The organism is Candidatus Manganitrophus morganii (genome assembly GCA_021651055.1).
Lineage (GTDB): Bacteria > Nitrospirota > Nitrospiria > SBBL01 > Manganitrophaceae > Manganitrophus > Manganitrophus morganii.
This window is the reverse complement of sequence record JAJHOH010000001.1, coordinates 4025344-4083014: the sequence shown is the minus strand read 5'-3', so window position 1 is coordinate 4083014 and position 57671 is coordinate 4025344. Positions and strand designations below refer to the sequence as shown.

The 57671-nt window shown below is 56.2% G+C and carries 46 protein-coding genes (2 of these 46 only partly in view); 14 read left to right on the top strand and 32 right to left on the bottom strand.

The annotated features are described in order from the left end of the window. The 14 genes from pgsA to MCM46_18715 form a co-directional block, all read left to right on the top strand. Positions 1 to 429 carry the 3' portion of a CDP-diacylglycerol--glycerol-3-phosphate 3-phosphatidyltransferase gene (pgsA, locus tag MCM46_18780; protein MCG3113855.1) on the top strand. It extends 114 nt beyond the left edge of the window, so 429 of the gene's 543 nt are visible here — the last part of the coding sequence; the start codon falls outside the window, past its left edge; its stop codon occupies positions 427 to 429. 3 nt (positions 430 to 432) lie between these two features. Beyond that, entirely contained in the window at positions 433 to 1029 is a 597-nt protein-coding gene (gene plsY, locus MCM46_18775; protein ID MCG3113854.1) for a glycerol-3-phosphate 1-O-acyltransferase PlsY, read from the top strand. After that, positions 1019 to 2851, top strand: a complete 1833-nt coding sequence (locus MCM46_18770; GenBank protein ID MCG3113853.1) for a hypothetical protein — start codon at positions 1019 to 1021, stop codon at positions 2849 to 2851. The genes plsY and MCM46_18770 overlap by 11 nt, the downstream gene beginning before the upstream one ends. Beyond that, positions 2842 to 3987 (top strand): DUF4388 domain-containing protein, encoded by a 1146-nt coding sequence (locus MCM46_18765; protein ID MCG3113852.1) that lies wholly within the window; start codon positions 2842 to 2844, stop codon positions 3985 to 3987. The genes MCM46_18770 and MCM46_18765 overlap by 10 nt, the downstream gene beginning before the upstream one ends. Positions 3988 to 4467: 480 nt before the next feature. Further along, the gene (locus MCM46_18760) at positions 4468 to 6564 is read left to right on the top strand and encodes a protein kinase (protein ID MCG3113851.1); all 2097 of its coding nucleotides are present in this window, start codon (positions 4468 to 4470) and stop codon (positions 6562 to 6564) included. A gap of 3 nt (positions 6565 to 6567) precedes the next feature. Beyond that, a complete protein-coding gene (locus MCM46_18755; GenBank protein MCG3113850.1) occupies positions 6568 to 7920 on the top strand; it encodes a sigma 54-interacting transcriptional regulator in 1353 nt (450 codons plus the stop codon). 311 nt (positions 7921 to 8231) lie between these two features. Beyond that, a complete protein-coding gene (locus MCM46_18750) occupies positions 8232 to 8750 on the top strand; it encodes a hypothetical protein (GenBank protein MCG3113849.1) in 519 nt (172 codons plus the stop codon). Continuing rightward, complete coding sequence (locus tag MCM46_18745) at positions 8731 to 9534, top strand: protein phosphatase 2C domain-containing protein (GenBank protein MCG3113848.1); 804 nt, start codon at positions 8731 to 8733, stop codon at positions 9532 to 9534. The genes MCM46_18750 and MCM46_18745 overlap by 20 nt, the downstream gene beginning before the upstream one ends. A 123-nt stretch (positions 9535 to 9657) precedes the next feature. Further along, the gene (locus MCM46_18740) at positions 9658 to 9858 is read left to right on the top strand and encodes a hypothetical protein (GenBank protein ID MCG3113847.1); all 201 of its coding nucleotides are present in this window, start codon (positions 9658 to 9660) and stop codon (positions 9856 to 9858) included. Beyond that, positions 9855 to 10112 (top strand): type II toxin-antitoxin system RelE/ParE family toxin, encoded by a 258-nt coding sequence (locus tag MCM46_18735; protein MCG3113846.1) that lies wholly within the window; start codon positions 9855 to 9857, stop codon positions 10110 to 10112. The genes MCM46_18740 and MCM46_18735 overlap by 4 nt, the downstream gene beginning before the upstream one ends. Positions 10113 to 10271: 159 nt before the next feature. Beyond that, positions 10272 to 10946 (top strand): hypothetical protein, encoded by a 675-nt coding sequence (locus tag MCM46_18730; GenBank protein ID MCG3113845.1) that lies wholly within the window; start codon positions 10272 to 10274, stop codon positions 10944 to 10946. Positions 10947 to 10969: 23 nt separating this feature from the next. Continuing rightward, positions 10970 to 13600, top strand: a complete 2631-nt coding sequence (locus MCM46_18725) for a CHRD domain-containing protein (protein ID MCG3113844.1) — start codon at positions 10970 to 10972, stop codon at positions 13598 to 13600. 262 nt (positions 13601 to 13862) lie between these two features. Then, a complete protein-coding gene (locus tag MCM46_18720) occupies positions 13863 to 14270 on the top strand; it encodes a hypothetical protein (GenBank protein ID MCG3113843.1) in 408 nt (135 codons plus the stop codon). Positions 14271 to 14485: 215 nt separating this feature from the next. After that, positions 14486 to 14866, top strand: a complete 381-nt coding sequence (locus tag MCM46_18715; protein MCG3113842.1) for a response regulator — start codon at positions 14486 to 14488, stop codon at positions 14864 to 14866. Between the two features lie 14 nt (positions 14867 to 14880). Here MCM46_18715 and MCM46_18710 read toward each other — a convergent pair whose 3' ends face one another. The 32 genes from MCM46_18710 to tagH form a co-directional block, all read right to left on the bottom strand. Then, on the bottom strand, positions 14881 to 15141 hold the full coding sequence (locus MCM46_18710) for a hypothetical protein (GenBank protein MCG3113841.1): 261 nt from the start codon (positions 15139 to 15141) through the stop codon (positions 14881 to 14883). A gap of 113 nt (positions 15142 to 15254) precedes the next feature. Then, positions 15255 to 15899: a hypothetical protein gene (locus tag MCM46_18705; GenBank protein ID MCG3113840.1), complete on the bottom strand. Its 645-nt coding sequence runs from the start codon at positions 15897 to 15899 to the stop codon at positions 15255 to 15257. A gap of 76 nt (positions 15900 to 15975) precedes the next feature. Then, on the bottom strand, positions 15976 to 21384 hold the full coding sequence (locus tag MCM46_18700; GenBank protein ID MCG3113839.1) for an FG-GAP-like repeat-containing protein: 5409 nt from the start codon (positions 21382 to 21384) through the stop codon (positions 15976 to 15978). 37 nt (positions 21385 to 21421) lie between these two features. Further along, positions 21422 to 21991 carry a hypothetical protein gene (locus MCM46_18695; protein MCG3113838.1) on the bottom strand — a complete coding sequence of 190 codons (570 nt, stop codon included), beginning with the start codon at positions 21989 to 21991 and terminating at the stop codon, positions 21422 to 21424. Between the two features lie 37 nt (positions 21992 to 22028). Beyond that, positions 22029 to 25478 (bottom strand): hypothetical protein, encoded by a 3450-nt coding sequence (locus tag MCM46_18690; protein ID MCG3113837.1) that lies wholly within the window; start codon positions 25476 to 25478, stop codon positions 22029 to 22031. 1184 nt (positions 25479 to 26662) lie between these two features. Next, entirely contained in the window at positions 26663 to 28567 is a 1905-nt protein-coding gene (gene tssC, locus MCM46_18685) for a type VI secretion system contractile sheath large subunit (protein MCG3113836.1), read from the bottom strand. Between the two features lie 44 nt (positions 28568 to 28611). Further along, positions 28612 to 28851, bottom strand: coding sequence for a hypothetical protein (locus tag MCM46_18680; protein MCG3113835.1), 240 nt, complete (start codon positions 28849 to 28851; stop codon positions 28612 to 28614). Positions 28852 to 28897: 46 nt separating this feature from the next. Further along, positions 28898 to 30133 (bottom strand): TIGR02270 family protein, encoded by a 1236-nt coding sequence (locus tag MCM46_18675; GenBank protein ID MCG3113834.1) that lies wholly within the window; start codon positions 30131 to 30133, stop codon positions 28898 to 28900. 4 nt (positions 30134 to 30137) lie between these two features. Beyond that, positions 30138 to 30650: a hypothetical protein gene (locus tag MCM46_18670; protein ID MCG3113833.1), complete on the bottom strand. Its 513-nt coding sequence runs from the start codon at positions 30648 to 30650 to the stop codon at positions 30138 to 30140. 99 nt (positions 30651 to 30749) lie between these two features. Beyond that, positions 30750 to 32006, bottom strand: a complete 1257-nt coding sequence (locus tag MCM46_18665) for a hypothetical protein (GenBank protein ID MCG3113832.1) — start codon at positions 32004 to 32006, stop codon at positions 30750 to 30752. Positions 32007 to 32008: 2 nt separating this feature from the next. After that, the gene (locus tag MCM46_18660; GenBank protein MCG3113831.1) at positions 32009 to 32422 is read right to left on the bottom strand and encodes a hypothetical protein; all 414 of its coding nucleotides are present in this window, start codon (positions 32420 to 32422) and stop codon (positions 32009 to 32011) included. Beyond that, entirely contained in the window at positions 32412 to 32909 is a 498-nt protein-coding gene (locus MCM46_18655; protein MCG3113830.1) for a DUF4150 domain-containing protein, read from the bottom strand. Before MCM46_18655 ends, MCM46_18660 begins: the two co-directional genes overlap by 11 nt. Positions 32910 to 32925: 16 nt before the next feature. Further along, a complete protein-coding gene (locus MCM46_18650) occupies positions 32926 to 33996 on the bottom strand; it encodes a hypothetical protein (GenBank protein ID MCG3113829.1) in 1071 nt (356 codons plus the stop codon). Continuing rightward, entirely contained in the window at positions 33993 to 35009 is a 1017-nt protein-coding gene (locus MCM46_18645) for a DUF2169 domain-containing protein (GenBank protein MCG3113828.1), read from the bottom strand. Before MCM46_18645 ends, MCM46_18650 begins: the two co-directional genes overlap by 4 nt. Positions 35010 to 35051: 42 nt before the next feature. Next, complete coding sequence (locus MCM46_18640; protein ID MCG3113827.1) at positions 35052 to 35549, bottom strand: DUF6484 domain-containing protein; 498 nt, start codon at positions 35547 to 35549, stop codon at positions 35052 to 35054. Between the two features lie 17 nt (positions 35550 to 35566). After that, complete coding sequence (vgrG, locus tag MCM46_18635; protein ID MCG3113826.1) at positions 35567 to 37696, bottom strand: type VI secretion system tip protein VgrG; 2130 nt, start codon at positions 37694 to 37696, stop codon at positions 35567 to 35569. A gap of 115 nt (positions 37697 to 37811) precedes the next feature. Beyond that, positions 37812 to 38168 carry a four helix bundle protein gene (locus MCM46_18630; GenBank protein MCG3113825.1) on the bottom strand — a complete coding sequence of 119 codons (357 nt, stop codon included), beginning with the start codon at positions 38166 to 38168 and terminating at the stop codon, positions 37812 to 37814. A 110-nt stretch (positions 38169 to 38278) separates the two neighbouring features. Continuing rightward, the gene (gene tssH, locus MCM46_18625) at positions 38279 to 40909 is read right to left on the bottom strand and encodes a type VI secretion system ATPase TssH (protein MCG3113824.1); all 2631 of its coding nucleotides are present in this window, start codon (positions 40907 to 40909) and stop codon (positions 38279 to 38281) included. Between the two features lie 105 nt (positions 40910 to 41014). After that, the gene (gene tssG / locus MCM46_18620) at positions 41015 to 42046 is read right to left on the bottom strand and encodes a type VI secretion system baseplate subunit TssG (GenBank protein MCG3113823.1); all 1032 of its coding nucleotides are present in this window, start codon (positions 42044 to 42046) and stop codon (positions 41015 to 41017) included. Beyond that, complete coding sequence (gene tssF / locus MCM46_18615; GenBank protein ID MCG3113822.1) at positions 42010 to 43770, bottom strand: type VI secretion system baseplate subunit TssF; 1761 nt, start codon at positions 43768 to 43770, stop codon at positions 42010 to 42012. Before tssF ends, tssG begins: the two co-directional genes overlap by 37 nt. A 69-nt stretch (positions 43771 to 43839) precedes the next feature. Beyond that, the gene (locus tag MCM46_18610; GenBank protein MCG3113821.1) at positions 43840 to 44637 is read right to left on the bottom strand and encodes a hypothetical protein; all 798 of its coding nucleotides are present in this window, start codon (positions 44635 to 44637) and stop codon (positions 43840 to 43842) included. Between the two features lie 30 nt (positions 44638 to 44667). Further along, a complete protein-coding gene (gene tssE / locus MCM46_18605) occupies positions 44668 to 45084 on the bottom strand; it encodes a type VI secretion system baseplate subunit TssE (GenBank protein MCG3113820.1) in 417 nt (138 codons plus the stop codon). Positions 45085 to 45095: 11 nt separating this feature from the next. Continuing rightward, on the bottom strand, positions 45096 to 45584 hold the full coding sequence (locus MCM46_18600; protein ID MCG3113819.1) for an Hcp family type VI secretion system effector: 489 nt from the start codon (positions 45582 to 45584) through the stop codon (positions 45096 to 45098). Between the two features lie 250 nt (positions 45585 to 45834). Further along, a complete protein-coding gene (gene tssC / locus MCM46_18595; protein ID MCG3113818.1) occupies positions 45835 to 47322 on the bottom strand; it encodes a type VI secretion system contractile sheath large subunit in 1488 nt (495 codons plus the stop codon). Positions 47323 to 47416: 94 nt separating this feature from the next. Further along, positions 47417 to 47902, bottom strand: coding sequence for a type VI secretion system contractile sheath small subunit (gene tssB, locus MCM46_18590; protein MCG3113817.1), 486 nt, complete (start codon positions 47900 to 47902; stop codon positions 47417 to 47419). A 34-nt stretch (positions 47903 to 47936) separates the two neighbouring features. Continuing rightward, on the bottom strand, positions 47937 to 49520 hold the full coding sequence (gene tssA, locus MCM46_18585; protein MCG3113816.1) for a type VI secretion system protein TssA: 1584 nt from the start codon (positions 49518 to 49520) through the stop codon (positions 47937 to 47939). 94 nt (positions 49521 to 49614) lie between these two features. After that, positions 49615 to 50595 carry a type VI secretion system-associated protein TagF gene (tagF, locus tag MCM46_18580; GenBank protein ID MCG3113815.1) on the bottom strand — a complete coding sequence of 327 codons (981 nt, stop codon included), beginning with the start codon at positions 50593 to 50595 and terminating at the stop codon, positions 49615 to 49617. A gap of 103 nt (positions 50596 to 50698) precedes the next feature. Then, positions 50699 to 54304, bottom strand: a complete 3606-nt coding sequence (gene tssM, locus MCM46_18575; protein ID MCG3113814.1) for a type VI secretion system membrane subunit TssM — start codon at positions 54302 to 54304, stop codon at positions 50699 to 50701. Next, positions 54301 to 54996 carry a type IVB secretion system protein IcmH/DotU gene (icmH, locus tag MCM46_18570; protein ID MCG3113813.1) on the bottom strand — a complete coding sequence of 232 codons (696 nt, stop codon included), beginning with the start codon at positions 54994 to 54996 and terminating at the stop codon, positions 54301 to 54303. The genes tssM and icmH overlap by 4 nt, the downstream gene beginning before the upstream one ends. 6 nt (positions 54997 to 55002) lie before the next feature. Then, the gene (gene tssK / locus MCM46_18565; GenBank protein ID MCG3113812.1) at positions 55003 to 56334 is read right to left on the bottom strand and encodes a type VI secretion system baseplate subunit TssK; all 1332 of its coding nucleotides are present in this window, start codon (positions 56332 to 56334) and stop codon (positions 55003 to 55005) included. 20 nt (positions 56335 to 56354) lie between these two features. Further along, complete coding sequence (gene tssJ, locus MCM46_18560) at positions 56355 to 56789, bottom strand: type VI secretion system lipoprotein TssJ (GenBank protein ID MCG3113811.1); 435 nt, start codon at positions 56787 to 56789, stop codon at positions 56355 to 56357. 7 nt (positions 56790 to 56796) lie between these two features. Beyond that, a protein-coding gene (gene tagH, locus MCM46_18555; GenBank protein ID MCG3113810.1) for a type VI secretion system-associated FHA domain protein TagH crosses the window boundary here: on the bottom strand, positions 56797 to 57671 show its 3' portion. The gene runs 364 nt beyond the window's last position; the window shows 875 of its 1239 coding nt (coding positions 365-1239); its start codon lies beyond the right edge, outside the window; it ends in the stop codon at positions 56797 to 56799.

Genomic DNA, 57671 nt, shown 5'->3' with positions numbered 1-57671 from the left:
GTCGCCTCCTTGACCGACCTCCTCGACGGCTACTTTGCCCGCCGGCGGAAGGAGGTGACCCAATTCGGAAAATTCTTGGATCCGGTCGCAGATAAACTTTTGATCGTGTCCGCCCTGATCCTGCTGGTCGCGAACGGCCGCGTGCCGGCCTGGATCGCCATCGTCATCATCGGGCGGGAATTCGCCGTGACCGCTTTCCGGGCGATCGCTTCCTCCGAAGGGGTGATCATCGCCGCGGAGGGGACGGGGAAATACAAGATGTTCCTTCAGACGGTCGCGATTATTTTCTTGATCACCGACCTCCCCGCGTTCTATTTTCATGAGATCGGACTGTTCCTTCTCCTGATCGCGACGGCGCTCGCCATCTACTCCGCCGGACAATACTTCATCAAATTCGGCCGGCAGGTGAATTTGATGAAGGTCAAATAGACGATGCTGATTGAATTCGGATCGGTGATCATCGCCTACCTCGTCGGATCGATTCCGGTCGGCCTTCTGATCTCGAAATTCAGCGGGGGGGTCGACCCCCGGCAGGCGGGAAGCAAAAACATCGGGGCAACCAATGTCATGCGGGTGGCGGGGAAGAAAGCGGCCGCCTTGACCCTGATCGGCGATCTCCTCAAGGGGCTTCTCCCGGTCGCCGCCGCCCGGCTTTTTAATCTTCCGGAAGAAGGACTTCTTCTGGTCGGTCTCTCGGCCATCCTGGGTCACATCTTCCCGGTATACCTCAAATTCAAAGGGGGAAAGGGGGTCGCCACCAGCTTCGGCGTTTTTTTGATGATCGCCCCCCTTATCGCCCTCATCGCCCTGCTGATTTGGATCGCAGGGATCTCCTTTAGCAAATATTCCTCGGTGGGCGCCCTCTCGGCGTTTGCGGCCCTTCCCTTCCTGGCGGTTCTCCTAAAACCAGAAATGAAATTTGTCCTCTTCTCCACCATAATTTCAATTTTGGTGTATATTCGACATAAGGAGAACATTCAGCGGCTGATTGCCGGTCGGGAAGAGCAGGCCCATCGCAATGAAGGATAAAATCATTTTTCTATGGGTGGTCTTTATTTTATCGACCCCCTCGGTTACGACAGCGGAAGCGCCCGCTGTGATCGCAGAAACCGCTGTCGCGGAAGAGATCCCGGTCGCGTCCGTGCCGGCTCCGGAACCGGCTCCGCCCCTTTCTTTTGAAGAGATCCTAAAATCGGGCCAGATCAACACCTTTAAAACCGACCGCGGGATCGAGCGATCCGATTTGGCCGCCGGTTACCTCCTCTTGAAAGCGGAGGAAGCGATAAAGAGGGGCGATCTCGCCGAGGCGGAGCAGATCGGGGAGGCGGCCGCTGCCTTCTCCCCCGCTTCGCCGGCACCCCACTTTTTTCTCTCCCACCTCATCTGGACAAGTCGCAAGACCGATCTTCCCGCGATGGTCAATCACTACTTCACGGCCCTTCAACTGACAATCAATGATTTTTGGTTTTCTCATTCGATCGCCGGGACCTTTCTGATATTATCCTTTTTCGCAATCCTTCTTGCGTTGTTGACCTTTCTGCTCTTTTCGTTCTTCTCATACAGTCCGCTCTGGATTCATAAGATCTATGAAGGATCACGAGGATATTTCCATCCCGTCGCGGCGGGCCTCTTTTTCGCCGGCGTACTTTTTATTCCTTTCGTCTTCGGCCTTTCGATTTTATGGTTCCTCTCGGTCTCGTTTCTCCTCTTCTGGGGATTTTACAGCCGCTCCGAGAAGGGAATCGCCGTTGTTTTTCTGAGCGCCGTCGGGTTATCCGTCTGGAGCCTTCCCCTTCTTCTCACCTTTTTTACGGCGAAAAGTCCGATGTTGAATCAGATGGTCCGAAACCATCAGGAAGATTTTTACTGGTCGCCGCCGGAAATCGATCCGGCCGAACCGGATTGGCGGGGGGCGGTGATCCATGCTTCTTTTCAGACGCAAAAAGGAGATTACCGCCGGGCCGAGGAAATTTATCAAGAAGCCCTTGATGAACGCCCTGGGATGGTTTTAAACAATCTCGGCAATCTTGCTTTCTATTTGAAAGAATATCCCCGGTCGATCGATCTCTATCGGCAAGCGCTGAACGCCGAATCGGGACTCGTTTCGGCCCACTACAACATGAGTCTCGCCTATCGGGAGATGCTCTCCTTTGAGGAAGGTACCCGAGAGTATGAAATCGCCAAAACACTGGATAACGGCAGGGTGGAAGGCTACACGCGAAAAAGCGTCCAGTTCCCCAATTTTCCCTTGATCGACGAGCGATTCGAAAAGATGGACCTCTGGCGCCAGGCGGTGACGCCCCATCCGGACCAGATCGCTCATGCCGAGAAAATCTGGCAGGGGATGGCCGGAAAGATCCCCCTTCACCGATCCGCGGTCGTTGCCCTCCTGCTGTTTTTCGGACTGGGAATATCCTCATTCCTTTTCGAGCGATTCTACGACGCCTCTTTTTGCGCCCTCTGCCACAAGGCGATCTGCAATCGGTGCCGGAGGACCCTCTTAAGTTATCATCTCTGCGGACAGTGCGGAACCCAGTTCAAATCGATCAAGAAAAGTGATATGGCCCTTCTGGAGTCCGAGGAAAAAAAGGTTCCTCGCCAGCTCTTTCCTTTCTTCCTCTTTCCCGGCGGCGGGCATTTCGCCATGAAGCGGGCCGTGGTCGGATTTATCCTTTTATCTCTTTTCTACTTCTTCGCCGGTTATCTCTTTTTCGGCGAGGTTCTCTTTTCATCAACGCATTGGCACCTACACAGCGGCCGATGGATCTGGGGTCCCGTCGCAATGGTGCTTCTCTACATCGCGTCGACACTCGACCTGATGCGTATTTGGAGCAATGAATCATGGCTCTAGAAGGCTCCATCGAAGAGTTCGGACTTCCCGAGATCTTCCAGATGATCCTCCTTCAAAAGAAAGAGGGGGTTCTGAGGCTGACCCGCGAAAAGACCACCCTCTTCATCGAGTTCAACCAAGGGCAAATCATCTCCGCGGGAGATGGAGAAGGAGATGCGCGGCTCGCCGACAATCTGATCAAAGCGGAGAAGATCAGCAGCGATCAATTGAAGGCGCTTCTCAGGGCGCAGAAAAGGGACAACCAACCGCTTGCGCGGGCCCTGGTCCAAGCGGGACACCTTCCGGCCGACGCGGTCAAAAAACTAAATCGAATCCTCACCGAAGAGACGGTCTTCTCGCTCTTCGAATGGAAATCGGGGAGTTATAAGTTTGAGGCCAAAGACACATCGTACGATTCCCAGCTCATCGAGCCGCTGAGCACCGACTCCATCTTGATGGAAGGGGCGACGCGGACCGATGAATGGCCCCTCCTCAAAAAGAGAGTTCCCTCCACCGAGATGGTCTTCGAGGTGCTCCCCAAAGAGCCCCCCCCGGCGCCTGCCGATGAGGCGTCTGAAAAGAAGGAGGAAGACTCCTTCGAATCGATGGCAAACCTCTCCGAGCCGGAGGAAGAAGAAGGGGCCTGGCTGCTCCCCTGGATCGACGGGAAACGGACGGTCCAGGAGATCGTCGATCATGCGCAGAGTGGGACCTTTCCCGTTTTCAAGGCGCTCAGCGAGTTGATCTCTCAAGGAAGGATCAAGGCAAAGGAAGAGTCGTTAAAAAGCCAGCGCAAGAAGTCGGGCTTCACATTTAAAGAGCTCTCCAGGCAGCAGCAGATTATCCGAATCATTTTTAACAGCATCACCATCGCCGCAATGGTGATTTTTTCAATTGTTGCCTTCAAGTCGGTTTACGTAACCCTTTCCAATGCCGTTCAGCCGATTCTGGAGATGAGGACCCTCCGGGCGGGAATCGAGCGGGACAACCTTCTCTTTGCGCTCGATCTTTATTATTTGAGATACGGCCGGTATCCTGATGCGCTTCAACAGCTCGCGACGGAAGGGTTATTGAATTCAAAAAGGGAGCGGCGAATTGATTTATCAAAGTGGAAGTATGAACTAACCGGAAATACCTTTCGCTTGTCCTCTCTTTAAAAACCTCTAAAACTTTACATAATATATATTATCAGACATTACTTGTCACAATCATCAGTTCTTGTCCTTATCTTTCCTTATCTTCTTTTTTCGTTTCCGTTTTTCTGGGTGCCGGCTCTTGAACATTTCGATTGTGGTCTTCTTTTCCTCGATTAGATGTGGGAAATGGACCGACAATGTAGTCGTCACCGGCGATCTTCACTCGGCATCCCGTTATTGTTGAGACGATCAGAAGAAAAACAAGAAGAAGCGCCGTGTTTTTTGTCAATCGCTCTTTCCGGATAACATCTTTTTCCTCGCTCTTATGAAATTCAGGATGTGAAAATAACAAGACCAATATGAAACGTCAAAGCACTGCTTCCCCTCCTCCCCCCACAAATTCAGTTGAAATCCCGTCAATTTTGGGGTATGAATACAGGCAGTCTACAAGAAGTCTGAACCGAAACGTCAACCGATTCATCACCTTTCAGCGGCTCTCCGATGGAAAACCAGCTTTTTTCAGGTAAATACGAAATCCAGGGGGAGATCGCGCGCGGCGGCATGGGGATCGTCTACAAGGCGGTCCACAAATCGCTCAATCGAATCGTCGCTCTCAAAGTCCTTCACGCCCAATACACCGGCGACACCTCCTTTGTAAAACGCTTTCAGCGCGAGGCCCGCGCCATGGCCCGGCTGGACCATGAGAACGTCATCCGCGTCTACGACGTTTCGGAAGATCAGAACGCGCAATACATCGTCATGGAGTTCTTTCCGGGAAAGGACCTCAAGCAGGTCATCCTGGAGAAAGGACCCCTCTCTCTGGAGCAGGCGCTCTCGGTCGCCCTGCAGATGGCGGAGGCGCTCGCCTATGCCCATGCGCAAGGAATTGTCCACCGGGATATCAAGCCGAGCAACGTCATGGTCGACAGCCGGGGAAGGGTGAAGCTCGCCGACTTCGGCATTGCCGCCGCCACCGACGAAATCTCCGTGACCGCCACCGGCCAGATCATCGGCACCCCGGAGTACATGTCGCCGGAGCAAGCGCGCGGAGAAGCGATGGACGGGCGGAGCGATCTCTACTCGCTCGGCATCGTCCTCTATGAAATGCTCACCGGAACGACCCCGTTCGAGCGGCTCTCCCGGATGTCGATCATCGCCAAGCTGATTTACGAGCCGCAGGAATTCAACCTCACCTTCCCCGATCATATCCCCTCCCCCATTCAAACGCTCGTCCAATCGCTGCTGAGAAAACAGGCGCAGGAGCGTGTTTCGGACGCGGCAACTTTGATCGAGAAGATCCGGAATCTCGGAAATGAGAATTCCGACGAAGATACCCTCGACCGGACGATGACGCGGGCGATCTCCCTCCCTTCGGACGCCACGCCGGCGCCGGGACAACCGGTCGACGAAGAAGAATCGACGGCGATGCTTCCCGGACGAACGGATCCGAAGAGAAGCGGAGAGTTCGCTTCTCCCAAAACGCCCCCTCCCCTTCAACGTCCGCCGACCGGAAAGTTCACCCCGGTTCCCTTACCGGGATCCGACTTGCCCGAGAAAACGCATACCCTCTCCCCTCCTCCCCCGTCGGGCCAGACTCACGCGGGTCAAGGGCAACGATTGCTCCCGATCTTCGCCGGCGTCGTTGGATTGGTCGTCCTGATCGTTGGAGGGGTCTACTTCTTTTCTTCTGATTCGGAATCGGCTCCCGAGCCGGTGGCGGCAGTTTCCCCGCCCCCACCGCGTCCGGTGGAGCAGCCGGTCGCGCCGCCTGAACCGGCGCCGGCTCCCCTCCCGGTCAGCACCCCCGCCCCTCCGGAGCCGAAACAGGAAGATCCGATCGAGGCCGCGCAGGCGAAAGCGAATGAGATCGAGACCGAGGCACGGAAAGCACAGAGCAACGTCTCCGAATCCAATTTCGAGGCCGATCGGCTCGATGCCCGCCATCGCGCCTCCCAGCTTTATTTGCATGCAGCCGACTTGGAAAGGAAAGGGGCCAAAGCATTCCAAAAGGGAAGCGAATTGATGAACCGGAAACAATATGAAGAGGCCGGCGCGACGCTGGAAGAGGCAAAAGACTTCTTCGTCCGCGCCGACCAAGGGTTCAAAAAGGCGAAAGAGGAGGCGCAGACGCAACTCGCCAAGGCGACCTCCGCGCCAAGCCCCAAACCGATGAAGACGCCGAAGGCCGCCACGGAAAATCCCGCCAAAGCCTCCGGCCCGCCCCCCTCAGCCGAGACGAAGATCGCAAAACAGACCCCGCCGCCGGTTGTTCCGGCGCGGCCCGATATCGAGGTGGTCGGCGAAATTTTATCGAAGTTGAAGAAAGCCTACGAAGGGAGGGACATGGCCGCCCTGATGCAAATCAGCAATCTCTCCGACGGCCGGACCCGCATCCTGCAAGAGATCTTCCGCGACCATCCGGTCGTCAAAGTCTCCATCGCCAACTTTTCGCTCGCCGGAGAGCTGGCTTCCGCCAATGTGGTGATCACCCGGCTGGTCGACCAAAACGGCAAGGTCGTCCCCCCCCCGGACGAATGGAAGCAGAGCAAGGTGCTCATTCGAAAAGAGGGAGCGGGCTGGGGGAAGGTGCTCTGGTAAGGCATGCTTGAATTCAAAGTCTATCTCGATAAAAAGCTCATTCAGCGCTCGCTCCTGTCCAAAGGTGAAATTACCGTCGGCCGCTCTTCCGAGAACGATCTGGTCCTCCCCAATCAACACGTGTCACGGCTTCATCTGGTGATTGCGCAGGAGGGGGACGCTTTCCGCCTGGAAGACCGGAGCTCGAACGGCGTTCTCCTCGACGGGAAACCGGTCGCCGGATCAACCCTTCTTCCCTCGCAGTGCAAGTTGGGGGTCTACCCGTTCGAGATCGACTGCTCCCGTCGGCAGGAGGATCACACCGTCCCCATTCCGAAGAAAACACCCCACGCCGTCCTGCAAGAAAAAGATCGACGACAAGAGGCCTACTCTTCCAACGCTCCTCTCCGCAGCCATTTCGGAATCTTGATCGGAGAGAGCCCGTCGATGCAGCAGATCTACCGCCTCATCGAGGATGTCTCGGGTCATCCGGTCACCGTCCTGATCCGGGGAGAGCATGGGACCGGAAAGGAGCTGGTCGCCCGGGCGATCCACGAGGCAAGCGCGCGAAGAAACGAGCCGTTCATCGCCGTCAACTGCGCCGCCATCCCGCTCGATCTGATCGAAAGCGAGCTGTTCGGACATGAAAAAGGGGCCTTCACCGGGGCTCAAACCACACAGAAGGGAAAAATCGAGGAGGCCGATAAAGGAACCCTTTTTCTCGACGAGATCGGCGAATTGAGCCCGGCCGCCCAGGCGAAGCTTCTCCGCTTCCTCCAGGGAAAGGTCGTGATGCGGCTGGGAAGCGCGCGCGAGACCCCGGTCGATACCCGCGTCGTCGCCGCGACCAACAAAGATCTGGAGCGGGCGGTCGAAGAGGGGACCTTTCGCGCCGATCTTTACTACCGGATCAAGGTCGTTCAGATTCTCCTCCCTCCCCTGCGGGATCGAAAAGAAGATATCCCCCTTCTCGCCGCCCATTTTATCGAGCGGCTCGGTGAGGAATTGAACCTGCCGGCCAGGCCGGTCTTGACCGATGAAGCGCTCCATCGCCTTCAGGCCGCCGATTGGCCCGGCAATGTCCGACAGATGGAGAACGCTTTCTACAGCGCGCTCGTTCGCTCCCGATCCCCCCAGCTTCTGGACGAGACCCTTCTTTTCGATTCAGAGGCCTGGAACAGCCCCGCAGAGATGGAAGACGAAGCCCCGCTCGATGCCATTTCGAAAGAGCTGCTCCTCAAGATCCTCAAAGAGAGCAGCTGGGATACCGCCAAGGCGGCGGAGACATTGAAGGTCAGCCGGGGAACCGTCTACTACAAGCTGAAAAAGTATGGGATCAACCTCCGCGAAGCGGCAAAACGAAGCGCCAACATGTGACCTTCTTCCGCCCAAATATCATCTACGACTTTAACTTTTTAGGGGCACCTGCATTCTTCCTCATTTCAACTCTTTAAACCCTCATTTCAAAAATTTGAAATCCAATGCGCCGGACGTTGAACCTGCCTTCGTTGACTTTCTTCCTGACAAATACGAAACTTCTCTTTAATTCATAAGGTTAGGCTGCATTTCTCTCCGACTCCCCGTCTCTTTCCCCCTCGGCATATCCTTTGCTTTTCCTTCTCAACAGAAGTGGATCGCTGGACAAGCGTGCAACCTGCTCCTCTCGTTCGAATTGGAAAACGCCATTGATGTTCAGATCAAATAAGATCGGCCGACTTACCCAGGTTATCTCTTTTTTCCTTTTTTCACTCATCATCGTACTCGACGTCGATTCCTCCCGGGCGGCCTCGCTCGACTTTGGTTGGGGAACGCCGATCGAGGTCAAAGAAAAGATCGCAAAGAAGGGCCATTACCACGATCTCGCCTGGCCGATTCAGATCAGCAACGGGACCGGCAAGCGGTGGCTTCCCCGTCTCGATATTGTCGCGGTGACCGATACGGGAAAGCAGTACACCCCGACTCCGACGAGGAAGGTTATTCTTTCCGAAGAGATGGCGAGCCTGGCCAATCTGGAGAGCCATCTCTTTCCGTCGGTCACACGCAAGGCGGTCGTTGTTTTTGAGAAGATCGATTCGGCGGCAAAGGTCATTCACTTTTATGTCGGCGGATTGGTCGATGTTCCCGAGCGGGAGATGAAATACCTTCGGATCACCTACAAACGCGCCCCGTCGGGATGGATATGGGAGGATGCCGGTGCTTTGGAATAGTCTTAAAAATCACTTCAAAAGAAATGAGGAGAAAACCGGCGGAAAAACCGAAAGCGCCGGTTTGACCGATATCGGCTCAAGACGGGCCCACAACGAAGACGCGCTCTTTCTCTCGGACGAAGCCGGCCTTTATCTGGTGGCCGACGGGATGGGAGGCCACTCCTTCGGGGAGGTCGCAAGCAGAATGGCGGTGGAAACCGTCTCGAAAAAATTCCTCTCTTCCAGCAGAGAAAAACCGGCCTCTCTGCTGACGGAGGCGATTCAGGAAGCGAACAACCGGATTTATCAGTTTTCCCAGGAGAAGGTGAAAGTTTTCGACGGAACGGAGACCCTGACCGGCCCCGGGACCGTCGGAACGACGATTGTCGCCCTGGCCCTCTCCGGGGAGACAGCCATCATTGCGAATGTGGGAGACAGCCGGGCCTACCGCCTGCGGAACGGCCGCCTCGCGCTGCTGACGCAAGATCACACCCTTGCCGCGATGCAGCCCCCTTCGGGAAAGGCCGCTCCAGCGACCCTCCCCTCCAAATTGAAGCACATTCTGACCCGCGCGGTCGGCGTGGAGACCAAAGTCAAAATCGACCTTCTGGAAGAGCCTCTCCAACCGGGCGATCTCTTTCTCCTCTGCTCAGACGGCCTCACCAATATGGTTTCCGACGCGCGCATCGCGGAGGTCCTCTCCTCCCCTTCCTCGATCCAATCGGCCTGCGACATCCTGATCAAAGAGGCCAACCGAAACGGCGGAAAAGACAATATTACCTGCGTTTTGGTGCGCTCCAGATAATCGGCCTCATTCGACATGCTCTCTATATCAATATCAGCCGACCCTCGGTCCGAAGAATGATTGACCGCGAATAGGACCTCCAGTACAATAACGGGTGAACGCTCATTTGAGGAGGAAGAACCGATGCCAGCCACAGTCACGCTTCAGGTGAAGCCCGAAGAGATCATTACGGCGGTCAAGGGGATGAAGAAGAGAGCGAGAGAGGCCTTTTTAGAGGATCTCTTGGCCGCGACTTCTCCAGAGTATCTTGAAAGCATCAAGCAGGCGAGGGCCGATTACAAGGCAAAGCGGGTAAAAACACACGAAGAGATCTTTGGCCGGTGACCTATCGACTCATCTATACCCGGAAAGCCGAAAGAGACATTAAGGCGCTCACCTCCCCGATTCGAGAGAGGATCGGCAAAGCACTCCTCCGGTATTGCAAAGATCCGTTCAAACATGCTGAAAAATTGACTGATTCTATTCTGGGAAGCTACCGCTTCAGAATAGGCGATTATCGTGTGGTATTCGATATCGAAGAAGACGAGATTGTTGTTCTCAGGGTGGGGCATCGGAGAGAAATTTACCGAAGAAAGTAACCCGCACTCTGTCGCTCCATTCCCTACCCGGTCCCCTCCATTTTTGGCGCATCCAAACTTAATTTCATAAATCATCCCTTCCAAGCATTTTTTGATTGACTTGCCCTTCAAACCCTGGTAGTTTTCACTTCCTACACAACCCATCCATACGGGTCTTATATGAAAAACAGAGCATTGCTCCTCAGCTTCATCGCTTTTTATACCTTTCTCGTCATCCCGACCGCGCCCCTGTGGGCCCAATCCCTCAGACTGATCGCCGATACAGACCTGGCCGCTCCCACAATCCAGCACGAGCCCCCGGCGCAAACCTTCCGATCGGGCGAATCGGTGAATGTTCAGGCGACCATCGTCGATAATACGGAAATCAAAGAGGCGACCCTCTTCTACCGTACGATCGGAACCGACGAGTACTCCTCCATCAACATGGAACGGCTGCCGAAAGGGACCTTCTCGGTTTCCATCCCGAAGGACGATATCGCCGAGCCCGGCCTCGAATATTACATCCAGGCCGCCGATCAAGCCGGAAACATCGCCCTACGAGGCTTCTCCTTCTCCCCGCTCACATTGACCGTGACCCCCGCGACCCCCGAAAAGAAGGGAACCGAAGAGGCCTTCACTGAGAAAGTCTTCCCTGCGGAAGAAAAACAGACAGCGCTGAAAACAGATGCCTCCCCCGAGAAACCCTGGTACAAGAAATGGTGGGTCTGGGCCGTTGCGGGGGTTGTTATGGTCGGCGCGGCCGCAGCCGGAGGGGGCGGCGGTGGAGGGGGCGGTGGCGGCGGTGGCGCAGGGGGACAAACCGGCACCGCAACCGTTTCAGGACCAACCCCTTAACAATAGAGGTAACCGTTTCTTTTATGCTCTCTTTTAAATTCAAATTTCCCTTCACCTCGATTCTTACCGGACTGTTCGTCGCCCTTTTCCTGATCGGTTGCGGCCAAACCGGCGATCGGCAGACCACGATCGGGCCCGGCGCGGCGGACAACTTCTCCTCCCCGATTCCCGCACCGTTGGAGAAACTTCGGACTGGGCTGAATGCGAAGGTGATCGTCGATGGGGGAACCCCCAACGTCCAAATCATCGATCTGCAAGTCGATACGCAAAACGACCGGGTCGTGGGAACCATCCCCAACCTTCCCGTCGGACCGCACACGTTTGAGATTCAGTATTTTATCGATAATGCTTTAATCGCCACCGCTCCCGCCGTGACGATCACGATCCAGGCCAATGCCGACACCCCGGTTCCCTTCGACGCCGGGGCGCTTGTTTACCCCGACACCGACAACGACGGCTTCACCAACCTCAACGAGGTGGAGATCTTCGGATCCGCCAGCGATGCCTGGACGAATCCCAATCTTAAACCTGAGGTTTCCGTGGTCGTGAATCCTCAAACGGCGATTCTCCCCCCCAACGGGGTTCAGACCTTTACGGCAGCCATCGCACAAAATGCAAATCAGGGCGTCACCTGGAACGTCGAAGGGGGAGATGCAAACGGTACGATCACGCCGGGCGGCACCTATACTGCTCCCGTGACGCCAGGGACTCATAATGTGGTGGCAACCAGCCAGGCCGACCCTACGAAAAGTACAACGATAGCCGTGGCTGTGGTTAAACCGGCGACAATCGACCCAACTTTCGATTCAGATGGCATCGTCAGCACCCCTCTCGGAAGTAGCAGCTCTATCACCGGTTTGGCCGTTCAAACAGATGGGAAAATCATTGCAGTAGGCCAGTCCAACTTGAGTGGGTCTCATTTCACTCTGGTCCGGTACAACCCTGACGGTAGTCCTGACACCACATTCGGCACCAATAATGATGGAATTGTCACTACTACGATTGGGGCCTCCAGCATTGCAAGGAATGTTGCCCTTCAGACTGATGGAAAGATCGTCGTGGGAGGAGACTCTGCAAACCAATTCGCTCTGGCTCGTTATAACTCCGACGGAACCCGAGATTCCACTTTCGGCAACGACGGCATTGTTACCACGACCATTGGAAGTTCCAGCTTCGGTCTTGACCTGGTGATTCAAGCCGACGGCAAGATTATCCTAGCAGGACAAACTAACCCCGTCGGGGGGGGAGCAGTTACCTTTGCCCTGGCCCGGTTTAATACCAACGGCAGCCCGGATACAACCTTTGACACCGACGGTATCGTCACTGCCCCCGCTGGAGAAGTGCGTGCAGTCGCTCTTCAAGCTGATGGAAAAATAATCGTAGCAGGACGATCTGCGAACCATTTCACCCTGGTCCGATATAATGCCAATGGTACTCTCGATACAACTTTCGACACGGATGGTATCGTCACGACCATTATTGGAACAACAAATAGCATCATTCTTGACTTAATTATTCAGCCCAACGGTAAAATCGTTGCATTAGGACAATCAAATAGCGGCGGAGTAACGACAGTCGCCTTAACAAGGTACAATGAGAACGGCAGCCTCGACAATACATTTAGTACCGACGGAATCGTGACGACCGCCATTGCAGTCAGCACCCTCAGTTACCAAGCGGTCGCCCTTCAGGCAGACGGCAAGATCCTTGCTGGAGGAAATCTTTCTCTAGCACGGTTCAACATCGATGGTACTCTCGATAATACTTTCGATACTGACGGCATCCTTGCAATAACGATCGGGACCGGCATTCTTGCCTTTGACATGGATCTTCAGGCCGACGGCAAGGTCATCGTAGGAGGACAGCTTAGCAGTCATTTCACTCTTGGCCGCTTCCAAACCGCCGCCCCTTCGGTTTTATTACGGGCAAACCTCACCGGCGATCAGGAAATCCAGACAACACCTGTAACGACATCTGCTACTGGATCGGCCACATTTATAATCAGCCCTGGACAGACTGAAATAACCTATACGCTCTCTGTCTCGGATCTCGGCTTCAGAGAAATCACAGCGGTCCAAATTCACCTGGCATCAAGAGGGCAAGGCGGCGGCGCCGTCCTTTCCACCCTCACCGCCAGCAGCTTTATCAGCCCATTGACTGGAAGATTGACCCCCTCCGACCTGGAACCCAGCGCCAGGCTGGTGGCAGGTATCGGGACCTTTTCCGATCTGATTAAGGCCATGCGGGAGGGAAGAACCTATGTCCACGTTCATACCGCGTTCCATCAACTCGGTGAAATCCGTGGTCAAATCGAGACACCTCCTCCGACCCTGGCCGCCCTTCAAGCTCAGATTTTTACGCCAAAGTGCGCCAGCTGCCATAACCCAGCCGAAGTGGGCGGCGTGACAGCCAATCTCTTCCTCGATTCTCAGCAAACCTCTTTTGAGAACCTCGTGAATGCGGCGAGCACTCAGAGCCCTACCTTCAAAAGGGTTGAGCCGTTCAAACCCGATGAGAGCTACCTCATCCACAAACTCGAAGGAACCGCTGCGGCACCATTCAATACTCAAATGCCTCTCGGCGGGCCTTTCCTCTCCGCTGAAGAAATTAAATTAACCCGGGATTGGATATCCGGCGGCGCCAAAAACGACTGATTCCGCGCCTTCGGAACCTTCTCCCTCGACCGAGTTATTTCCTTCGAGCTATGTAGCCCATTTCACAACAATGCCCAAAAAATGCCCCGTTTTTACCCTTATTTATCCCTCTTCACCTGAAGAAAATCTCTAATTTATTAATTTAATTCCAGAAATTTCTTCGGGAGACCACTGGCATGTCTTTTGCGATATGGAATGGATTGTTATGTTCCGTTGAACACCGTGATGTCATCGGGCTTTCATTCCGTAAAGGTATTGAAGCATGTCGCTCGGAGTCGTTCGAAAGTTCACTTCTATCTTGGTGGGAATCGCCGCCCTGCTCGTCCTGAGCGGATGCGGGAAGGAAGGTCATTCCGCGGAATCGACCCCGCCGGGCCTCTTTATCGATTCGACGACGGAAAAGTTTTTACAGAAAGCGTTCGACGAAACAAAAGCCTGCGCCGGGATGACCGAGGGGAAATATGAGGACGTTTCCGTCATCCTGATGCCGCCGGTTTTCCCCTGCCCGCACTATGCCGACGGATGCAGCGGCGAGTACGTTCGCCCCAATTCATTTAAGGTGGGAACCCTCTCCGTCTGGCGCCATGAAGTTTTGCACTACCTTCTGGACCTCAAAAACGGCGACCCGGACGTCTCCCACTCCAACCCTCTCTTTAGAGAGTGCACCTAGATTAGAACTCGGCATTTTCCTACCCCGTCATCTCTCAATGATTGTCCCTTAATGCTGGTGCAGATCGCAAACCTCGTGTAAAATTAGAAGGTCATGCGCCGCCGGGTTCTCGATGGAATCTGGGATTTGATGCCGGAAAATTCGAATCACTCCGGAGGGCGGCGGTAAGGCGCTCATCCCGTCAATGAGATCATTCCTTCAGGAAAGGTTTTGCGATGAAGCGGATTTTGGTAATCGAGAATGAATCTATTATTCGGAATTTTCTATCCAGTCTATTGAGCCGTTTCGGTTACGCCGTCACACAAGCCAAGTCGGGAAGCGAGGGTCTGGAAAAGATCAATGAGGGGGGGTTCGACGGGATCTTTCTGGATATCCATCTAAACGACATGAGCGGAAAAGATATTCATCAACAACTGAAAGAGCGCTCGGCGGACCTTGCGCGGCGGATCGTGTTCGTCACGGGAGACCTGAGAAATCCCAAAACAGAATCGTTCGTCAAAGAAACGGGAAACCTCTGCCTGGAGAAGCCTTTTACCATTACCGAAGTGAAGACCCTTCTGAATCAGTTCTTTCAGCAGAAAATCCCATGCGGATAACGGCCGATCGACTTCTATCTCCTGAGAGAGAGGCTTAGCCCCACCGGCGCGGAAAGCGCCAGCCCCGCCCGGTCGGGCCGGAAGGTGATCAACACGTCATATCGGTCTGGTTTCTCTTCGCTCTCCCGCGCCTGGACCTCGATCGTTTCGGAATCGACGGAAAGAGCCTCGGTCAACATCTTCGTAAAGATCTTTCCGATCGCTGAAGGCGAATTCCCCTCCCCGATCTCCCCCGCCGCGCGGCCGATCGCCTGAGAGAGCCCTTCACATACCATATATATTATTACTATTTGAGGTGTTCATGAAAAGGGGGTAAGCTCAACCTGCCCCCTTTGTTCCCATACCCCCTACGTCTCCCTACTCTCACCTGCAAGCGGTAAGATTAAAATCAATCATAATAAGCTGAGACCCCAACGATGGCGGCCTGTGCTGTTGCACCTGCTGGCACATTAATTGTCAGTTTTCCATAAATCGTCGTCTGACCATTCAAATAAACGGTTGCAGAAGTAACATCATGAAACACGGCTCTGCCCGCAAACGTCTCTGTACTATTGAGCCCCAGCGAAAAGGGATAAAGCGGGAATGTATTCGTGATTGGAGGGAATCCCGGAGGAGCTCCTGGTGGGGGTGGATGACTGGTAGTTAAATTTGGTGCGAGCAATGTCGTGCAACCTGAATCGGAATAAAAACTATAATTTATGGAATATACTCCCGCCGCCGTGCCTGCGCTCAAATATCGGTCAATTGTAAGTGTTGCCGATCTCATCACAGAGGTCAATCCATACGACGAGAGATCTATCGCAGTGCAGTCCGTCCCCATTGGAAATCCAGTTGTTTCAACCGTCCCTCCATTCCGAAGACAAATTCCTACTCCGGCCCGTACATAGTTAGGTGCGCACGGAGCATTGCCAGTGCAGTCATACGTTCCTATCAAACAGCTGGTCGTTTGAGGCAAAGCAGTCTCTTCAATACCTAATAGGGCGACCACAGTTACAATCATGAAAAAGCTCCGAGAACAAATTCTATTTGCCATTGTTTCTCTCCTATTCATACATTTATAAGAAAGGGCTTTGTGCTTATCCCAAAAACCGTTTCAGTCAAACTTATATTCATTTCACACCTTGACGTAGCTCTTGAACATGGGTACTTTTTCGCACCGTAACCAATGAGGTCAAATTGGGGTCCGTGTAGCTCGGCAATGGCAGCCCCAATGAGCTTAATGCGGCATTTAAATTGGTGCGCAGTTCTTGTATATGCACCGTTTTCATTGGGACACTGCTTAACGTGGTATCGGTCCAAGTTGCGGCTGCCAGCCCGGCCAAAGCCCGAACAGAGTTTACCGCCTGGCGTAATTCAGTGATGTGAACCGATTTGATGGGAGTGACTCCAGCGACAAGCGGATCATCGGTAAAAGGGAATGTCGTTGCCAAATCTCTTCCACTGTAACCAGATTTATTTCCTGTCCCATCGACGGCCCGGACTCGATAGAAATAGATGACACCGGAAGCAACGGAGGTATCTGTAAAGTTAGTCGTAGCTGGGGCAGAAACTATCGTGTAAGAGCCATTATTGGCGCTTCGTTCCACTTCATAGTAGGAAAGTAACAGATTGTCAGTTGAGCCGGTCCAAGTCAAATTAACTTGACCGGGACTCACTGTCGTGGCGAGAAGAGCTGTAGGGATAGTAGGCAACGTTGTATCTGCCGGAGCAGCGGGGGTGGCCCTATTGACGGCGGCGGAATAGTTGCTCCAATTTCCTGCTGCATCCCTCGCTCTGACCCGATAGGTATATGTCGTACTCGGTGTTCTCTGCGTATCATTATAAATGGTACCTGCGATGGTCGCAATTAGAGCAGGAGTACAACCGTTCCCCTGACAGCGCTGTACCTGATATTCGATCACGCCTACATTGTCAGCGGAAACGGTCCAGGAAAAATCAATCCGATTGCTGGCAAAAGCGGTGGCCGTCAGACCTGCCGGAGTAGATGGCGGAGTAATGTCCGGCAGGGTTGCCGTTGCGATATTGGAGTAACCACTCAAGTTTCCGGAGGTGTCCATTGCTCTGATACGATAGGTATAATTCCTGCCGTCGGCGAGACCGGTATTTGAAAAGGACGTTGTGGTCGCAGAGGCAATTTGGACAAAATTGCTGCAAACTGGAGTCCCCAAGCTATTACTGCATCTCTCTACTCGATACTCCTTCACTCCGATACGATCGGTAGCAGCACTCCAGGAAAGGTTAATCTGATTGGAACTCACTGCAGTTGCCGCCAGACCTGTCGGAGTCGAGGGAGGAGCAAGGTCAGAAAAGGTTTTGGCTGTGACTCGATTTAAAGCATCGTATGTAAAGTCTAATACCGTCCCTTCGGCATCTGCTTGTTTAATCAAATTCCCATTCGGATCATAAAGGTAGTTCCAACACGGCGTCGGATACCAAGGGAACGATGTCGGGGAGGGGGGCGCGAACGTTGTTAAGTCACCACAACTTCCCATGTCCGGATCGGACATGGCGATCTTGCGGCCCAGGGTATCATACCGCATCGTCGTCTTGACCCCTTCGGCCTCCACCGATGTGAGATTTCCCAATACATCATACTTGTAATTCGTTGTTGAATAGAGTGACACCGATGGAGCCACCCCGGTAAACTCTTCCACCTTTTTCAATCTTCCATAGGCGTCCCGGGTCTCCCGCTTCTGATGACCACTCGCGTCGATTCCGGTCACCACCCAAGGCGCGTAGCTGGCGGAGGCGGTTGACCCATCCGGATTCATCGTCAGAGTCGCCCGTCCCATGGCATCATAGCTAAAACTTTTCCACTTCGGAGTCCCCCCCTCAAAGTAAGGAAGAGAAGATCGTTTGACCGTCCCCGTGATATTGTATTCCTGCTTCGTTACAATCGTGCTTCCATTCGGGCCGGTTTTCTTCTCCAGAATCGTCCGTCCCAAACCGTCGAAATAAGTCCACGAAGAGAGGCTCGATGATGCCGATGTGGTCGTCGTGGTTTTGACATGTTGGGTGGCCGATCCGAAATCGTTGTAGAAGATCTCCGTCGAGCCGGTATCGGGAGCGGTGGTCTGTTTTACTCGTCCGAATGGATCGTAAATTGTCGTGGCTATCTCCCCATTCGGAGCGGTTACACTCTTGACCTGACCATAAAGTCCGTTGTCCGCAGGGTCGGTCCCGACACCGTAGTACTTTGTGGTTGTCTGAAGTTGTATCCCATTCACAACAGGACTCGTTATAGTGATAGGAAAAGTGGATCCGCCATCATAAGATATTGTCGATACATTTCCGTTCGCATCCCGGGTACAAATAATGTTTCCATGAGAATCATACGCCATCCGGATCTCTGGATTCGTACCCCCGTCGAGCCAACGTTCGCTACGAGTCAAATTGCCTTTGGTTGGATTCTGATTCATCGACCGGGCACTGCAGTCGGCAGCGTTGTCGTAAAAAAATGTCGTCTCGGCTGCCCTGTCCTGGCTTGCTGTGGAGCGTCCACGGTAAATGGTTTCTCGCAAAGGCAAACCGACGATCCAGAGACCCGCGTTACCTGAAAAGACCCGTTGGACGGTTCGATTGTCTGTTGCATCACTCACATCGCCTTCGTTGTCCTCTAGGACGAGATTACCGTTCGTATCGTAATTAAAAGTAACTCTGGTCGTTTTACCGCTGCTGCATGAGAGCCCTTCGCAGGTTGACGTTGTCACCGTTCCCGGCGGGTGAAAGAAGTAAGGGCTGGTCGATTTTGTAAGATAGCTCGTTTCAATTTTAGAAAAAATGTTCCCTTCTTCGTCTGTCACTTCTACTCGATACGGTTTCCCTTTCGTATAGCCGTTATCAACCCTTGGGTTGTTTACACCCACTGCCGTATCATTGCCTTGATGGAACCAGGTCTTACTGATGCTTCTTTTGCCATCAACGACAGGGCCGGTCACCTCAACGTTGTTGAACCCTCTGAAGTCACGCTCCGGAATATGATAGTATCCATCTCTGTAGGTATAGCTAGTCGAAGAGACGACACCGAATCCGTCATTCGTAACGATGGAAAAAATGTGCCACACTGGAAAAGCCAAGAGAGGATTTAGCTCGGCTCTCGCGGAAGATCGATAGTTAATGGTCGTTACTGCGCCAAGTCCGTTTGATACGGTTTGTAAAAAGTTCGAGGGATCTCCACTGGAATAATAAAAACTCATTGGAACCGTGGTATTAAGCCCTTCCACCCTGGCAAAATCGATTCGACCATCCCCATTAAAATCTCCCAATCTGAATCGAGAAAGATCGATCAGCCCCCAATCGAAAGTGTTGCCACCGATCGTAACGGTTGGACCTACGAATGGACCGGTGAAATGGGAAATTTGAGCGCCTCCATTCCCAATCGACAAGTGGATATTCGTCGCCGCCGTGCTTTCTTTTTCCGGAGCCTGAGCAATATCGGTCTTTCCATCGCCGTTGAAATCTCCCAAGATGATCCGACTAACGCCAATCAGGGCATCGTCGCCTTCATCGTCGATAAAAAACGAAGGCCCATCGAATCGCTCGCTAAAACCATCGCCGGCAGAAAGATAAATACTCATCGGGGCGACTGTCCCCGATCCTTCTACCACGGAAATATCCGTTTTGCCGTCTCCATTGAAGTCTCCCATTTTGATACGGGCGAGATCAACGGATGGTAGCGAACCGACAGAAACCGTGGGGCCGTCGATCGAAGTGAATTGAAGCGGCGTATTCGCATCGGGGCCTTTCTTTGCAAGGAAGATCTTGACTGTCTCCGGCGTCCCATTGCTTGTGATCTTAGCGATATCGGTTCGCCTATCCCCGTTAAAATCCCCCAACACGACACGGGAAAGTTCACGCGGTATCGTGTCGCCGGAATCATCAAACGCGGGGCCGCTGACCAAGGTGAATTGAAATGGCGGACCTTTCTTGGCAAGAAAAATGCTCATAGGCACCGAAGGGTCTAACGCTTCAATTCTGGCAATATCGGTCATGCCGTCTCCGTTGAAATCGCCCAACTTGATGCGGGCAAAATCAATCAAGGCATTCTGATTCGAACCCGTGGAGAAGGTGGGCCCAAAGAAGGGGGGCTCAAATCCATTGCCATTAGAATTAGAAAAGAAAATCTCAACCGGTCCGGTATGGCTGTCGTCGGGAAACCGGGCGATATCGGTTTTGCCATCTCCGTTAAAATCCCCGGTCATGATCCGCCCGATTCTGATGCTGACTGCTTCACGATTATTGCCATTGACCAGATGAACCGGTCCATTGATGGGTGGACTGAAATCGTCGTTGCTCCCTGCGCGATAAATTTTGATCGGCTCCTCTGTGCCTACCTCCCCAAGGATCGCAAGATCATGCCGGCCATCTCCGTTAAAGTCTCCCACTCTAACGCGAGAGAGATCAATTTTCGTATCCTCGCCCGGAAAACTCGGATTAGGGGTACCCCCCCTGACGTGTACAGTCGGCCCATCTTTTCTGGAGACAAGGCCTCCAATGGTGTCAGGGAAATACTGAAAAATAACCCGCGGCAGGGAAGGGCCAGACGTAATTTCTCCCGTTCCCTGATTTACCTCTGCATCCTTTCCATATTGAAGCACGCTGCTCAACAGAGATTGAACGGTGCCTGGGCTGGGGGCATAGGTAAACGTATAGGCCCGTACCAGATTTCCACCCCCGATCACCTCGATTGTCCTAAGCCGCTTCGCGGTCCTCATGGGAAGATTGCCGGGATAGGTGTCCAGAACCTCAAGCCGGTCTTCGAAGTAAAACTTCACAAAGTTATTTCCGTTGTATTGAATTTGATGCGGATAAAGCTGCCCGTCATCCTCGAAGTAAGAGAATGTCATAAAATTTCCATTCAGATCTTCGACTCGATCCAGATACCAACCGAAGATCGGCGGCGGGCCAAAGCGCGGCTTGCAGAGCATGCCTGGAGGACACGATGCAGTATCGATTTTGACCTTCCTGGACGCGTCATTCTGCCCGAAGAAGTAGCGCGTTCCTTTTTTGTCCGTTACCACCCAATAAGATTCAAGCCCCACAGGGACCTTCTTGATCTGATTAAAAGCTCCTTCAAATTTAGGCCGATACTCGCCAGAAGAATTATAAACCACCAAATCGCTGGTGCTCCCCGCCATCTGAAAAACATATTCATTGGCGGCGTAATCGACACCAAACTTGGTGCTCTGCTCAATCGCGCCCCCTCCAAACTCCAGCATCCATCCAACCCCCATCCATCCATTGCCGCTGCCGCTTCGATAAACCAGGCCAAGATTGGGGTTCATTCCGTTGCGGCCGGGGGCCACTTCAATCGGAATGGAGTAGCTCATGGTGCCGGTGAATAAATCGGGTGTTGCTCTTCCCGACCCGACACTATTGCCCGAGCTGTTGCCGGATCCACTCGCTGTTCCGATTTGTGTCTGAGCATGCGAGGGAGAAACAAACAATAAAAGAACAAAATACGGAATTAAGAAGAATAATCTGTTACCCCCGCTTAAAACCGCTCTTAGAAAATCCATAGGACCCTTTTATACGGAAAAGTTTTTCTGCTTCCTACTACTCAGCAACATTCTTTCTAAAGTAAATCAACGGAATACCCACTGGTTCGCCATTTAATGTTAATGCTTTATTGAAATTCATAATTAACTCTTTATCATTTGGCGGTGCAGGATGATCAAAAAAAAGTGAAAAACAATCATCTTCCTTAATAGGAATTGGAAATGGTCCTGGTAAAGCGGATGCTAACCGAAGATCGTTTACATCCAAAGGAATGTTACAGCTCATTCTCTTTGGTTTGAGGGGCTTCCCATTGCTTACTTCTATTAGGATTTTTGACGGATCAAATTGATATGTACCACTTAAACCCATAAAATCCATACCAATGACAAAAAATTGGTGTTCTTGAAATTTGAAAACTTCTAACCTAATATCAATATCTTTTCCTTTTAGATGGTCAACTTTGGGACCGCAACTCTCATAACCACAGACTTCGACCATTTTCCAATTAGGATTCGCCTCAATGTACGCCCTAACTTCTTTTTGAGGTGCAGAACAGCTTAAGGCAAAAGAGGTAAAACTCATAAGAAATGTAAAGACATAAAACCTTACAAACACAATTTTCCTCAAAACAGTGTTTCTTCTATCTAGACCATACTTCAAATCATTACTTACCATAAATATAAATTGGAGGTTGAAAATTTAAAGCTGAAAATGCAAAGCTGGTATATACGGCCGCTGGAATCATCCCCGCTGCGCTCCAGACATCAAATACTGTATTGTAAAACCGGTTGCCAGCAACATAATGCCCCTGGGAAGAGTACCCCCATGCATTCATAGGATCATGAACTTTCGATACCATTTCAAGAAAATGGCCAATTGGAGTATCTGCTTTATACCCCAATCCAAATATTTTATTCCACTCACTGCCTTCCTTATTCATTGCGGCGGAACTCAGCAGACTTTTATTCTCATCAGTACATCCATCACAATCCCGAACCCCTGCTGTCATCTTCACCCCAATACTATTATTCCCTGGAGGATGTTTTTGTCCCCCTGACGATCTATCTGTGTAGGCTTTCAATTCAGTAAATCCCCACATTGCTGCTGCTGCACCAGCCGAAAAGGCAAAACCTGTAATAAAGCTACCTTCTGCCCCGATCTCAGAAAGTCCTCCACCAATTGCGCCATGCATCAAAACACGTCCTACTGTCCAATTGTCTCCGTAATAATTTCCAACTCCAGCCGTCAGCATGCCACCAGCGGCGCCAAAGGCCGCGCCCATCCCCATACCCTCAATAATATTCCCGCCATAGTACGCTGAATATAAACCACCACCCACCATTCCCCCAGTCATACCGCCGTAGAATCCTCCGATAATGCCCCCTCCTACTGAAGTACTAACAGCTGATCCAACGCCTCCAGAAATACCCCCGATCGTTCCACCGATAATCATAGCCTCCATATTCCAATCGCTTTGTACTCCAGCACTTAACGCTCCCATCACGATGCCAGCAGCGATAAAGCAAACCGGGCAGTGACCAGTTGGATCCGTATAAATCAGAGGATTATTATAAACGTAACTATATCGATTAAATGCCTGCGGATTAGCCAAATCAGGCAATATGCTGTCAGGACTAATAAATCGTGCTAATACAGGATCATAATACCGAGCGTTATAAAAATAGAGACCAGTCTGATCATCCTTCTCCTGGCTGGTATATTTGTAGCGGAAGTCGCTCCCGGCTATGAGAAAATTATCTCCATACGGGCGATAAATATACTCGGCAATCTTCCCGCCGGCTTGATCAGTCACAACTGAGGTACTTCCCAGGTGATCGGCATGAAAATATTTAATTTCATCCGTGGTCGTAACCGGCTTGATTGCAATTCTGGCCGATCCTGCGAAAATATGCTTTACATTGGCGCTAGTCCAGGCGCTACCAGATTTACAAGATGTGGCTGAGGCTGAAAGGGTACACTCCCAAAGCTTACCGATATAGATATTCGTTACAGATCCATTAATCTTCTTCACCCGCCCACCGTCACCATCATAAACAAAGGTGGTGGTTCCTGTGGCGTTGGAGACCGAAGTAAGCCTAGCCTGAACATCGTATCCCAGGACGTCCGTGCCTCTCCGAATCATGTCACCATTGGCGTTATAAGAGTAGTCTATTCCCCCGGGAAGAGGTCCCACATGGGTCACCGCGTGACGGTGGGCTAAATCACCATAGGTATAGTTCGGTGACGATGCGGTGCAAGAGGAAATAGAGGAGTTGCAGGTCATGTTTCCAAGCTTATCGTAGGCGTATGTAATCGTGCCGTATGGACCGTTGGCACTCGTCAGTCTGTTCAGAGAATCGTTGTAGCCAAAGGTTTGGGTCTGGTTGGTGTGTTTAATACCGGGCGGAGGAGAGGTATCCGTTAAAATAGCATCCGTAATGCCGGTGATGTTTCCGACACCCAGCCCATTATTATCATAGCTGTAAGTCAGATCCTGATACTTCGTTGTGCCAAGCCTCGTTGTGATATTGCAGAGACGGAAGTTATCCTTTGGACACGTCCCATTTGCTGCATTGGAATGGGTGTAGGTGGTTGTTACCCCATTGCCAAACGTAACCGTGGCCACTTGACCCAAGGCGTTATGCCCCGCATAGGTGGCATAGTTGACTGCACCATTCGCATCTTTTGAAACTTTGGACAAAACGGGACCATCATAGAGGTAGTGGACCACATCCGTATCGGGATAGGTGACCGACTTGGTCCGACCCGCCAGATCGAAAGTTGTAGAAGTGCGGAAGAGCGTCCCGTCCACCGTTTTATCGGTCTGCTTGACCCGCCCCATATTGTCATAGAAAAATTTGGTGCTACCGGAAGGGTCATGAACGGTAGTCAGCTTGCCTTTGCCATTGGTGCTGGAAGCCTCGTCATAAACATAGCTTGCCAGGACATTGTTCACCGACACCCCGCTTGCTTCTGTAGAATTAGCACCCTCTTGCGTCCCATCGTAGGCCCGCACGATATAGTAATAAGTCGTGTTGGCGGTTGCAGCCGGATCTGTATAACTAGAGGTTGTGTTCTCTGGGATGGTAAAGATGAGAGTATATGAACCGCCACTCCCAGTCGCCCGATAAATTCGTTGTTGAGTGACATCCGTGCTGGTCGAGACGGTCCAGGAAAGATTGATCTTTCCTCCTTGATCGCCTGGACTATCCGTCGCAGTCAACTGCGTCAGCGCCAGCGGAGCGATATTATCAACCGGAGCGGCACCCGCCTGGTTGCTGTTGGCGCTCTCGCTAGTTCCATTAAAAGCGCGAACCACATAATAATAGGTCGTACCATTGGTCAAGCCAGTGTCGGTGTGCGTGTTGAGGGTATTGTTGTTAATGGTTGCCGCAAGCGTATAAGGCCCCCCCGTGGTGGTCGATCGGTAGATCCGTTGCTGGGTGATGCCGGTGGCGGTGGAAGGGGTCCAGGAAAGGTTAATTGCCCCCCCTTCATCCGCCGGATGATCGACCGCAGCGAGGGATGTCGGCGCGGTGCTCGTATTAAAGGTCGCCGTGACCGTGGCATTGGCCGTGAGGGTGAAGGTACAGCTAGTCGTCGCACTGGTGCAGCCGCCGCTGAATCCCGCAAAAGAGGAACCTGTCGATGCTGCTGCAGTGAGCGTCACCGATGTGCCGGAGGCAAAGGAGGCCGAGCAGATTGCCCCGCAGTTAATCCCCGCAGGAGAAGAGGTGACGGTCCCGGCGCCTGTTCCCGATTTGGTGAGGGTCAATGTCGGGTTGCTGGAGCCGACATTCAGGCCGCTGACGACGACTGGCGTGAGGGAGGTTCCGCCCGTTGTCCCATTCCCCAGTTGGCCGGAACTATTATTGCCCCAGCAGTTGACCGCGCCATTTGAGAGCGCCGCACAGCTATGATTGCCCCCGGCGGCAATCGCGGTTGCAGTATTAATCCCGCTGACTACTGCCGGAGTCAAGGCATTGTTCGTCGTTCCATTTCCGATCTGTCCGGAGCTATTGAGCCCCCAGCAGTTGAGCGTGCTGCCCGATAGCCTCGCACAATTGTGTGAGCCTCCGGCGGCAACGGCCGTCGCCGTGCTAATACCGCTCACTGCCACCGGCGTGAGGGATGGAGATCCACCATTCCCCAATTGGCCTAAACTACTCGGACCCCAGCAACGGGCCGTGCCGTCTGCCAGCACCGCACAGGTGTGGGAGCCTCCGGCAGTAACGGTGGTCGCTGTGTTAATCCCGCTGACTGCCACCGGAGTAGAAGAGTTGGTGGTTGTCCCGTTCCCTAACTGTGCTGAGTTATTCCTCCCCCAGCAGCGGATAGTGCCGTCCGATAAGCGCGCACAGCTGTGGGAGCCCCCGGCTGAGATCGCCATCGCCGTGCTAATCCCACTGACCGGCACCGGTGTACGGGAGAGCCCACCTGATGTCCCATTCCCCAGCTGGCCATAAGTGTTATCACCCCAGCAGTTAACCGCCCCATTCGATAGCACCGCACAAGTATGATTTCCACCGGCCGCAATAGCTGTTGCCGTGCTAATCCCGCTGACGACCACCGGTGCAGAAAAGAAGGTCGTCGTCGATCCGTTGCCCAGTTGACCAAACCCGTTCAGGCCCCAGCAGTTGACCGTTCCATTTGAGAGGCGCGCACAGGCATGCTTGCCCCCGGCGGCAATATCCACCGCGGCACTCAATCCGCTGACGGCCACCGATGTGGAGGAGTTGCTGGTCGATCCATTTCCCAGCTGACCGTAATTATTTGCACCCCAGCAACGGACTGTGCCGTCCGATAAACGGGCACAGGTATGGGTATCACCCGCTACAATGATTGACGAAGTCTGAGCAAACGAAAAGGGACTCTGGGATAGAACTCCAAAGAAGGCAAATAAGAAAAGATAAAGGAGAGGATATCTACTTAAAACAAGGACCAGGCGATTTTTTGTACATGCGCTTACCCGCTGACCCGTCGCCGACATTGCCACTCTCCAGTCCCACTTCGAACCAACAGAACGAAACGAGAAACTCAAAGCTGAAGCAATGACCGGGACGATGGGGATGAAGAAGCGATCTCAATCGGCGAGGTCGGTATTTCTATTGAAGAGATAGAAAGCAGGAATAAAAAACGAATGGATATTAACAATGCGGAATAAAAGTGTCAAGTGAAAAGTCGTAATACGTGCCGCCTTTGGCAAGCATTTCAATTAGGAAGGTTCATTCTAAATATCGATGATAAAAAGGTCGATTAAATAATTTGTATTAAGCTTTAGAGGAGGTCGCCTCAAAACTACTTTCTCAGAGATAGGCTTAGCCCCACCGGCGCGGAAAGCGCCAGCCCTGCCCGGTCGGGCCGGAAGGTGATCAACACGTCATACCGGTCCGGTTTCTCTTCGCTCTCCCGCGCCTGGACCTCGATCGTTTCGGAATCGACGGAAAGAGAGGCGGCCAACCCCTTCGTAAAAATCTGCTCGATCGCCGCAGTCGATTTCCCCTCCCCGATCTCCCCCGCCGCGCGGCCGATCGCCTGAGAGAGCCGCCCCGCAACCAACTGGTACGGAAAAGCCGCCCGGGCGGCGCTCAGCGCCGTTTCTCTGGGGTCGGGATAACGCTCCGGCTGATGCACGCTCGGCACGGCCGGGAGGACAACCGCGTCCGCGTTGAGGCGGCAGGTCAACGCCAGAATGCCGTTCGCCGCCAGATCGATCCGGTGCTCCTCCGAGATCGGCGCTTCCAAAGGAAGCTGCCCCTTCTCCCCGTTCCGCCGCGCGATCTCCCGCAACGGAAGATCTTCGATCATCCCGCCGCCGCGGGCGCCGGTGATCTCGCTGCACCAGCCGGTTTTGGCGAAGCTCGCCGTCAGCAAGCTCGCGAGGCCCCAGACCGGATTTCCCCAGAGAAACGACCGCTCCGAACGGATCGACTCCCGAAAATCAAAACGCTTCACCCGATTCTGCTCCGGTCCGTAAGGAAGCCGAAGCAAAAAACGATTGAACAGAACCGCCAGCCACCGCGAGGCATTTGCCTGCCGAAGCGATCTCCATTTGACATATTCGGTCTGATCGAACAGATTCCCCACGGCATCCAGCGGCTCCATCTCCCCGATCGATTCCAATCCGAGGAAGGCCGGACCGACGGCGGTGACCAGCGGCGCCTGGAGTTGTTCGGCCTTCTCGGCGAGATCCTGGAGCAGATCGATGTCCCGAGGGGATCGATCGAAGATGTAGTCTGCGATGATCATTGAAACGGGCGCTTCGGCGGTCCCTTCCGATTCCGGTTGAAAAACGTCGCGATCGAAAATCTCCGCAAGCTGTTCTTTGGGGGCATGGAGCAGCTCGATCTCGATCGGCTCTCGAAAGTCGGTTCGATCAACGAGAAACTTGACCCCCCGCCAAACCGCTTCCAGCCTCTGGAACTCGGGATGATGAAGGATCGCGTCGAGCTGGGCGCCGAACATCTCGTCGAGCTCCTTCATCACGGCGTCGACGGCGCGGGGATCGGCCGGCGTTCCGGGGCGGCCGGACGAGATGATCTCGGAAATGAACCGGTCGAGCCGGGAGGTCGAAGCCATGGCCGATTCTAGTGCAGACCGATCCGCAACCGGCGCTTCCACCATTTCAAAGAGAGAATCGAGGGCCGATTCCTTTTCGCCGGACGGGGCCGGACTTCGGCCGGGAGCAGAAGGGGGCGCGGGCCGTTCTGTGGGCGAGTCGGCCGGACGCGCTTCGAGCGCCGATTGGATTCGCCCCAGGAGGTTCCCTCCCCCCTGGAGCTGTCCCAATTCGGTCCGGAAGTTCTCATATGAAATTTCTCTGTTGCGCAGCCGGATCAACCGTTGGCGAATTTCAAGGAGATCTCTCAAAGCAGGAACGGCTTCCACGACGGCATCGGGATGGAAACTCTTGATCGAATCGATCGGAAGAGTGATCGGCCACTCCTTCGGACCGCCCCCCAAACGGTTGGGAACATTGAGCGAAACACGGCCGACGAGCGATTGAAGCGCCGCGCCGAAGGTTTCTTTGTCGACACGGCTCCGGCCGGTCCCGAACGAGGCCGATTGCTCCTCCCGAGGAGCCAGCTCGGCCAAGACCAACAGCTTGAGCGGAAACCGTCGCTCTCCCCCCCGCTCCTGGCCCTCCACCCGGACGTCGACTTTCCGCTTTCCATCCGATCCCATTTTCATATGGATCTCCATCCGAGCCTCCCCCTGATATTAAAAACGAGGATCTTCCTTTCCGTTTATCGGTTCGTCCAGGCGTTGTTCCGCCAGAAGAGCTGCACGACATCCGCTCCGCTCGGAATGCTCGATTGCTCTTTGGCGAAATGTCCCAACTCGAATTTATCTCCGGGAAAACTGACATTGAGCAGCTCTTTAATCGCCTTGGAGAATTCAACGCTTTTGGTATGATTATGCGTGTTCTGAACAGCGTAAAAACGGAACGTTCTAGTGCCAACCCTGGCATCCTGTGTGAGATACATCGTGCTCCTCCTTTTCGATCGGTTTTGGTTTATGTTCAGACAGGTATTACGATGATTTCAAATCCGCCATCTCTTTCCGTTGGCGGGCCGCAAAGGCCTGCGTCTCCAGAGGGGGACGCTTCGAATCGATCAAGGCGAACCCCAGCGCGGCGTGATGACGCTCTGGGAGCGTGCCGGTGTGGAGAAGCTCGATCAATTTCTGCGGACTGTAAGGCTGGCCTTTCCGGTATCGGGCCTTCTTGTCGAACCGGGAGGAATTTTTCCGCCACCACCCATCGACCTTCGCCGGATCGGGAACCGGAAGCCCCTCATCGGGATCCGCCTCAAGTTCGTCCTCTTCTTCCGCTTTTGCCTCCGCTTTGGGAAGAACAAGATTTTCTTTCTCCAAATCGACGCCAGTCAGGGATCGAATCGCCTCCCCCGCCGACCGCGCAAGTTTCGGATCGGCTGTGCACTGAATCAATGCCTCCATCCCCGCAGCGCGGCCGAGAAGACCGAGCGACATGACCGCATTTCGAGCGAGGGCCGCTTCTCCCAATGCATTCACGAGGAGCGGTCCATCTTCGGGATGACCCAGGAGACCCAGAAGGAGGATCGCCTCCCCTCCCTCTTCAACCCGTTCCTGAACCGCTTTCCGACAACGGCTCAAGGCCCTTTCACTCTTTAAGAGAAGCCCCGCCCGCATTGCTTCGAGACGCACCGGGGCGGCATCGCTCTCCAACGCCCCTTCGATCTCATTTTTCAGATCGGCAAGGCGAAGCCGTCCGGCCGCATTCGCCGCCGCCGCAACGACGAGCGGATCTTTCTCCTGCAATCCGGCTTGGAGAAGACGGGTCTCCAAGGGTAACCGGCGGAAGCCGATCACATCAATCGCCGCCGCGCGAACGGCGCCCTTTTCACTGTCGAGGTATGGCCGAACAATCTTCTCAACTTCGGGAGAAGAGGTATGCCGAAGCGCCTGGCGGATGCCATCCAAGACCGGTCCCTCTGCCTCGGAGAATGTCTTTTGAACCATGTCAATCCGAGCCGGCTCGCCCGACGTCAGCGCCACGAACGCCGCCGCGAAGACCTCCCCCACTTCGCCGCCGGCCAGCTTCGGCGCCAGGAGCGCCCAGGCCTCTTTTCCTCCGAGAACCAAACCGTCGAGGTGCGCCAGCAGCCGCTCTTCGAGCTCGGCTAAGCCGTCGAGGTCGTAGGCTCGATCGGTCAGCGCATTCGTCCGCTGCTGAAAAAGAAAGTCGGCTTCTTCAAGATGCTCTTCAAGGATGTCGAGGAGGATCATCTGCCTAAGGCCTCTCATCGCGGGGGATGAGGCGGACGGTGACCACATTCGACTTGTACCGATGAAGGGTCACAAAAACTTCATACGTCGCCGGTTGTTCCGGCAATCCGAGAAAATCGAGCATATTAATGTTGAAGTAGCCGGTTTCATACACCCCCTCGAGCATTTCGGGAGGGTACTGCGGCGGATCGGGGTTGGGAATCTCCGGATGATCATGGACCATCTTTGCCGTATAAGGCCGGTGCGTTTTCGTGTCGACCGCCACCAGGGTCGCCGTTTTTTTAAAGCCGTCGGTCTCCAATAGAAAAGCCGATTCAAAGCGGTAGATCCCGCAGAGGATGGCCCTCCCGAAGGCGCCCGTAATCCGATCCCGCTCGCCCGGCGTGTAGTCGACCGCTTCGGGAGCATTGATTCGAATCCCAATGAAATCGTTCTCAATGGCGGGGGTGCATTCATTCGAATTATCATCATCGGGTTCGACATTCGCAAATAAATCAACAGCGCGCGGTTCCGTCATTTCTCCTCGTTCCTTTAAGTTAGGATGCCCTCCCGTACAGCTCCAAACCAAAACCAAAATCAAAAGGAGGGCTCGCCGTCCGATACGTTCCTCTTCTATTTAGAAAAATCGCGTAAAACCTTTGAGACCCGGCGCGTAGAGGTCCACCTTGCGGACCGACTTATCGCAGACACTGCAAAAAACGTCCTTTTCGTATGTGGTGGTCCACCACATGGTGCAGGCGTTATCGTTGCAGTGGGACTTTTTGGAAGGGTCATGGACTTTGTCATAGGTCGATTGTTCTTTCAGCCCCCCCGTTCCGTCGGGGACCATTCCAATTTTGTGTCCGCTCTCGTGGATGAGAATCGACTTTTTTTTCGCATCGGAGTAGGCCCGGTCATACCAACCACGCGTGGCGATCACGATGATATTTTGTGTCGGGAAAGACCACCCGCCATGAAAACCGGTGGCGACATTGACCTTGGCTTTGATCTTCCCCGTCACCCCCTCCGGGAAGTTTCGGGTGTTCACCGTAATCTCCGTATAGGTCGATGTAACGTCCGGGTCGGGAATCGGAAAGGTCTGCTCCGAGCCGTCTTTGGTATAGATAAAAGCGATCATCTTATTCCAGGGGGCCGCCGTGGATGCCTTATCGATATTCTTCCAGAGTTGTCCTCCCCCAAGCGGCACCGCCACGCTCCCGCTTGCTTTGGAAACACCGGTCTTTTCGACCACCTTCTCGGTCGGCCCTTGCGCCAGGCAGTCGGCCCAGACCACCGCAAAGCAGTAGGGATCTTTCGCATCGTTGTATTTGTCTTTGGCCAGATTAAACAGACGCGAATATTCGCTCCCTTTATAATCAAAGTTATAACTCCGAGCGACCGCTCCTTTGGAGGCGATTTTAACCAGGCTGATCTCCCGTTTGTTCTTCTTGAATTCCGTTTCCCAGAAGCCGAACGAAGAGAGGCCGGTCACCCCCGTCATCTCGATCACCTGATAGAACAAGCGGCGGTGTGTTTCGAACTCGTCGGGGAGATCCTTTTTCTTCCCCTGGTGCTCCACGGCGAATTTGAATTTATCGCCCCCCGCGGCGGAGAGTTTCACCTCCCATTTCGCCTTCCCCTCGTCCGAAATCTTCGCCGTGGCCGTTTTGTCGTGCGCCAACTTCGACTCTTCCGGCTCGTACACGGCATTTCCGCCGTCGGGCTTGACCTCCAAGGTCGCGATGGTCGTCGCATCTTTTTTGTCGAACGACGCCTCGATATAAACCTTGCGCCCCATCACGTCGGCGCTGTCGACCCCATCCCCCACGAAGGTCGCTTTTTTGACCGTGGAGCTGTCTTCCGAAGGGAGATTGACCCACTGTTTTTTAGCCATCGTTACTTATCCCAATCAAACGCGATCACTTCTGAAAGAAAGGTGTGAACCGAGGCGAGCACAAAATAGCGTCCCTGTCCGGACGGAAGTCCCGCCGTTTCCAGATCGATATTAAAAAAAGCCTGCTGAAAACCATTTTCCACCAGAACATCTTCATCAAACACGATCTCGCCGCGGACCAGCGGAAAAGAGAACGACCGCAACGTAGGGCCATAGGTGCAGATGACGGCGACATTGTGGAGGAGGGTGTCCGACAGCGACGAAACCGCCTCGCTGGAAAGACGGCAATGCCCCCGCAACAAGGGAGACCGGCCGGGCAGACCGCTCACTCCGATGACGATCCCCTCGGTCCCGGAAGAAAGGATCGGCGCCCCCGGAGAATAGACAAACGGCTTCGCCTCCACCTCACTTTTCATATTCCTCCGCCGTGATCGCCTTGACGCTGGTCAGATTGACCTCTTGATCATTCTCGGGGACCGGAACGACCACCAAGGGGGCTTGGACTTCCGGCATCGGCGGGGTATTCGGAGAAGACATTTTGTTCTGCAGCATCATGTCGCCGAGGCGGGGGACCCCCTTTCCTTCCACTTTGACATCGAACGAATAAAGGATGAACTCCGCCTTCCCTTTGGTGGTGTTCGAGACCACCCCGCCCCCCGCGCTCCCGGCTTCGTCTCCGGTGCTGGTGGAAAAATTCGATCCGTCGAGCATGATCGGGTTGCCGTCGACCTTCACCTTTTTGCTCCCTTTGGCCGTGTCGCCCGACTTCGCGATATTCGGATAGGGAATGGGGATCGGACCGGCGGGCGAAGGGGTTTTACAGACGTCGGGAAAGGCCATCGCAATTCCGCCGCTCCCCGCGTGGACGACGGTTCGGAAATTCACATTGACGGTGGCCCCCATAAATCGCTCCCTTGTTCTAGTTCGGTTTCCCGATCCGGCAGGCCGCCCGCTGGCCGGAATCGGAAGAGGCCCAAAGAAAGGCCTCATCGGCGGGGGCATAACCGCGGGCAAATGCCCGGCAGGCGATCACGATAAAAAGCGCGCCGGAGGCGGCCCCCACATCGCCGACGCAATCGGCCGGATGCGATAGCTTTTTCAATTGGCCGAAAGAGGCGGCCGATCGACACAACACCATCCCCCATTCCCGCGACCGGCCGCTCTCCCCGTTCAGGTCGCAGATCACCCAGGCGGCCGACCGCTCCTTCTCCTCCCCGTTGAGCTGAGCGAGCGCGTCCGCCAGACCCCGGCCGCTGGACGCCTTTTCGGAGGCGATGTTTTCTTTTTCGACCCCGCGGCCAAGGCCGCCGATCTTCGCGAGAACCGGCGCTTTTCGCCCCTTTGCATGTTCGGCTGTTTCGAGGAGCAACAACACCGCAGACTCTCCCGGGATAAAGCCGTCCACATTCCGCTCGCTCTTCAAACGGTACGTCTCATCCAGCCGATCGATCGACTCCTTGTCCAAATAGGAATCGACCCCCAAGACGATGCAGAAGCGGCACGCGCCGGACCGGAGCAGTCGGGAAGCCGCGTCGACGGCGGAGAAGACACCGGTCTGTCCTTCTTGGAAGACTTGTTGAATCGGGCCCGGCTCAATCGCCAATCTTTTGAAGTATTCTCCGATAAAGGCCTTCTCATATCCGGAGAGATGCCCCGTTCGCTCGGCGGCCGGAAGGCTGACGAGAACGGCCGCCGATTGAAAGTCGTCGCGCCGCAGCTTTCCACTTGAGATCAAATCCTTCATTGGCGCGAGGGCCAGCTGCATCAGACGTTCAGGAAGCAAGGCTCCCGGATCGAAAGGAACCACCGGGGAGACCATCGCCAACTGCGGCTCGCTCAGCGGAGGTTCCGGCAACCGCGGCGTGTAATACGGGTGCGCCTGAAACCGGTTGATCCCGGCCCGGATCGAGGCACAGGTTTGCTCCACATTCGCGCCGACCGGGGAGATCGCGCTGACACCGGTCACGACGATCTGATCCGCCTGCTTCATCCGGCCTTCTCCTTGACCCTCACGCGATCGATATATAAAAATTGCTTGAAACAGGGAGCGGTCGCGCGCCAGGTCAACAAGAGCCTTTTTTCATCCGGCTCGATCACCACGGTGTCCAACACGGGGATCATCGCGCTTTCCTTGCCTTTGATCCAGAGCGAAATATCGAAACGGCGCGCCGGAAGTTTAAATTTCAACTCCCCCTCCGGGGAGGCATTCACCACCCGCACCGGCTCCCCCCCTTTGAAGTGGGGCCGGGCGATCAGGTCGGGAGAGGCCCCGTTGAAAAAGGAAGGATCGAAATCGGATGGGAGCATCGGGAACCGCTCTTTCTGCCATTTCTCATCATAGGTGCCGGCGTATTTCACCCGGGGGGCCCAATCTCTTCCGATAAAGCCGAATCCGGCGGGAGCCGGTTTGTCGTCCCACCCCTTGATCGGCATTCCGGGATCTTCCAGGTTGGGGAGCGGCATCCCCTCCAGATTTTTCTTCGCAATTGAGAACCCGGTCCCGACCGGATTTCTCTTTTCATAATCGTGCTTGGCCGGATCGGGGTCCGAGGCGTCGTTCCCTCCGAAAGCCCGCTCATACACCAGCGGGATTCGATCGAACGGCTCCGGCCCGCTCCACCGCCACATCCCGAGCGATTTTCCCCATTTTCTGTCGCCGATCACACGGACCGTTTTGTTGAGCGGGCCGACCTGCAGCTGAACGTCGATCTCGGCGGAACGGCCGCCTCCTTTGGCATAGGCATGGCCTTTCAGGATGACGTCGGTTCCGCTCTTGATTTGGCAGGTATCCGATTCATACTTCACGCTCGAAACCCCCGGCTCGCCATAGAATTCGTCTCCCCATGCCAAGGGGATCTGCGCCTCGGAAACCGAAAGCGACTCGTTATTTTTTACGAGATCAAACGTTCCTTTGATGGCGATCGCCACGTAATCATACCCCTCCTTATCGAGGCAGGGGATCATTCCGACTTCAAAGGGGGTCTGATTTCTAAGTTCTAACATTGGGCTTCAACAGGGTCGTTCGTGAGAGCGGTCATTGCTTTCTTAATTGATCTGAACACTTCCCCCCTTGATCCGGTTCGGCCCCGACGATCGGGAGAGAAGGTGGGTTCCCTTGATAATAATTTTTCCATCTTTCCGAAGCGTAATGCTCCCGGCGCCGCACTTGAGGACAACCTCTTCCTCGGCCTCGATCGTCACCCGTTTTCCGTCGACGACGACCTCTTTCGGCGGATCGGACGGTTTTGGAGCCACTTCCATCGAGACGAGCGCTTCGAGCGGCTCCTCCATCAGGCCGATGATGATCGGGCGATTCGGATCGCCGACCTCGAAGAGGAGGAGGACGTCGCGCCCCCGATTCCCGGGCTTGATCAGCTCGCTTCGACTCACCCCGGAAACCGATCGCGCGACCCGCGCGCTCCCCTCGTATTCCACCAGCACTTCTCCCGCCGGTCCGGGGGAGAGAAGACGTCCAATGCGCGGGGAATGGTATTGGTTATGCAATACCTCCGCACCCTCTCGGTATAATTCCTGTTTCGCCATCCGTGCGCTCCGCAAACCTAGTTTTGCGTGATCTTCGATCCCTTGATGACGACGTCGCCATCCCCTTTGATGTTGATCTTATTTCCCTTGATGGTGATATCCCCGTTCTTCTTGAGGGTGATGCTGGCATCCCCCGCTTTCAGAACGATCTCTTTGTCGCTCGTGATGCTGATTGCGTCGCCGGCCTGGATGGTGAGCTTCTTCTCGACCTTTACGCCGAGGTCCGCGCCGATGTCGACCGTTCCCTTCTTCCCCGCTTTGACCTCCGCGTTCTCCGTCACTTTCAACGAGAGATTTTTCCCCACGGAAGAGGTCAGATTCTTTCCAATCGTGACCTCGGCATTTTCGCCGACCGTCTCGGTCTGATTCTTTCCGACAGACAGGGACTGGTTTTCGCCGACCGTGACACTCTGGTTCTTTCCGACGCTGATCGTTTCGTCTTTGGTGATCGTGATGCCGGCGTTCTCCCCGATCGACTCGGTATGATTTTTCCCGACCGTAATCGTCTTGTTCTCGCCGACATCCTCGCTCTGATTTTTAGCAACCTTTTTACTCCGGTCGTTCCCGACCTCCAGGCTTTCATCATGGCCGATCTTCTGGTTCTTGTCGTTCTCGATGCCGATCGTCCAGTCCTTTTGGCCGTGGACGTAAATCTCTTCGCTCCCCGCGGCGTCCTCGAACCGAATCTCGTTCGACCCTTCCCCCCCCGGTGAGCTGTTCGTCTTGATGGTGCTCTTCGTCTTCTCGCCCGGAAGGGCATAGGGGGGAACGTTCATCCCGTTATAAACCGCGCCGATGATGATCGGCTGATCGGGATCCCCTTCTAAAAAGGAGACGACCACCTCCTGCCCGATCCGCGGGATAAACATCGATCCCCATCCCGGCCCGGCCCAGATCTGCGCCACCCGAAGCCAGCAGGAGCTCTTCTCATCTTTCTTCCCCTGGCGGTCCCAGTGGAACTGAACTTTCACCCGCCCGTGTGTATCGGTGTAGATCTCCTCTCCCGCCGGTCCGACGACGACGGCGGTCTGCACACTCTGAATCGTGGGACGCGGGGTCGTCAGCGGCGGGCGGCAGGGAATTCCGGACGGGATACATTCGAAGTCGTTCTGATAAACCGGTTCTTCCCCCTTTCCCCCCGTGTCGGCCCCGAGGACCTGGGGTTGGCTTCCGCTTTGCGAAACGCGAATCAAGAGATAACTCTGAGCGAGGGAGGCCCGTGGATAGCGGTCTAATTTAAAGGTATAGCCCGGGATGAATCGCCGGCAGTCGCTTTGTCCCGACCCGACCTGCCGGGTTGCCTGAAACGCCTCCAGGCGCGACTTGGCGAGCTCTTTCCCCTCCTCCGGAGCGACATACTCTCCGGGATAATCGTAGACCTCCAGCTTTCCATCCCCTGCCGCCGTTGCGGTCTGGTCGAGCTTCAGTTGCGGTTTTTTAAAGTCATAGTCGCGCAGAACAACGGCGCCGGAGCGGATCCCCTGATTGAATCGGAATTCAGTCACCGTCTCTCCCTCAGGCGATCCCCCCGTGGAATAGAGCACCTGCTCTTTCCCCTCGATCGCCACGTGCGCCACCGAGTCGTCTCCGATGACCATCACATCCTTCTCGACGGTATGCTCGAAAAAGTAGAAGAGGCCGTATTGCTCCATCAGCCGGGTGATGAAGGAAAGGTCGCTCTCCCGGTACTGAACGCAGTAGTCGCGCGGTTTGTAGCTCCGCTTTGTCGAAAACCGGAATTGATCGCTTGAAATCCCCCTGTCGGTGAGGACCTTCTTAATGATATCGGGGATGTTCAGGTTCTGGAAAATCCGGCAGTCGGCGAGACGCGAGAGAGGCCAGACAGTTGGAACGATCCCGGCCCGATAACAGGTCCAAGACGCGATATTCCCGGTCTGCTCGAAAGAGTGGACCAGCCCGTGGACGATCCGCTTCCCCACCGACCCGCGCAGCGTCAGGGCGGCAGGCTTCCCGAGAACGTCGTCGAAGTTAATCCCCCCGTTCTTCGAAGCCAGATCGACGCTGAAGTGAAACAGCTCCGAGACCGCCTCTGTTCCGGAGAAACGGACCACCTTCAGCAGATCGGCTGCCTGCCCGTCGATCTTGAGGGCATAGTCGGTCTCATTTTTTGCTCGGATGATGGCCATGGAAGACTCCAAAATGAAGCTGTCAGCATTCAGCTTTCAGCGGTCAGCTTAAAAAAACCCAGATATTTTAAAACACTTTTTTTTACTTTTAGCTGAAAGCTGATCGCTGACAGCTTCATTCTCCCCTCAGCTTCTCAATAAAGGATGAGAGCATTCGTTTTACTTCTATGACTTGTTGTTCAAGGTGTCTATAATCTTCATCTTTAATGAATTTCAGATCCCGTGCCAGCAGGATGTGATACTCTGTCTCACTTGCAGAGCCCATTGCGATCTGAAGGAATCTTGCAAATTCGGCATCACCAAATCGGCCACATCCCTCTGCTATATTGGCGGGAATAGAAGCACTCGACCGACGAATTTGACTCGTTAACCCATATCGCTCTTCTTTTGGAAAAGATAAGGTCGCTTGGTAAATTGAAAGCGTTAATTCATGTCCCTTTTCCCAAACCTTGAGTTCTCGGAAATCTTTCATTGGCCTGGCTTCCGGGTAAGAAGATGGCTGTCAGCCGTCAGCACTCAGCTTTCAGCTTGAAGCATCTAAATCATTAGCTGACGGCTGAAAGCTGATCGCTGATCGCTTCCCTAATGACTTATTTCCCCGAACGTCAGCTTAAACCCACCATTGTCGTCCAATCCTAAACTCAATTTGTCCGGCAGCGGCCCCCCCCCGATCCGCTCCAGGATCTCGGTCGAGATCTTCGGCAGCAGCGTCCCCTGGAGAATGTGATCGACGTTCCGCGCGCCGGTCTCTACCTCGGTGCAGCGCTGGACGATCTGCTCCACCACCGACGGATCGTACTCCAGAACCATCCGCTGACTCTCCATCAGCCGCGCGCCGACCTGGCGCAATTTCAATTCGACGATCCCCTTCATGGCGGTCGCGTCGATCGGATAATAGGGAACAACGGTCATCCGCGCAAGGAGCGCCGGTTTGAAATGTTTGCTCAACACCGGCCGGATGGCGCTGCTGAGATCGTCCACCGCCGGCCGGTTGCCGTCGGCGCAGGACTCCATGATGATGTCGGTGGCGAGGTTGCTGGTCAAGAGAATGATCGTGTTCTTGAAGTCGATCACCCGTCCCTCGCCGTCGGAGAGCATCCCCTTGTCGAAGACCTGGTAAAAAAGGTTGAGCACTTCGGGGTCGGCCTTCTCGACCTCGTCGAGGAGGACCACCGAGTAAGGACGCTGGCGGACCGCTTCGGTGAGGATTCCCCCTTCTCCATAGCCGACATACCCCGGAGGCGATCCGATCAGGCGCGAGACGGTGTGCTTCTCCTGGAACTCCGACATGTTGATCGTCACCATGAAGCGCTCTCCGCCGAAGAGAAGATCGGCGAGCCCGAGCGCCGTTTCGGTCTTGCCGACGCCGCTCGGCCCGACAAGGAGGAACACCCCCATCGGCGCCCGCGGATTTCCCAATCCCGCCTTGGCCGCCCGGATCCCCCGCGCGATCGAGTCGATCGCATGGTCCTGCCCTTTGATCCGGTTGATCATCCGCCCGTTTAATTCGAGGACCGACCGGGCCTCATCCTGGACCATCTTCCCCACCGGGATGCCGGTCCAGTCGGAGATCACCTTCGCGATAACGTCGGAGTCGACCTCGATCTTGATCAGCGGATCATTTCCCTGAATCTTCGCAAGGGCCTCTTTGGCCGCTTTAAGCTCTTTCTGCAGCGGCTCCCGCGCCGAGGCATTCGTCTCCGCGGAAAGTTTCTCGCGAAGCCCCTTCACCTGCTCGGCCGCTTCCTTTTCTTCTTTCCAACGTTTTTCCAGCTGGGACAATTCGTCCCGGAGCCCCGCGATCTCCTCGTCGACTTCTTGGACCCGCACCGGGTCGATCTCGGCGCCGCCGGCCATGTCGCGCTGATAGGCCGACCGCTCCCGCTCCAGGACCTGAATCCGCCGCTCGGTGTCTTCGAGGTGGCTCGGCCGGTTGGTCATCCCGATCTTCACCCGGGCCGCGGCGGTATCGAGGAGATCGACCGCCTTGTCTGGAAGCTGCCGGCCGGAGATGTACCGGCTCGACATCTTCGCCGCCGCCACCACGGCATCGTCGAGAATTGGAATCTTGTGCGACGCTTCGTATTTTTCCCGCAATCCGCGGAGAATGACGACCGCTCCCTCCTCCGACGGCTCTTCGAGGCTGACCAGCTGGAATCGCCGCGCCAGCGCGGCATCTTTCTCGAAATATTTTTTGTATTCCGACCAGGTGGTCGCGGCGATCGTCCGCAGCTCGCCGCGGGCCAGCGCCGGCTTCAGCAGGTTGGCCGCGTCGCTCATCCCCGCGGCCCCGCCGGCCCCGATCAACGTATGCGCTTCATCGATGAAGAGGACGATCGGCTTCGGCGACGCCTTCACCTCGTTGATGACCGACTTGAGACGATTCTCGAATTCTCCCTTCACCCCGGCCCCCGCCTGGAGCAACCCCATATCGAGGCCGAGGATATCGACCCCCTTCAAAATGTCGGGGACGTCCCCCTGGACCACCTTCAGCGCCAATCCCTCGACGACGGCGGTCTTGCCGACCCCCGCCTCGCCGACGACGATCGGGTTGTTCTTCCGGCGACGCGCCAGGATGTCGATCATCTGCCGGATCTCCCGATCGCGGCCGAAGACCGGATCGATCTCCTCGCTGCGGGCCCGCGCCGTAAAATCGATCGTGAACCGGCCGAGCGCCGTCTCTTCTCCACGCGACGCCGCCCCGGTTGTTCCCCCTTCTTTCGGCCTCTCGGCCGCCTGCTCCGAAGAGCCGGTGGTGATTTCGGAAAACTTTCTCTTCAACTCATCGGGACGGATCGCCTCCAATAACTCGACCGCCTCGTCCAAGCCATACCGGCTCGGATTTCCGAGCAGCGCCGCAAGCAGCGCCCCGGAGCGGATCTCGCTTAAACCCAAATCGATCGATCCGATCAGCCAGGCCTCTTCCACCCACTCCAGGAGCGTCGGGGAGAAAACCGGCTTTCCGGCGTTGCCGCTGCGAAGGCTCTCCAGCTCCCGCTGAAGCGTTTTCTGAAGACGGGAAGGCTCGATCCCGAAATGTCTCAAGATCGTCTGGATATCGGCGGCCGGGTCCTCCGCCATCTGCATCAGCAGATGGGGAACGCCGACTTCATAATGGCTGCGCGAGACGCAAAGCCCCGCCGCCGCCTCCAAGGAACGGGTGGAGAAACGGTTCAAACGCCGAAGCAAAGATTTGATATCGACACCGATCATAATGATCTCCTTATTATAAGGAAGCTTTCAGCGGTCAGCACTCAGCTCTCAGCGAAAGGATTCTAAAATCTTTAAGCTGAAAGCGGACGGCTGATCGCTGATCGCTTAATTTAAACTTCTCTCCAACACCACCGATTTCGCCCGCCCATCCTCGAATTTTTCCGTCGGGAGCCACGTGGTCCAGCCGAGCCGGCCTCCCCCCTGGCTCTTTAATTGAAGCGGCAAGATCTCTTCCCCATGCACCTGCAATTCGATGTCGAACTCCAAAGGGTCGTTCAAGAAGAGGACAATCAACGCATTCAGCATCCGGAACGATTCTCCATCCGGAAGAAACGATAAATAGGCGTCATATCGCATCGGGCCGAGCGCCACCCGGAATTGGGCGCTTCGGCTCAAGACCTTCTCCCCGAGCGAAGCGTCGACGCCGAGCCGGTTGTTCCCCCTTCCCAGCCGAATCCGCTGCTCCGGTTGAATCGTCACCCACCGGGCCACCCATTGGACGACATGGACCGGAATCCCGCCGAAGAAATCGCTGACCATTCCCTCCAGCGCGGCGGCGGAGCGGGGCTTCTGCGTCAGGAGCCCGGCATACCGGATCAAACGGGCGGCCGGAATCCCGACCCGATCGGTCAGGCCGGCGGTGCCGAGGCCGATGAAGCCGAACATCCGCCGGGAGAAGGCGTCTTTCCCCTCCCCTTCGAACTGAATGTGATACCGGTACTTCTCCCAGCAGCGGTAGAAAAGAGAGAGGAGCCGATGGTGAAAAAGATCGATGAAGGCCCGGACCGGATCTTCGTCGGGGTCCCGGCGAAGCATCTCCTCCGTATAAAAGACCGGCAAGGGAGAAGTACTCCCATAGAGGCCGAGAAAGCTCGTCGTGATCCGAACGCGGGCCGGCTGATCCTCGGCCGCCGGGATCTCCTCCACCGAAACCACATCGGAGGCGGGAAAGCCGAGCGACGCATCGGGCCGGAACCGGAGGATCTCCCCCGAGGCCGGTCCCTCGCCGCCGACGCGCGCGCGCGGCTGATGGTATCGCTCCAGCAGCCGGACGAGTTGGAAGAACGAATACCGCTCGGCCTCCTCAAAAGGCCGCCCTTCTAAAGGGCCATCTGTCGACCGATCCTCGGCGGCCATGAATAGACCTCTCCTTGTTGAACCCCCTTCACCGTCAATCGGCTGAAAGAATTAAGGGAGACGTAAAGCGACAAAAACTCGTTCAACACCGTCGCGAAAAGGAAAAGATCCCCCTCCCCGTCGAAGTGATCCTCCTTCATGGAAAGAGAGGTCGCGATCCCCCGCACCGGCGCGCCGCGGAAGAGGAGATCCTCCCCCCGGTTCTCGATTCCGATGATTCCTTCCAGCCGGCGCTCATTGGCCCGGCCCGCCTGCCGGTCATAGAGCGACGGGAAATTATAGAGCTCCAAAATCCCCCGCAGCGCTTCGACGCTGGAAAGAGAGGTATAGTTGAGCGAAAGATGCGAGATCAGCCGCCAATAAAGATCCCCCCCCACCGGGGGCCGGATCGCCGGGGTCACCTTGGTAATATTCCGAAACCGGGCGAACTCCGGCGAGCGGTCGGTCGGGACCTGGATGTCTCCCACACGGAGCTTGCCGGGAAGCGCGCGGTTCGTGCAGGTGAGGTGGAAAACGACCGTCTCGGTCGGCGGCACGACCGTCGTCTGCTCCCCATTCACAAACGAAACGGAGGTGTCGGTTCCGTCCCCCACCACCGCCCCCCGAAGCCGCGTTTGATAATAGGTGAGCCGGCGCCCCGCGGGACCGAGGTGATGCTGGAAGGAGACGAACGGCGGGTACTCCTGCTCCTCCGCCGTCCCCCGGACCCATCCCACCGACCGGTCGACCGAATACGTCTCATACTGGATCGGACTCGCCCCTGCGGGCCGGATCGGATATTCAACCCGCTGATGGTTGATCCGGATCGGATCGGATTCCATTTGAAAAAGATTGACCACCGGGGTGCAGAAGAGACGGACATTCTCCCGGGTGATGTGAAGGGAAGCGGCCGGCGGCTGCGAGAAGACAAAATCGATCTCAAACGCCTCCCCCTTCATCGTTTTGGTCACCGGAAGAAGACCGGTCAAGGTCGTAAAGAGGAACTTTTCCGGAAAGGTAAAGTACTCCTGGAGGTATCGGTAGCCGTCGAACGCCCCTTTGGGATAAGGAAGCAGCGCCTCCTCCTCGGAAAATCCCCCCGCCTCGATCCGGCCGGGAGGAAGGGTGCTTTCCTGAGAAGGTTTTCCCTGAACGATGGCGCGAACACGAACCTCGGAAACATACCGGCAAAGCCAAAGATAAAGGGTGTAGGCCGGGTCGCCGTGAAGGAAAAATCGAAGGGTCTCCAGGCGAACCTGCGAGAGGGTCGTTCCCGGGCTCAGTTTGAATCGAAGACGCAAGGCCGATCGTCCGTCGGGTAAGGTCTGGACAAGCGTTTCCTCTATGCTGAAAGGATAGAGATCGAGATCAAAAGCGGTGCGGAATCGACAGGGAATCCCTTCGACCGGAAGGGAGGCGACTTCGGTTCCGCGCGGGACCGGTTGCCGCTCCCGGACCGCCCCGGTGATCGGTGTAAACTCGACGATCGACATCGACGGAATCGGCCGCAGATAGTGCGGCCACATGAGGCTCATGAGCGCATGGATCAGCTCGGGGAATTCATCATCGAGCTTCTGGCGAATCCGGCCGGTCAGAAAGGCAAATCCTTCCAGCAGCCGCTCCACATCGGGATCGCTCCCCCGGTCGGCCAGGAAGGGGGCCGCCGCGGGATAAGCCCGGGCAAACTCCCGCCCCATTTCCCGGAGGAAGGTCAGCTCGTCTTGGTAGTATTTGTTGAAGGCCATGGTTTTTCTTTTGTAGGGGCGCAATCATTGCGCCCACTCAACGGTATTGAAGAAGCAGGGCGTGATGAATCACGCCCCTACGAGATCCACAATCGTTACCTCGGCCTGATCGGTTCCGGGATGGCCGCCGAACATCACCTTGGAGGGATGTCCTTCCACTTTAATATAATACGAGTCGTTCGGGCCGATCTTGTTCTGCACCGACCAGGCGGTGTATTCGACGCCGCTCACCTCGGCCTTAATCCCCTGCGTCGCGTATTCAAGCACGCTCTTCTCGGGAAGCTGGCCTTTCGGTCCCACCAGATGATGGGAAATCTTTCCCTCGCCGCTCACGCCGAACATCACCCCCTGCCACTCTCCTTCGCGCGGCCCCACCTCGAACCACTGCCCGATATAGGGATGGCCGGTTGCGCTCAACCGGAAGTCCCCTGTCGGGCCTTCCGGTTTTTTCAGAAAGGACGCCGCAATTTTCGCGGCCCAACCGGCATCGGCGGACGAAAGAAACCGGAGCCCCCGCATCAGGGTCGGCATCGCCTCCGTCTCGGGAACCGTGTCCAAGCTGAGGCAGAGAATCGGGAAGCCGGCCCCGCGGCCATCCCGCGCCATCGCCATCACCAGCGACAGGCCGTAACGATACCGCGCCGACCGGAAATCTTCCCCTCTTCCGGCAACCAGCCAGAGATCGGCCTGCGTTGGATCTTGAAGCGTGGTGCCGAGATCGTACCAGGCCATCTTCTCCAAATCGTCGATCCAAAGGGAGCCGCTCACCTGCAATCCCACGGTGGTCAGCGCCTTTAAAGCACCTTCAGGTTGAGGCGCTTCTTTTCCCGCCGGCAACCAGGTTACCCATACTTTTTTCCCGGCCATTGTTCCACCTCCTTGCGATGATTGCCGCCCCTACCCCCGGATTTCGATCTGTCCCGTCGGCGTCACCGCCGTTTCGAACCAGACGGAAGCCTCATCCCGCTCGGTCACCAGCTCGGCCGTAATTTCGAATCGGATGTTCGTCGCGATGTCCTGCGAAGGGACATAAGTCACTGTGACGTTTCTGAGACGCGGCTCGAACTTTTCGATCGAATTGCGGATTCCCCGCTGGACCACCTCGACCATCTCCGGCAGGTTCTGGATAAACTCCGTCACATCGGGCATGCCATACTCGGGCTGGGTCAACGAATGGCCCTGCTTGGTATTGAGCATATTCCGGAGATGACGCAAGATGGAGTCGGCCAGCTCCTGCGTATTCTCCTCGACGGTTAACGGGCGGTACCCTGTTGGATCGGCAAGCCGCTCCAACAGGGACCTTTCACGCGCCATTGCTTAAACCTCTACTCGATCGGAACGACCCAATCGTCCTGCGCTTCGATCTTGTCGATCTCATGTCTCCAAGAGGCCTTTCTGTAGGTGAAGGCGAGCTCTTCCATATGACCGTAAGAAGACATCGATTTGTCGAGGCAGTTCGGCATCCAGGGCCGGATGGAGACCACCACGGCGTCTTCCAAGGTGATGGTGAAGTATTGCTCCTCGGTCCCTTTCATGGAAACCCGATAGAATTTGAGGGTCACGTTGGTCAGATGCTCCCCGGTGCAGAGGGCTTGATAGAGCATGGGAGAAGCTTTGTCGAATTCCTTGACGACCTTCATCGCGCCGTGGATGCGCTTTCCGGTGGACAGACCGGTTTGGATGTCGGTGGGGATGCGGATCTCATGGTCGAGGGCCTGGACGAGGATCGTCCCTTCCCGTCCCTTCATGGTGCAGTTTCCTTTGATGTCCCCCTGCTTTTCTCCCTTCAGGGTCATGTGTGCTGGCATCGGCATGGTCATTTCCTCCTTCGTTTAGTTGTGAGTGTCATTCCGTTGAGTGATTCTCTTTCGAAACCCGATCGGCATCTAATGCAAAGGGAATACCACTTCGGATCATCGATCAAAAAGAGGAGCGATGGCATTCAATCCGCCCTTTCCTCTATTCTGAGCGGGTCTTTCTTTTCGGGATCTTCGTTTTGAAGCGTCCCGCTTCGCTCCCTTTTTCCGTATTTCAAAATAGGATTCCGACTTCCGGAAACCGCCGTTATTTTTTATCGAGCTTCCCGACCAGCGAGAGGGTGAAGAAGGAGCCCATATACTTGAAGTGCGGGCGGACCTTCATATCGACCTTATACCAGCCCGGATCTCCCTCCACATCGCTGACGGTGATCTCGGCTTGGCGCAAGGGCCGCCGTCCGCGGACCGCCGGATCGACGACGTCTTGATCGGAAACATACTGCCCGATCCACTTGTTCAGCTCCTTCTCCAGATCGACCCGCTCCTTCCAGCTTCCGATCTGCTCGCGCTGTAGGACCTTCAGGTAATGGGCCATCCGGTTCATGATCATCATGTAGGGAAGCTGCGTGCCAAGCTTGTAATTCGTCTCGGCCTCTTTTCCCTCTTTGCTCTGGCCGTAATACTTCGGCTTCTGGCAGGAGTTGGCCGAGAAGAAGCAGGCATTGTCGCTCCCCTTCCGCATCGCCAATCCGATGAATCCCTCCTCCGCCAGCTCGAACTCGCGCCGCTCGGAGATCAGGACCTCGGTCGGGATCTTGGTCTCGAGCGCTCCCATCGATTCGAAGGTGTGAACCGGGAGATCTTCCACCGCGCCGCCGCTGGTCGGCCCGATGACGTTGGGGCACCACCGGTACTTCGCAAAGCTGTCGGTGATCCGGGTCGCGAAAGCGAACGCCGTGTTCCCCCAAAGGTAGCTCTCATGGCTCTTGCTGACATCCTCGGTATAGGTGAACGCCTTGACCGGATTATTCTCCGGATGATACGGCAGCCGGAGCAAGAAACGGGGGAGGGTCAAGCCGACGTAGCGCGCATCCTCCGATTCGCGGAAAGAATTCCACTTGATATACTGCGGCCCCTCGAAGATTGATTTGAGGTCTTTCAGATTGGGAAGGCCGAGGAAGCTCTCCTGCCCGAAGAACTGCGGTCCCGCCGCGGCGATGAACGGCGCATGGGCCATCGCCCCGACGCTGGCGGCATATTGGAGGAGCTTCACATCCTGCGGGCCGGGCCCGAAGTCATAGTTGGCGATCATCGCTCCGACCGGTTTGCCTCCGAACGTGCCGTATTCGGCCGTGTAGACCGATTTATAGAGACCCGACTTCGTGATCTCCGGCGCGTCCTCGAAGTCGTTGAGAAGATCTTCCTTGGAGACGTTCAGGAGCTCGAACTTGATATTCTCACGGAAGTTGGTCCGGTCGACCGCGAACTTCAGCCCCCGCCAGGCCGATTCGATCTTCTGGAAGGTCGGGTGATGCATGATGGCATCCACCTGGGACGACAGCTTCCGGTCGATCTCGGCGATCATATCGTTGATGACCGTCTGGTGGACCTTCGCCCCTTTTCGATCGGGGGTCAGAAGCTCGGCGATAAACGCTTCCACGCCGCGCTTTGCGATCGAGTATCCCTCCTCGGAGGGTTTTAATTTCGTTTCCTGCAGGATGGTGTCGAGCAGAGAGGTCTCTCCCTCGGCTGTTTCAACCGCCCCCGCCTGCTTCTCTTCTGTTTGTTCCGCCATGTTCTTGTCTCCTTATTGATTAAGAAAGCGATCAGCCATCAGCCGTCCGCTTTCAGCAAAATATTTCTTGAGCTGATTGCTGAACGCTGAAAGCTTATTTGTCCCCGCCCAATTCTTTAAGCAATTTTTCTCGGGCCGCCACATCGGAGATGAGGCCTTCGATCTTCTTTCGAAAAGCCGGGATGTTCCCCAACGGTCCTTTGAGCGCCTGGAGCGCGGTTCGAAGCTGAAGAAGTTTGTTGAGCTCGGGGACCTGCTCCACCACCGATTCGGGACCGAAATCCTTCATCTTCTCGAATTTCAGGTTGACCGGAAGCTCTTCCCCTTCTTTTCCGGAGAGCTTGTTCGCGACATTCAAAGAAATCTTCAGCTCTTGGTTCCGCATCACCTCTTCGAAATTATCTTTATCGATGTTGATCGGCTTCCGGTCTTCGAGAGCCGTCTCGTCGGACCGCAGCGTATAATCCCCCATCATGAGCATCTTCAAGGGAAGCTCGACTTCCGCCTGCGCCCCCCCCGTGGCCGGTTTGTAGACGATATTGACCCGTTCCTTCGGTGCTACGGATGATTCTTTTGCCATTGGTTTTCTCCTTTTTGAATGAATACCAAAATTTTTATTTCCTATCCAACTCCAACGCCGAGACCGGATCGAGCCGGCTGATCCTTCCGTAAATCGCCTCCGCCCGTCCGGCCCACTCGGGCGATCCCGGATCGGAATCCCGGGACAACCGGCTCAACACGCGCCAGGAGGCCCGAAGCACTTCCAGACTCAATGCCGGCTCCCACTCTTCCAAGGAAAAACGGTCGATCTCCCGTTGAAGCACATCGAGTTGAGAGAGGGCCACCTTCGGATGCCCGGCATCCAGACAAAGCTGGGCCAACTCCAGCTGCAATAGAAACCGCTCGCGCCGCGACGCGGCCCCATTGATTCTTCCTTGAAAAAGAGCGACCGCCCCCTTCGCCTCTCCCTGTCCGAGAAGTTGATTGGCCTGCGCCCGCGTCTCTGCAATCCGCGCGTCTGCGGCGCCTCCCTCCCCGGCGCCGGTCGAAGCGCCATTTCCTCCGGAGAGGACCTCTTTCTCAATCCACTGCTGCGTCTCATCGTCGGCAAAGGGGGTCCCGTCGGCGAAACGGCATCTCGGCAGATCGGGAAGCCGCTGCAGCAAGATCCGAACCTCACCCAACACGGCGCCTTTGATTCCGGCATAAGAAGAACCGAGATTGGAAAGGGCCAGCGCGCTGAGGCGCTGTAGGTCGAGCCAAAACGGATTTTCCGGAAGTTGCGCTTCGACCTGATCCACCAGATCCTTCCACCCTCTTTGCTCCACCAGCAGGCGCCCACTCTCCACCAGATGGGAAGGGGGGGCCGGAATGCGGGTCTCCCAATCGGTATGAGCCGGAAGCCCGTCGAACCGCGACCAGGTCAGCGCGCGCATGATCTGGTAGGGCCATGGGTTCGTCGGCTGCTGGCCTCGGACGACGTCGGCGGCACGGCGGATCACGTCGCCCGCTTCGCCGAAGGCCCGCTCGGCCTCTTCAATCGACTCTATCTTGCCGGAAGAGATCGCCGGTCCGGCCGCCTCTGCCGGCGTCGAGGCGCTTGGCGCTGGCGATTCGGTCCGGGCCGTGGCCGCTTCGGCGCTCTCGACCTCCCTGGCCCACTGGTCGACGGCGCGGCGCAGATCGCCAAGCCCCGGAGAATCGTTTGCGAGTTTCTCGCCGAAATATTTCTCAAGAGCGTCGATTTTCTCGCTGCAGGCGCGAACCTCTTTTCCCTCGCCGGGAACCGGTTTCTTCCGCCCGACCGCCACGCCCCCTTTTTCGGAAAGCCAGATCAGCGCGTTGATCCGCGCCCGCATCCGCTTCGTCTCCGGATAAAGGGTCTCCCAGAACGCTTCGACCATCCCCTCCATGCAGGAGAGCCCCGCCAAAAGACCGGCGTATCCCCGTTGCTCAAGCAGTCCGACGGAGACGTAGCTGGCCACCAGGAGATCCTTCGATTTCTTTTCCAAAATCTCCCGACCGGATCCGATCACCTCTTTCCATTGGACCGGGCCGCCGGAAAGCGCCTCCAGTTTTCCGATCTCCGCCTGAAGCTTCTCAAAGAGCGGATCATATTTGGCCGAATCCCCCGAAGGGGCGTCGGAGCGAATCGGCGTCGACCCGATTCCAACCCACTCTGCGATTTCGTCACTCATCAGAGACTCCGAAAACAATTCCGTTCTATCTTTATGTAGGGGCGCCATTCATGGCGCCCTCCGGGAGGGCGTGATAAATCACGCCCCTACGACATCACACCGTCCCGATCGCCTCTAAAAAAGCCGCCAGCGACATCTCGCCATTCTCTAAAACCGCCCGCCGGCCGGCATCGACCTTTTCTTTTACCGTCTGAAGTTCAACCGCCGTCTCCGGCGCCAACTCATACGCGGTCCCGCCGTCGAGACTCGGGGCGATCAGGGAGAGAAAACTCTTCGCCGAGGGGGCCCCCATGAAGAGCATCATCCAGGGGGTCCCTTTCGCCGGCGTTCGATTCCAGAATAAGTTGAGAGCGGTCGGAGGCCGCTTCAGCATCCGCGCCATCAAATCACTCCAGAAGGGGATATCCTCGTTGCGATTCTTCTCCGAAGCGATCAACGGAAACCGTAAACCGAAACCCAGCCGGTTTGAAGAAATTTGGCGCATCGGCCCCAGAATCGCCAGGAGATTCTGATCGACTTGATATTTTTTCGGGTGCTCGAACTCTCCGAAGAGCGCCGTCCAGAAGGCCCGGCTCGGCTCCCCCTGTAAAAATCGCCGATAGTTCTCCTCCGCCGCCGCGGGGGCGCGGTCGTCCGGAATGGGAAGGGTCAGCCGTTCGAGATGCTCCAGAAACTCCTTCAACCGCATGCCCGACCCGCCCGACCGCGCCAGCGCGGCCGCCTCATTCAAAAAAGAGGCGTACGTCATCGGGGCGAATTGAATCGGCGCGGCGAACCGCTTCCGGTCGACCCTCAGGAAAAGAAAGAAGGGGTAGGAGCGTCCCGCCTGATCCCGGCTCGGCACCAGGGTCCCGATGAGAAAGCTGTCGGTCCCCTCCACCTGAAAAACAAAGTTCCACGGATCGGCCTGAAAATAATCGGCCTCCCATCCCCTCCCCAACCGGGACTTCCCGGCGAGGATTCCTTCCTGCAGCCATTGATCGAGCGCGCGGACCTCTTCACCCGACGCGCGAAAGCGAATAAAATCGGAATGGATCGGGAGTTTTCCGAAGCAGCCGAAGGTTCCGTTTCCCAAGGAAGATGCTCCTCTCAAATCTGGATTGTAGGGGCGATCCTTGTGATCGCCCGCTCTTTTTCCTAATTAGGACAGGGGCGAATACAAGATTCGCCCCTACAAATTACCCAATCCTATTCGGACACAACGTCTCTGAGAAGAATCCCGGCTTGAAAGGATTCTTCACACTCTGCGCTCTGAGGTCGTAACGGACTTTAATCGCCTTTCCATCCGGCCCCTTCAGCTCCCACTCGATCTTGTAAACGATACTGCTGACCGGGGTGATTTTTGCCGCGTCGAGGAGCTTGAAGAAACCCCATCGACCGCCATACTGCTGCATCTGCCGGGAGCCGCCGCTCTGGACCTGAAGCATCGCCCCCGGTGTCCCGGACGTTCCGGGCCAGGAGAATTCATGCCATTCCTGCGGCTCGTTCCGGTATCGGAGATCCTTTCCGTCGGCGGAGAGAAGGATCTCGGTGACTCCGGAGCTCGGGTAGGGATAGAGGCTGAACGACAGCTTCAGATCGGGATTCCCCCTCGGGAAGAGACTCTCCGAGAGGTGCCGGGCCCGCCGGAGCGACTCCAGAAAGTCGGGCGACATCGCCGGGGCGGCCGAGGTCCGCTTGACCTCCCATTGCCGGCTCCCCTCTTCCACAAACGGCTTGAGCTCCTTCTCGTAGAACTTCCAGAGGGTCCCCTCTTGCGGATGGAAAAACTCCGCGATGTCGGTCAGGGTCGCATCTTCTCCCCCCTTCTTGAAGGGATACCGCCCCGCAATGCTCTGCTGGCACGGCTCGTAGACCTCACCCCGCCACCGGCGGTTCAGGTCGGCCATCGCCCCGCTCACCAGCCCGGAGGAGGCCATCTTGAACGGCTCCAGGAAAATCGGCGCCACCACCCGGCGGACCTCCGCGTCGGTCGTCTGGAGAAGGCGCTCGGCGTTCCTTTGAGCAACGAAGAGATCGTTCGACTGCCCGCTCGCCATCCCCTGGACCAACGCCTTGGCCCCCGCTGCATCGCCCGATTCCGCCAGCGGCTGAAGAACGTCATACGCCCTGCGCAATTCGGCGACGAGACGGCTCACCGGGGGCTCTTTCTTCGGGTCGGCCGAGGTCACGAAATCATGAAATGATTGGAACCGGGTCGAAACCGGCGTCGGCTGAGAAGCAGCGGCGGGGGTCCCCTCCGTTTCGGCGGAACGCTCCATTCCAAATTTCTCCTTCACCCGCTCGACCATCCCCTTCATCGCACCCCCGCCGGGCTGCTGCGCCCCTTCTTTTCGAAGGTAGGTATTTCGATCGATCTCGGCGAAAAGCACCGCCAGCGGCGAATTCTCCTGCGAGAGAACCTCGAAGAGCTTCGCCGTCTCGGACATCCCCGCGGCGGGCCGCAGCCGGACCGATTCGATGAATCCGCGCCATTGCCGCTGGTATTCGTCGAAGTAAAGCTTCTCGATTCCCGCCGCCACCGTCGTCCGCTCCGGCTCCGGCTCGCCGAGGACCCACTCCTCCCCGCCGACCCCTTTTTCCTGAAGGATCCGATCGAGCGACTCTTTGAACGGGCCCTTCCATCCCGCCTCGGTGAAAATGGCCGGGATCTTGTAATCGCTGAGAAGCGCCCCCTCCCCGTCTCCTTTCAACGCGGCCTTAAGGGTGTACGGCTCCGACTTTTCCGATCCCTCCCGGCGGATGCGCGTGTAGAGGCGCTCCTCCAACGGAATCGCCCGAAGCCCCCGTCGAACCTCCTCGACCAGTTTTTCATTCAGTGTGAGCCGGGGAATCCCTTGTTGATTTGCGGCGCGGCTGTAAAAAGAAACCTGCTGGGCGATCCCGTCTTGAAGCCCCTCCGGAACTTGGTTCGCGTAGAGCGCCGGAAGCATCTCCCGCCAGATCTGCTGCAGCCGCTCGTCGAGGAAGGGCGGATCGAGATGGGCCGGATCGGACATCATCAGGTAGATCTTCAAAAGCATGTAGTAATAATCGAAGTCCCGGCCTTCCGGAAGCTGCCTGGGATTCGACGCGAACCGCTCCAGATCGGCTTCGATCGCCCCCTGCGTCGGGCCGAGGAGGAGCTGATTGAGCCGCTGGAAATAAAGATCCCGCATCGGCGGATAGAGGGTCCCCCCCCGGTAGAGACCGCCGCGCAGACGGAAAGGAATCCCCCCCTCCGCGTCGCTTTCGAGCCGGTCGAGCCCCTCCCGAAGCTGGTCCAGCTGCGTCACATTCTTCGGAAATTGCCGCTCGTCTCCCGGCGCCATCTCGGCCGCCGTCGACGCGCTCGACTTGATCGAGCCGAGATAGACCCGATTTCCGACGAAGGAGAACGAGAGACCGACGACGGAAAGGACCGTGACGAGGACCGACCCGACGAAGACCGCCACCCGCAGGGCGCCGCGTTGGCGGGTCATGGCGTTGGAAGGTCCCGCCAGAACCTGGTCCTGGAAGATCACATCGGTGAAAAGGTTCTTGATGAAGTAGCTCTTCGACTCGACTTCCGAGCCGAACGAATCGCTGACCGCCTCGGAAAGGCCGGAGGCGCGGCTGACGGCGGTGAGAATCCGGTCGATCGGCCTCCCCTCCTGCGTTCCGCTGGTGAAGTAGAATCCGCGGAAGATCGGATTCTCCTGATACGGATTGTGGGCGAAGACCAGCTCCACAAACCGGGCCATCTTTTCCCGTCCGGTCGCGATCTGCAGCGGAAACCCATAAACATCCCGGACCTTCTGCGCCCCCCGCGCGGAGGAAAGCCGCGCCAGCCGCCGGGCGTCGAGCGCGTTGAAGAGCTGGCCGAACTCCGCGTCGAAGAGCTGTTGCGGCAAGGCGCCGGCGGGGGGGTTCTTCGGCAGGGTCGCCCCCCAGATCTGCTCCCGCTCCGTTTTGCTGAAGTCTTCATAGAACTCGACAAAGCCGCGGATCAGATCGCACTTGGTAAAAAGAAGATAGACCGGAAAGACAATCCCGAGCCGCTGGATCAGCTCGTCTATTCTCGCCCGCATGTTTTTGGCGTGCCACTCCAGATCCTCCTCGCTCGCCTCCAGCAATTCGACGATGCTCATCGCCGCCAGGACCCCGTTGATCGGCTTCCCCTTCCGGTGTTTTTTCAGAAGATCGAGGAAGCCGTACCACTCCTCCCGGTCTTCATCCTGGGTGACGTAGCGGCCGGCCGTATCGAGGAGGACCGCCTCGCTGGTGAACCACCAGTCGCAGTTGCGCGTCCCGCCGACCCCCTGCACCCCGCGGCTCGACCCGCCGAGATAAGGGAACTGCAAACCGGAATGTAACAATGCGGTGCTCTTCCCGGAAGCGGGGGGGCCGATGAACATATACCAGGGGAGGGCATACAGGGCGGTCCTCCCGGAGCGGCCCTTCCCCAGCTTCGACTGCTTCAGCGCGGCGACCGCCTTGTCGAATTGGCCTCCGAGCTCCTCGATCTCTTCCTTCCGGTCGGGCCGGCTGCTAACCGCCTGCTCCTGCGCCTGTTTTTGAAGCGACTTCTCCAGCTGCTTTGCCCCCTGCTCGGCGCGGTAGCGGTCGATCACGAGGAAGAGCGACCAGAAGAAGAGGATGGCGACAATCAAAAAAAGCCGCGTTTCGAGCTTCTCCAGCCAGAGGGACGGGCCGGCGAACCAGATGAGACAGATCAGCAGAAAAATCGCGACGGCCGCCGTGACCCGGGGGAATCGGGTCATCGCATTGACGAGGGCTTTGAGACCTTTCAACAAAAACTTCATCGTCCCCCCCCGATCAACTGCTGGATCTCATTTGCGATTCCGTTGGCGTCCCGGCTGATGAGAAGCGAAAGGGAAATATATAAAAGGAAGACGATCGCAAAACAGGAGACGGCGACCACCCAGGAGGGAATCCCCTGCTTCACCATCTCGATCAATTCGTCCGGGCGCTTGCCGTGCGGCGAAAGGAGCGGGATCTCTCCCGGCCTCGGCTGGATCTCCCGGGCGAGCCCGTCGATCAGATCTTTGAGCTTCTCCCGTCCGTGGAGCTTGTATTGCCCCTCAAACCCGAGGACCAGGCAGAGATAATAGACCTCTACGACATCACGATTCGAAGAGATTGATTTGCGAAGGCCGTCGAGCCGGTTGAAGAACTCCACCCCGGCGACGTTTTCCCGGAAGAATTCATACTGCAGCGGCCGGGCCGACCAAGCGTCGCGATGGGGAGAAGGGACGCCGAGAATCATCTCGTCGAGGAAAGCGGCGATGGCGAAGCGCGCCTGCTGGACCGCGTCGTCGGGAACCGCGAGGCGTTTCGCCTCCCGCTCCGCCGCGTTGAACATCTCCACCAGCCGCATCCGCAATGCGTCCGGGGTGCCATAGTCGCGTGCGGTTTTCAGATGGGCCCCCAAGATGAACAGGTCGGAGAAGAGATCGACCAGCCGCTTCCTTTCTCCTGCATTCGCGCTTGCCATTGAAGCCTACTCCTTTATTGCAAAAAGCTCGACGGTTAAGCCATTCAGATCTGAAGGAAGATAGAAGGCGACCGAATGTGAACGGCAGATCGAGTCCCAAAGGGGCCCTTGATTCTCAAGTCGAAAATAATGATGCCCGATTTTTGGAGAGAGACCTGAAGGCGGACGGGCGGTGTAGGTTAGCTTGAGCCCCGGCAATGCCGAGGTGACGATGGTATCGAGATCGAGCGGGGCGCCCGCCTTGATTCGCCGCGGGGTCCACTCCCGGATCTGATCTTCCGGAAGGTTACCGGTCACCCCGAGGTAGAATTGAGACGTCTCCAAAAGCCGCTCATCGCCGATACGGCCGACCAGCGTATTCTCCCGGCTCTTCTCCAGCGGGATGACGATATGCCGCGTCGGAGTGACCCCCTCCACCAGGCCTCTGATCCGCAGCTCCAGCTCCCGGAACGTTTTTGTGAGATCGTGGTGCTGATACGGAGGGAGATCGCGCGGATGCTGGTCGGGCGACGCCGTGGTCAACTCCCCCGCCATCGATGCGAGGGTCAGATAGAGCACTTCGGGATGGATCTTCCCGAGATGGCTGTAGTGGGACAAAACCGGAATCGACCGGTTGAGGGTTTGAAGAAGGGTCATGCGGACCGGATCGAACGACCCCGGATCGTCGCGCTGCCCGCCCAGGGCGCTCCGCTTGGCGGAGAGGAGCTCCAACAATCCGCGGATCAGCCGCATCAGGTATCCGGAGGCGGAGATCGCCAAACAAGGGGGGATATAGGTTTCCCGAAGGGCAAGGTTCCCCCCGGCGGTTCGGACCAGCTCGGCGATCTTGAGGGTAACCGCCCCCGACATCTCCTCCCCCGAGAAGAAGAGCCGAAGATTTTTCCGGGCGACGGCGATCTCCCGGATATTTCCGCCGGTGTTGAAATCGGCCACCTTAATATAGGAGGCGGTATAACGGGTCGATCGCGTGTCGCCCCCCTCCTCCAACCGGCAGTTGGCGGCATCGGGCTGCTCGGCCGGAATCCCGAGATAGACATCGAGGTGGTCGAGGGCCGGCGGGAAAAGATCCCCCATCGGCCGCGTCTCCGGGGAAGGATCGGTCTCCGGAATCTCGACCACGAGACCGTCGGGCATCACCCCGTGCAGGCCGAGCAGAGCGACCGTCCCGTTGGCCAGCGCCTCCGTGTCGATGTCGATCCGGGCGACCCCCCCGCCGAATCGGGTCATCGCGCCGAGGAGCTTGGAGAGATTCCGCTCCTGAAACCGGTCCCAATGCTGAAAGTGGTGGGGCGATAGAAACATCCCCTCGCTCCATACTACTTTTTGATCTTTATCCATGGAATTGATCCTTTATTCCCTTAATCGATATTGGCCGCCTTCACCGTCTGCGCTTCGACGCTGATCTCCACCGAACGGACCTTTTTCCCTTTTAGCGGAATGATCTCCCGCCAGCCGTTTCCCTCCGGCTTTCGGAAGAGGGCCATCAGCGCCAGATACTCCGCCCCCTCCTGCGGATCGACTTTGACCTCGACCTTCGTATCAGGGAGAAGGGTGATCTCCTGCCGGTCCAACAGATCCCCTTCGAGGATCTTCTGATCCTCTTTCCAGAGGGAGATAAAATCGGCCCCCTCGATTTTCTCTTTCCCCTTCAACTGGTAGACGCGGACGATCACCGGAAGGGGGTTGCCGCCGTCGTCGAGATTCAACGTTTTGGAACCGGCCACCGAAACGCTGATGACTTTCTTTCCGCAGGCCGGCAGCCCGAATGAAACTGCGCAAAGGAGCAAAATCAATGAAAACTTAAGTAGGCGTTTTCTTCTTTTTCTGAATGGAGAGATAGCCCTCCGCAAAATAGGGTCCCAAAATCTGTTCAAATGTCCGAACCTCCTCCTCTGATAACTCCCGATGTTTTTCCCGGAATCGATCCCACGCCGCCAATTTGGCCAGCGGGCCGATCCGGAGGGCGCCCCCCTCCCGCCGCTCTTTTCCCTCCAGGGTGTCCGGATCCAACTGCTTGAGGAGACCGCGCAGGCATTCCCGAAATCCGGCCATCATCCCGACCTGATGGAGCGCCAGATCGGTGAAGACATCTTCCAGATCGGCGATCACCTTCTCGGTCGACTCCGAAATATTCATGTCAAAAAGATAGGCTCCGATCTCCCGGCTCCCTTCGACCACTTTGATCGGGTTCGGTTTGCGCAGGAAGATCCGGGTCGACTCGACTTCGAACCCCGCCTCAAACTCCCGCCGCCCTTTCACCGCGTCTGCGAGCGAGTCGACCATCACGTTTAAGACCCGATCGAGACGGTCGACAAAAGCGGTCATCTCTTCCGGCGCGCCCAACGTTTCTGCATTTTCAAAATATTTTCCCGCCAGCTTCTTTAAGGCTTCATGCGCCGCCCGGCCGGCCGCAATCTCCCGCGTCTGTTCGGGGGCGAGCGTGTCGGCCGATTTCCGCTTCACCCGCTCCTGCTGATACTCCGGCTCCGGGAAGCGGGCCTCGATCAGATCGAGAAGCCGTCTCGCCCTCCCCTCGTCGAGGCTGAAAACCGCCTTCCGGAGAATCTCGGCGATCCGGGACCGCCGCGCTTCGGGATCTGCTTGATGATCGGCGTAGGCGCGGCTTAATTCCTCCAGGAGGGTTTCGGTCTCCTCCGCCGTTCCTGAAAAGTTCA

Excerpts from the sequence above, each read along its gene's own strand:
- plsY (MCG3113854.1), top strand. The coding sequence starts at position 433 with ATGCTGATTGAATTCGGATCGGTGATCATCGCCTACCTCGTCGGATCG.
- MCM46_18770 (MCG3113853.1), top strand. The coding sequence starts at position 1,019 with ATGAAGGATAAAATCATTTTTCTATGGGTGGTCTTTATTTTATCGACC.
- MCM46_18765 (MCG3113852.1), top strand. The coding sequence starts at position 2,842 with ATGGCTCTAGAAGGCTCCATCGAAGAGTTCGGACTTCCCGAGATCTTC.
- MCM46_18760 (MCG3113851.1), top strand. The coding sequence starts at position 4,468 with ATGGAAAACCAGCTTTTTTCAGGTAAATACGAAATCCAGGGGGAGATC.
- MCM46_18755 (MCG3113850.1), top strand. The coding sequence starts at position 6,568 with ATGCTTGAATTCAAAGTCTATCTCGATAAAAAGCTCATTCAGCGCTCG.
- MCM46_18750 (MCG3113849.1), top strand. The coding sequence starts at position 8,232 with ATGTTCAGATCAAATAAGATCGGCCGACTTACCCAGGTTATCTCTTTT.
- MCM46_18745 (MCG3113848.1), top strand. The coding sequence starts at position 8,731 with ATGCCGGTGCTTTGGAATAGTCTTAAAAATCACTTCAAAAGAAATGAG.
- MCM46_18740 (MCG3113847.1), top strand. The coding sequence starts at position 9,658 with ATGCCAGCCACAGTCACGCTTCAGGTGAAGCCCGAAGAGATCATTACG.
- MCM46_18730 (MCG3113845.1), top strand. The coding sequence starts at position 10,272 with ATGAAAAACAGAGCATTGCTCCTCAGCTTCATCGCTTTTTATACCTTT.
- MCM46_18725 (MCG3113844.1), top strand. The coding sequence starts at position 10,970 with ATGCTCTCTTTTAAATTCAAATTTCCCTTCACCTCGATTCTTACCGGA.
- MCM46_18720 (MCG3113843.1), top strand. The coding sequence starts at position 13,863 with ATGTCGCTCGGAGTCGTTCGAAAGTTCACTTCTATCTTGGTGGGAATC.
- MCM46_18715 (MCG3113842.1), top strand. The coding sequence starts at position 14,486 with ATGAAGCGGATTTTGGTAATCGAGAATGAATCTATTATTCGGAATTTT.
- MCM46_18710 (MCG3113841.1), bottom strand. The coding sequence starts at position 15,141 with ATGGTATGTGAAGGGCTCTCTCAGGCGATCGGCCGCGCGGCGGGGGAG.
- MCM46_18705 (MCG3113840.1), bottom strand. The coding sequence starts at position 15,899 with ATGGCAAATAGAATTTGTTCTCGGAGCTTTTTCATGATTGTAACTGTG.
- MCM46_18700 (MCG3113839.1), bottom strand. The coding sequence starts at position 21,384 with ATGGATTTTCTAAGAGCGGTTTTAAGCGGGGGTAACAGATTATTCTTC.
- tssC (MCG3113836.1), bottom strand. The coding sequence starts at position 28,567 with ATGGAGATCCATATGAAAATGGGATCGGATGGAAAGCGGAAAGTCGAC.
- MCM46_18680 (MCG3113835.1), bottom strand. The coding sequence starts at position 28,851 with ATGTATCTCACACAGGATGCCAGGGTTGGCACTAGAACGTTCCGTTTT.
- MCM46_18675 (MCG3113834.1), bottom strand. The coding sequence starts at position 30,133 with ATGATCCTCCTCGACATCCTTGAAGAGCATCTTGAAGAAGCCGACTTT.
- MCM46_18670 (MCG3113833.1), bottom strand. The coding sequence starts at position 30,650 with ATGACGGAACCGCGCGCTGTTGATTTATTTGCGAATGTCGAACCCGAT.
- MCM46_18665 (MCG3113832.1), bottom strand. The coding sequence starts at position 32,006 with ATGGCTAAAAAACAGTGGGTCAATCTCCCTTCGGAAGACAGCTCCACG.
- MCM46_18660 (MCG3113831.1), bottom strand. The coding sequence starts at position 32,422 with ATGAAAAGTGAGGTGGAGGCGAAGCCGTTTGTCTATTCTCCGGGGGCG.
- MCM46_18655 (MCG3113830.1), bottom strand. The coding sequence starts at position 32,909 with ATGGGGGCCACCGTCAATGTGAATTTCCGAACCGTCGTCCACGCGGGG.
- MCM46_18650 (MCG3113829.1), bottom strand. The coding sequence starts at position 33,996 with ATGAAGCAGGCGGATCAGATCGTCGTGACCGGTGTCAGCGCGATCTCC.
- MCM46_18645 (MCG3113828.1), bottom strand. The coding sequence starts at position 35,009 with ATGTTAGAACTTAGAAATCAGACCCCCTTTGAAGTCGGAATGATCCCC.
- MCM46_18640 (MCG3113827.1), bottom strand. The coding sequence starts at position 35,549 with ATGGCGAAACAGGAATTATACCGAGAGGGTGCGGAGGTATTGCATAAC.
- vgrG (MCG3113826.1), bottom strand. The coding sequence starts at position 37,696 with ATGGCCATCATCCGAGCAAAAAATGAGACCGACTATGCCCTCAAGATC.
- MCM46_18630 (MCG3113825.1), bottom strand. The coding sequence starts at position 38,168 with ATGAAAGATTTCCGAGAACTCAAGGTTTGGGAAAAGGGACATGAATTA.
- tssH (MCG3113824.1), bottom strand. The coding sequence starts at position 40,909 with ATGATCGGTGTCGATATCAAATCTTTGCTTCGGCGTTTGAACCGTTTC.
- tssG (MCG3113823.1), bottom strand. The coding sequence starts at position 42,046 with ATGGCCGCCGAGGATCGGTCGACAGATGGCCCTTTAGAAGGGCGGCCT.
- tssF (MCG3113822.1), bottom strand. The coding sequence starts at position 43,770 with ATGGCCTTCAACAAATACTACCAAGACGAGCTGACCTTCCTCCGGGAA.
- MCM46_18610 (MCG3113821.1), bottom strand. The coding sequence starts at position 44,637 with ATGGCCGGGAAAAAAGTATGGGTAACCTGGTTGCCGGCGGGAAAAGAA.
- tssE (MCG3113820.1), bottom strand. The coding sequence starts at position 45,084 with ATGGCGCGTGAAAGGTCCCTGTTGGAGCGGCTTGCCGATCCAACAGGG.
- MCM46_18600 (MCG3113819.1), bottom strand. The coding sequence starts at position 45,584 with ATGCCGATGCCAGCACACATGACCCTGAAGGGAGAAAAGCAGGGGGAC.
- tssC (MCG3113818.1), bottom strand. The coding sequence starts at position 47,322 with ATGGCGGAACAAACAGAAGAGAAGCAGGCGGGGGCGGTTGAAACAGCC.
- tssB (MCG3113817.1), bottom strand. The coding sequence starts at position 47,902 with ATGGCAAAAGAATCATCCGTAGCACCGAAGGAACGGGTCAATATCGTC.
- tssA (MCG3113816.1), bottom strand. The coding sequence starts at position 49,520 with ATGAGTGACGAAATCGCAGAGTGGGTTGGAATCGGGTCGACGCCGATT.
- tssM (MCG3113814.1), bottom strand. The coding sequence starts at position 54,304 with ATGAAGTTTTTGTTGAAAGGTCTCAAAGCCCTCGTCAATGCGATGACC.
- icmH (MCG3113813.1), bottom strand. The coding sequence starts at position 54,996 with ATGGCAAGCGCGAATGCAGGAGAAAGGAAGCGGCTGGTCGATCTCTTC.
- tssK (MCG3113812.1), bottom strand. The coding sequence starts at position 56,334 with ATGGATAAAGATCAAAAAGTAGTATGGAGCGAGGGGATGTTTCTATCG.